Source organism: Nitrosospira sp. NpAV, assembly GCF_000832065.1.
In the GTDB taxonomy this organism is placed as follows: Bacteria; Pseudomonadota; Gammaproteobacteria; order Burkholderiales; family Nitrosomonadaceae; genus Nitrosospira.
Genome location: NZ_JXQM01000010.1, coordinates 115,344 through 171,728, shown reverse-complemented (window position 1 = coordinate 171,728; position 56,385 = coordinate 115,344). Strand labels below are relative to the sequence as shown.

General features: G+C 52.9%; 51 protein-coding genes (1 of these 51 cut by a window edge). 22 read left to right on the top strand and 29 right to left on the bottom strand.

Going from position 1 to position 56,385, the window contains the following annotated elements; genetic code table 11:
* The 9 genes from SQ11_RS08030 to SQ11_RS07990 form a co-directional block, all read left to right on the top strand.
* The coding region (locus tag SQ11_RS08030; protein WP_041513620.1) for a cytochrome c oxidase subunit 3 at nucleotides 1-235 on the top strand (235 nt) is incomplete at its 5' end.
* A 66-nt stretch (nucleotides 236-301) separates the two neighbouring features.
* On the top strand, nucleotides 302-772 hold the full coding sequence (locus SQ11_RS08025; protein ID WP_041513655.1) for an Rrf2 family transcriptional regulator: 471 nt from the start codon (nucleotides 302-304) through the stop codon (nucleotides 770-772).
* Between the two features lie 129 nt (nucleotides 773-901).
* Nucleotides 902-1,597, top strand: coding sequence for a helix-turn-helix domain-containing protein (locus tag SQ11_RS08020; protein WP_232297930.1), 696 nt, complete (start codon nucleotides 902-904; stop codon nucleotides 1,595-1,597).
* Between the two features lie 808 nt (nucleotides 1,598-2,405).
* Nucleotides 2,406-3,293: a hypothetical protein gene (locus tag SQ11_RS08015; protein WP_041513618.1), complete on the top strand. Its 888-nt coding sequence runs from the start codon at nucleotides 2,406-2,408 to the stop codon at nucleotides 3,291-3,293.
* 252 nt (nucleotides 3,294-3,545) lie between these two features.
* Nucleotides 3,546-3,845, top strand: a complete 300-nt coding sequence (locus SQ11_RS08010; protein ID WP_041513617.1) for a helix-hairpin-helix domain-containing protein — start codon at nucleotides 3,546-3,548, stop codon at nucleotides 3,843-3,845.
* Between the two features lie 331 nt (nucleotides 3,846-4,176).
* A complete protein-coding gene (typA, locus tag SQ11_RS08005) occupies nucleotides 4,177-5,991 on the top strand; it encodes a translational GTPase TypA (protein ID WP_041513616.1) in 1,815 nt (604 codons plus the stop codon).
* Between the two features lie 152 nt (nucleotides 5,992-6,143).
* On the top strand, nucleotides 6,144-6,767 hold the full coding sequence (locus SQ11_RS08000) for a DsbA family protein (RefSeq protein ID WP_041513615.1): 624 nt from the start codon (nucleotides 6,144-6,146) through the stop codon (nucleotides 6,765-6,767).
* 270 nt (nucleotides 6,768-7,037) lie between these two features.
* Complete coding sequence (locus tag SQ11_RS07995) at nucleotides 7,038-7,835, top strand: PEP-CTERM sorting domain-containing protein (protein WP_306463969.1); 798 nt, start codon at nucleotides 7,038-7,040, stop codon at nucleotides 7,833-7,835.
* 294 nt (nucleotides 7,836-8,129) lie between these two features.
* Nucleotides 8,130-8,840 carry a PEP-CTERM sorting domain-containing protein gene (locus tag SQ11_RS07990; RefSeq protein WP_041513614.1) on the top strand — a complete coding sequence of 237 codons (711 nt, stop codon included), beginning with the start codon at nucleotides 8,130-8,132 and terminating at the stop codon, nucleotides 8,838-8,840.
* 237 nt (nucleotides 8,841-9,077) lie between these two features.
* Here the strand turns inward: SQ11_RS07990 and SQ11_RS07985 are convergent, their stop codons facing one another.
* Nucleotides 9,078-9,737, bottom strand: a complete 660-nt coding sequence (locus SQ11_RS07985; protein WP_041513613.1) for a hypothetical protein — start codon at nucleotides 9,735-9,737, stop codon at nucleotides 9,078-9,080.
* Nucleotides 9,738-10,244: 507 nt separating this feature from the next.
* On the opposite strand from SQ11_RS07985, the gene SQ11_RS07975 reads away from it, so the two are divergent.
* A complete protein-coding gene (locus SQ11_RS07975; protein WP_041513611.1) occupies nucleotides 10,245-10,676 on the top strand; it encodes a hypothetical protein in 432 nt (143 codons plus the stop codon).
* 109 nt (nucleotides 10,677-10,785) lie between these two features.
* Here SQ11_RS07975 and SQ11_RS07970 read toward each other — a convergent pair whose 3' ends face one another.
* Nucleotides 10,786-11,631 (bottom strand): phosphotransferase, encoded by an 846-nt coding sequence (locus SQ11_RS07970; protein ID WP_232297929.1) that lies wholly within the window; start codon nucleotides 11,629-11,631, stop codon nucleotides 10,786-10,788.
* A 333-nt stretch (nucleotides 11,632-11,964) separates the two neighbouring features.
* A complete protein-coding gene (locus tag SQ11_RS07965) occupies nucleotides 11,965-12,330 on the bottom strand; it encodes an exosortase system-associated protein, TIGR04073 family (protein ID WP_041513609.1) in 366 nt (121 codons plus the stop codon).
* 480 nt (nucleotides 12,331-12,810) lie between these two features.
* Here SQ11_RS07965 and SQ11_RS07960 point away from each other — a divergent pair, with 480 nt between their 5' ends.
* Nucleotides 12,811-15,408: a glycosyltransferase family 39 protein gene (locus SQ11_RS07960; RefSeq protein WP_041513608.1), complete on the top strand. Its 2,598-nt coding sequence runs from the start codon at nucleotides 12,811-12,813 to the stop codon at nucleotides 15,406-15,408.
* Nucleotides 15,402-16,865, top strand: coding sequence for a DUF4139 domain-containing protein (locus SQ11_RS07955; protein WP_041513607.1), 1,464 nt, complete (start codon nucleotides 15,402-15,404; stop codon nucleotides 16,863-16,865). Before SQ11_RS07960 ends, SQ11_RS07955 begins: the two co-directional genes overlap by 7 nt.
* A gap of 83 nt (nucleotides 16,866-16,948) precedes the next feature.
* Here SQ11_RS07955 and SQ11_RS07950 read toward each other — a convergent pair whose 3' ends face one another.
* The 6 genes from SQ11_RS07950 to pdxJ form a co-directional block, all read right to left on the bottom strand.
* The gene (locus SQ11_RS07950) at nucleotides 16,949-18,235 is read right to left on the bottom strand and encodes an NDP-hexose 2,3-dehydratase family protein (protein WP_041513606.1); all 1,287 of its coding nucleotides are present in this window, start codon (nucleotides 18,233-18,235) and stop codon (nucleotides 16,949-16,951) included.
* Nucleotides 18,229-19,275, bottom strand: coding sequence for a glycosyltransferase (locus SQ11_RS16425; protein WP_052494084.1), 1,047 nt, complete (start codon nucleotides 19,273-19,275; stop codon nucleotides 18,229-18,231). The genes SQ11_RS07950 and SQ11_RS16425 overlap by 7 nt, the downstream gene beginning before the upstream one ends.
* A 214-nt stretch (nucleotides 19,276-19,489) precedes the next feature.
* The gene (locus tag SQ11_RS07940) at nucleotides 19,490-19,927 is read right to left on the bottom strand and encodes an Hsp20/alpha crystallin family protein (protein WP_041513605.1); all 438 of its coding nucleotides are present in this window, start codon (nucleotides 19,925-19,927) and stop codon (nucleotides 19,490-19,492) included.
* A gap of 311 nt (nucleotides 19,928-20,238) precedes the next feature.
* Nucleotides 20,239-21,288 (bottom strand): beta-N-acetylhexosaminidase, encoded by a 1,050-nt coding sequence (gene nagZ, locus SQ11_RS07935; protein WP_041513604.1) that lies wholly within the window; start codon nucleotides 21,286-21,288, stop codon nucleotides 20,239-20,241.
* 10 nt (nucleotides 21,289-21,298) lie between these two features.
* Complete coding sequence (gene acpS, locus SQ11_RS07930) at nucleotides 21,299-21,676, bottom strand: holo-ACP synthase (RefSeq protein ID WP_041513603.1); 378 nt, start codon at nucleotides 21,674-21,676, stop codon at nucleotides 21,299-21,301.
* Nucleotides 21,673-22,398 carry a pyridoxine 5'-phosphate synthase gene (gene pdxJ, locus SQ11_RS07925; RefSeq protein WP_041513602.1) on the bottom strand — a complete coding sequence of 242 codons (726 nt, stop codon included), beginning with the start codon at nucleotides 22,396-22,398 and terminating at the stop codon, nucleotides 21,673-21,675. The genes acpS and pdxJ overlap by 4 nt, the downstream gene beginning before the upstream one ends.
* Before the next feature lie 433 nt (nucleotides 22,399-22,831).
* On the opposite strand from pdxJ, the gene SQ11_RS07920 reads away from it, so the two are divergent.
* The 3 genes from SQ11_RS07920 to SQ11_RS07910 are packed head-to-tail and all read left to right on the top strand — an operon-like array spanning nucleotide 22,832 to nucleotide 24,728.
* Nucleotides 22,832-23,719, top strand: a complete 888-nt coding sequence (locus SQ11_RS07920; RefSeq protein ID WP_041513601.1) for a universal stress protein — start codon at nucleotides 22,832-22,834, stop codon at nucleotides 23,717-23,719.
* 40 nt (nucleotides 23,720-23,759) lie between these two features.
* The gene (locus tag SQ11_RS07915; protein ID WP_041513600.1) at nucleotides 23,760-24,194 is read left to right on the top strand and encodes a YeeE/YedE family protein; all 435 of its coding nucleotides are present in this window, start codon (nucleotides 23,760-23,762) and stop codon (nucleotides 24,192-24,194) included.
* 18 nt (nucleotides 24,195-24,212) lie between these two features.
* The gene (locus SQ11_RS07910; RefSeq protein WP_041513599.1) at nucleotides 24,213-24,728 is read left to right on the top strand and encodes a YeeE/YedE family protein; all 516 of its coding nucleotides are present in this window, start codon (nucleotides 24,213-24,215) and stop codon (nucleotides 24,726-24,728) included.
* An 88-nt stretch (nucleotides 24,729-24,816) separates the two neighbouring features.
* On the opposite strand, the gene recO is transcribed toward SQ11_RS07910, so the two are convergent.
* From recO to rpoE, 10 genes are all read right to left on the bottom strand, one after another.
* Nucleotides 24,817-25,545, bottom strand: a complete 729-nt coding sequence (recO, locus tag SQ11_RS07905; RefSeq protein WP_041513598.1) for a DNA repair protein RecO — start codon at nucleotides 25,543-25,545, stop codon at nucleotides 24,817-24,819.
* Between the two features lie 110 nt (nucleotides 25,546-25,655).
* Nucleotides 25,656-26,561: a GTPase Era gene (gene era / locus SQ11_RS07900; RefSeq protein WP_041513597.1), complete on the bottom strand. Its 906-nt coding sequence runs from the start codon at nucleotides 26,559-26,561 to the stop codon at nucleotides 25,656-25,658.
* A gap of 84 nt (nucleotides 26,562-26,645) precedes the next feature.
* Nucleotides 26,646-27,314, bottom strand: a complete 669-nt coding sequence (gene rnc / locus SQ11_RS07895) for a ribonuclease III (RefSeq protein WP_041513596.1) — start codon at nucleotides 27,312-27,314, stop codon at nucleotides 26,646-26,648.
* A 70-nt stretch (nucleotides 27,315-27,384) separates the two neighbouring features.
* Nucleotides 27,385-28,188 (bottom strand): signal peptidase I, encoded by an 804-nt coding sequence (gene lepB, locus SQ11_RS07890; RefSeq protein ID WP_041513595.1) that lies wholly within the window; start codon nucleotides 28,186-28,188, stop codon nucleotides 27,385-27,387.
* A gap of 51 nt (nucleotides 28,189-28,239) precedes the next feature.
* A complete protein-coding gene (gene lepA / locus SQ11_RS07885; protein ID WP_198140824.1) occupies nucleotides 28,240-30,036 on the bottom strand; it encodes a translation elongation factor 4 in 1,797 nt (598 codons plus the stop codon).
* 433 nt (nucleotides 30,037-30,469) lie between these two features.
* The gene (locus tag SQ11_RS07880) at nucleotides 30,470-30,748 is read right to left on the bottom strand and encodes a glutaredoxin family protein (protein WP_052494083.1); all 279 of its coding nucleotides are present in this window, start codon (nucleotides 30,746-30,748) and stop codon (nucleotides 30,470-30,472) included.
* Nucleotides 30,732-32,147 carry a DegQ family serine endoprotease gene (locus tag SQ11_RS07875; protein ID WP_041513594.1) on the bottom strand — a complete coding sequence of 472 codons (1,416 nt, stop codon included), beginning with the start codon at nucleotides 32,145-32,147 and terminating at the stop codon, nucleotides 30,732-30,734. The genes SQ11_RS07880 and SQ11_RS07875 overlap by 17 nt, the downstream gene beginning before the upstream one ends.
* Before the next feature lie 307 nt (nucleotides 32,148-32,454).
* On the bottom strand, nucleotides 32,455-33,444 hold the full coding sequence (locus SQ11_RS07870; RefSeq protein WP_041513593.1) for a MucB/RseB C-terminal domain-containing protein: 990 nt from the start codon (nucleotides 33,442-33,444) through the stop codon (nucleotides 32,455-32,457).
* Nucleotides 33,441-34,007: a sigma-E factor negative regulatory protein gene (locus SQ11_RS16420; protein ID WP_052494082.1), complete on the bottom strand. Its 567-nt coding sequence runs from the start codon at nucleotides 34,005-34,007 to the stop codon at nucleotides 33,441-33,443. Before SQ11_RS16420 ends, SQ11_RS07870 begins: the two co-directional genes overlap by 4 nt.
* A gap of 2 nt (nucleotides 34,008-34,009) precedes the next feature.
* A complete protein-coding gene (gene rpoE / locus SQ11_RS07860) occupies nucleotides 34,010-34,612 on the bottom strand; it encodes an RNA polymerase sigma factor RpoE (protein ID WP_004177450.1) in 603 nt (200 codons plus the stop codon).
* Between the two features lie 343 nt (nucleotides 34,613-34,955).
* Between rpoE and nadB the strand changes: the two genes are divergently transcribed.
* Entirely contained in the window at nucleotides 34,956-36,560 is a 1,605-nt protein-coding gene (gene nadB, locus SQ11_RS07855) for an L-aspartate oxidase (RefSeq protein WP_041513592.1), read from the top strand.
* Between the two features lie 106 nt (nucleotides 36,561-36,666).
* On the opposite strand, the gene SQ11_RS07850 is transcribed toward nadB, so the two are convergent.
* From SQ11_RS07850 to SQ11_RS07825, 6 genes are all read right to left on the bottom strand, one after another.
* On the bottom strand, nucleotides 36,667-37,038 hold the full coding sequence (locus SQ11_RS07850; protein WP_041513591.1) for a hypothetical protein: 372 nt from the start codon (nucleotides 37,036-37,038) through the stop codon (nucleotides 36,667-36,669).
* Nucleotides 37,039-37,233: 195 nt separating this feature from the next.
* Nucleotides 37,234-38,316 carry a nucleoside hydrolase gene (locus SQ11_RS07845; protein WP_052494079.1) on the bottom strand — a complete coding sequence of 361 codons (1,083 nt, stop codon included), beginning with the start codon at nucleotides 38,314-38,316 and terminating at the stop codon, nucleotides 37,234-37,236.
* A gap of 149 nt (nucleotides 38,317-38,465) precedes the next feature.
* Nucleotides 38,466-38,903: a GFA family protein gene (locus tag SQ11_RS07840; RefSeq protein ID WP_041513590.1), complete on the bottom strand. Its 438-nt coding sequence runs from the start codon at nucleotides 38,901-38,903 to the stop codon at nucleotides 38,466-38,468.
* 163 nt (nucleotides 38,904-39,066) lie between these two features.
* Nucleotides 39,067-39,705, bottom strand: a complete 639-nt coding sequence (locus SQ11_RS07835) for a MarC family protein (protein ID WP_041513589.1) — start codon at nucleotides 39,703-39,705, stop codon at nucleotides 39,067-39,069.
* A gap of 144 nt (nucleotides 39,706-39,849) precedes the next feature.
* Nucleotides 39,850-40,266 carry a hypothetical protein gene (locus SQ11_RS07830; RefSeq protein WP_041513588.1) on the bottom strand — a complete coding sequence of 139 codons (417 nt, stop codon included), beginning with the start codon at nucleotides 40,264-40,266 and terminating at the stop codon, nucleotides 39,850-39,852.
* A gap of 1 nt (nucleotide 40,267) precedes the next feature.
* Nucleotides 40,268-41,209 carry a zinc dependent phospholipase C family protein gene (locus SQ11_RS07825; protein WP_041513587.1) on the bottom strand — a complete coding sequence of 314 codons (942 nt, stop codon included), beginning with the start codon at nucleotides 41,207-41,209 and terminating at the stop codon, nucleotides 40,268-40,270.
* Nucleotides 41,210-41,588: 379 nt separating this feature from the next.
* Here SQ11_RS07825 and SQ11_RS07820 point away from each other — a divergent pair, with 379 nt between their 5' ends.
* The 3 genes from SQ11_RS07820 to SQ11_RS07810 all read left to right on the top strand — a co-directional run bounded on the left by SQ11_RS07820 (nucleotide 41,589) and on the right by SQ11_RS07810 (nucleotide 44,851).
* Nucleotides 41,589-43,418 (top strand): ABC transporter ATP-binding protein, encoded by a 1,830-nt coding sequence (locus SQ11_RS07820; protein ID WP_041513586.1) that lies wholly within the window; start codon nucleotides 41,589-41,591, stop codon nucleotides 43,416-43,418.
* 214 nt (nucleotides 43,419-43,632) lie between these two features.
* Nucleotides 43,633-44,022 carry a DUF4398 domain-containing protein gene (locus SQ11_RS07815; RefSeq protein ID WP_041513585.1) on the top strand — a complete coding sequence of 130 codons (390 nt, stop codon included), beginning with the start codon at nucleotides 43,633-43,635 and terminating at the stop codon, nucleotides 44,020-44,022.
* Between the two features lie 22 nt (nucleotides 44,023-44,044).
* The gene (locus SQ11_RS07810) at nucleotides 44,045-44,851 is read left to right on the top strand and encodes an OmpA family protein (RefSeq protein ID WP_041513584.1); all 807 of its coding nucleotides are present in this window, start codon (nucleotides 44,045-44,047) and stop codon (nucleotides 44,849-44,851) included.
* A 177-nt stretch (nucleotides 44,852-45,028) separates the two neighbouring features.
* Here SQ11_RS07810 and SQ11_RS17245 read toward each other — a convergent pair whose 3' ends face one another.
* Nucleotides 45,029-45,172 carry a hypothetical protein gene (locus tag SQ11_RS17245; RefSeq protein ID WP_156972441.1) on the bottom strand — a complete coding sequence of 48 codons (144 nt, stop codon included), beginning with the start codon at nucleotides 45,170-45,172 and terminating at the stop codon, nucleotides 45,029-45,031.
* A 32-nt stretch (nucleotides 45,173-45,204) separates the two neighbouring features.
* Between SQ11_RS17245 and SQ11_RS07805 the strand changes: the two genes are divergently transcribed.
* Nucleotides 45,205-45,951 carry a 3-oxoacyl-ACP reductase family protein gene (locus SQ11_RS07805; protein WP_041513583.1) on the top strand — a complete coding sequence of 249 codons (747 nt, stop codon included), beginning with the start codon at nucleotides 45,205-45,207 and terminating at the stop codon, nucleotides 45,949-45,951.
* Between the two features lie 47 nt (nucleotides 45,952-45,998).
* Here SQ11_RS07805 and SQ11_RS07800 read toward each other — a convergent pair whose 3' ends face one another.
* From SQ11_RS07800 to SQ11_RS07790, 3 genes are all read right to left on the bottom strand, one after another.
* The gene (locus SQ11_RS07800) at nucleotides 45,999-46,943 is read right to left on the bottom strand and encodes a CysB family HTH-type transcriptional regulator (RefSeq protein WP_041513582.1); all 945 of its coding nucleotides are present in this window, start codon (nucleotides 46,941-46,943) and stop codon (nucleotides 45,999-46,001) included.
* Between the two features lie 188 nt (nucleotides 46,944-47,131).
* A complete protein-coding gene (locus tag SQ11_RS07795; protein WP_041513581.1) occupies nucleotides 47,132-49,012 on the bottom strand; it encodes a family 2A encapsulin nanocompartment cargo protein cysteine desulfurase in 1,881 nt (626 codons plus the stop codon).
* Nucleotides 48,999-49,916: a family 2A encapsulin nanocompartment shell protein gene (locus tag SQ11_RS07790; protein ID WP_041513580.1), complete on the bottom strand. Its 918-nt coding sequence runs from the start codon at nucleotides 49,914-49,916 to the stop codon at nucleotides 48,999-49,001. The genes SQ11_RS07795 and SQ11_RS07790 overlap by 14 nt, the downstream gene beginning before the upstream one ends.
* A 133-nt stretch (nucleotides 49,917-50,049) precedes the next feature.
* Here SQ11_RS07790 and SQ11_RS07785 point away from each other — a divergent pair, with 133 nt between their 5' ends.
* Together SQ11_RS07785 and SQ11_RS07780 are read left to right on the top strand one after the other, a co-directional pair.
* On the top strand, nucleotides 50,050-50,328 hold the full coding sequence (locus SQ11_RS07785) for a hypothetical protein (protein WP_041513579.1): 279 nt from the start codon (nucleotides 50,050-50,052) through the stop codon (nucleotides 50,326-50,328).
* Between the two features lie 635 nt (nucleotides 50,329-50,963).
* Nucleotides 50,964-56,385, top strand: partial view of a HAMP domain-containing protein gene (locus SQ11_RS07780; RefSeq protein ID WP_041513578.1) — the 5' portion only. It continues 659 nt past the right edge of the window; the window shows 5,422 of its 6,081 coding nt (coding positions 1-5,422); its start codon is at nucleotides 50,964-50,966; its stop codon lies off the right edge, out of view.

The following is a 56,385-nucleotide window of genomic DNA, read 5'->3' as shown; positions in this document are numbered from 1 at the left end:
CCTCAACCTCAAGCTGACGACGGGCGCCTATGGTGCGTCGTTTTTCATGCTGACCGGTTTTCACGGCTTCCATGTGACACTGGGCTCCATCATGCTGCTGGTGATATGGTTTCGGGTCATGGCGGGCCACTTCACGCCCGAGAATCACTTTGGCTTTGAAGGGGTCGCCTGGTACTGGCACTTTGTGGACGTGGTCTGGCTGGGACTGTTTATCTTTGTTTATTGGCTCGTGTGAGGAATGATGGAATTTCATGTCCGGAATTTGTTCTAATAATTACAGCGCTTGCGCGATATTTCCGCAATGATCCTGTCCCGTACAACTCAATATGCTATTCAGGCACTTATTTACATGGCCACGCAACCCCCCGGTGTAGCGGTATTGAATCGTACCATTGCCGACCACCTCAATTCGCCCTCCACCTATCTTGCCAAGATTCTGCAGGAATTGTGCAAGGGTAATCTGTTGTATTCTTTTCGTGGCAAGCAAGGCGGCTTCTGCCTGCGGGAAAATAGCGATAAAATCAATCTGATGCAAATCGTCAGACTTACCGAGGGGCCGGAGTTCACGGAAGGCTGCGTGCTGGGACTCAAGGTTTGCAGCGACAAGACCGCCTGCCCAATGCATACCAAATGGTGGCCGATCAAGCAGGAAATCGTGAAGCTGTTGCAAAACCAGACGCTGGAAATGCTTGCCGCGATGGTGGCGAGCGGTGAGTACCAATTGACGGATTTCCCCGGGGCGGTTCTGGGAGACCTGAAGCTCCCCACATAGATTGAGATTCCTAATTTATTGCCAATAGGTCCTCATATGCCAGAGCGTGCGCTAAAAATGCTACCCGTCACCACAGAACCGGCAGGCGTGCCGATCGATTGCAGAAATTGCGGTGCTTACCAGTTATGCATGTCCTTGTGGCTGAAGACCGGTGATTCATCGTTACTCGAGCGTGTGGTCAAAAAGAAGCAGGTGTTTAAACGTGGTGAAGTCCTGTATCACATGGGACAATCCCTCGAGTATATCTACGTCATTCGCGGGGGATCGGTTAAAACCTGCATCAGTAATGAAGATGGGCAAGTTCAGGTGATGGGTTTTCATGTAGCGGGAGAATTGCTGGGCCTGAACGCCATCGGGAATCGGCAACATAACTGCGAGGCCCGGGCAACAGGGGTCACTTCCGTCTGCGAAGTTTCAGTCGATCGTTTCGAGGAATTGGCCAGGGAAGACCCTGCCATCCAGTACGAAATCTTCAAGATCATGAGCGCGGAAATCCGCCACGGCCAGGAATTGCTGCTGCTGCTTGGCAAACACAATGCCGATGAGCGTCTTGCCGCTTTCTTACTCAACCTGTCGCAGCAATTCGCGCAGCGCCATTGTTCAGCTATCGAATTTAACCTGAGCATGTCCCGCAGTGATATTGGCGATTACCTGGGAATCGCGGAGGAGACGGTGTGCCGGGTATTTACCCGGTTTCAGGATGAGGGACTCATCAGTTGCGAATGCAGGCATATCCGGCTCAATGACCTGAAGCGCTTGCGGCAGATCGCCAGCCGGTTAACGCCAAGCTCGCAGAGCGCGGTTATCACGCCTCTTCAAGCCTGATCCACAAATTTTCACAAGAACCTATTCCTGCCTTCCAGGGGATTTCTTTCATTCTGTGACGATACTCGTTGGTTTCCCCTCTCTGCGATATGCGCCCGGCAGCTAGAGTTCCCACTCGGGTTAGAGCCAAGTAAGCCAAATAAGCGAAGAAAGCGCACGGGCTGTCTGGATTTGTCCAGGGGAATCCTGAGCAGGCATTTCCGTGTCGCAGCTTTGCCCACCATGTTTTGCGGGTGGGCCGCCTTGTAAGTTTCCGTTGCACTGTAGCAAGGGAAATCAACCCCGTATATTCCCGCCATCCCTCCTTATCTTCCGTGGTTCCTGCACCCCCAGTCCACTTTCCACAGGATAGCGCCGCAATCGGCAATGTGGAAACCTTAAGGGCTCCTTAGCCCTGAACCGGTCAAGCTCTGTCTCCCTCGTTAAAAGGCAATGTTGACCGGTAAACCTTTCCCCCCAAAAGACCAAATAGAAGATGACGTCCGTCAGGTTTTTATTTCCTGGGGCGCCATATCATTAGCTATCGGATATATGAATCCGATTATCTTTAATTCTTAAATCCGTAATTTTTCGTCGTAATGCAATTTGAATAAACCAGAGCCCATGATTTTCCCATCCGGGTTTTCGTTCGCCACCGCTGGCAGCGGCCCATCTCATCGAGATTGGCGAGGATTGGTTCTGGTGGCACCCGAATGTCCGGCACATCATGAAAAAACCTGCAATTTGCCGTCTTGTCTGGAGTTTTCCGCCGCCGCTACGGCTGAATCAGTGACCGAAAGAATTCGATATAACCATGGAGAAAAATTGGATGAAACATTTCTTTGACAAGACGCGGCTGATCGTCAATGTTGCGGCCGCTTCGCTTGCCATTGTCATGGTAATGGCTGTTCCGCAGGCTTCGGCTCAGGATGCAAGAACCGAGGCCCTGGAACGTTCACTCAAGCAACTGGAAGCCAGTATGCAAGCTATCCGGAGTGAACTGAACCAGCTGAAATCCGAGTCCGCCCGGGATACGCAGAAGCTTATGGAAATGGAAGAAAGGTCGGTTTCGATGGAGAAACGGCAAGTTCTGGAAGCGCAGAACGTTACGAAAATCGAAGAGGTGGCCGCATCGGTAGGAAAACGGCCAGACAGCAAATCGCATATGCTGTTTTTTCGCGGTGGTTTTGCACACAGCAATGAGCTCCGTAACGGCGTATCCATACAAAGTGGCGGTCTTGGCGGTGCCGGAGGGCAGGCGGATAGAGATGCATGGTATATCGGAGCGGGTTTTGACTTTAACCTGACAAACGATGCCTGGGGTTTGATGCCCAAAACGAGTGTCATGTCTGAGGTGATGTTCGAATACAAGGAATATGGTTCCAAGGTACGAGGCAACGCGCTGCCCGTTTCAGGAGCTGGCGTAAATGTCAGTCAGTTTACGCTGACGGCCGCGCCGAAAATCAAATTTCTGGAGGGCTCCAGATTCAGACCCTGGATTATCCCCGCAGGCCTGGGTATTCATGTGATCAGCCCTCCATCCGAGTCCATTACGGTATTGGTCCCCGGGGTCATGTTTGGTGCCGGCGCCGATTACAGAATCTGGAAAGATTTGTTTGTGGGCGTTGATGCCCGTTATCACCTGACCAGTGGCAGAAATGACGGCATCAAAATCGATGGCGTGACTGCCGGTGGTTACCTTGGAGTCGGCTTCTAAAGCTATCGATTCTGGAACGCGGACAAAAATGAAGACAGAACCTGGCAACCTGCCGAAAAGCCACGCTATGCAAGCCGCATTCCTTCGTCGGAGCGTAAGCCAGGAACGATGCTGGCGCGAAGGTGAGCCATGCGGGTCTTGCTCCAATGCTCTTCGGCACCGGTCTTGGATGAAGATTGAGCCGTCAGGTATGTTTATGATTCGACAAGAGTTTCCGTTACATGCCGTTTATTTCTAACATGAGGAGAACCCATGAAAAAACCGCTTATTGCCATTGTCACATTGCTGACGTTTACCGGTACCGTTTGCGCAGCCGTCAACATCAATACCGCTACTCAAGCCGAGCTTCAGACTCTCAAAGGCATCACCGCCACCAAAGCTAAGGCGATCATCGACTACCGTTCAAAGGCGGGCGCATTCAAGTCGACGGATGATCTCCAAAAGGTTGAAGGCGTTAACAGCCATACCGTGGATATGCAACAGCTCCGCAAGGATATTACGCTTACCGGCCCCACTGTGCTCAGAAACGAAGCCAGGCCTGCAAGCAAATAAGAGAAGGTTGAACCAGAAGAAAAATCAACTGCAAAGGCGGACGGGAGTACGGATTTTTGGCCCAATTCCCGCTTTTTGCGACAAAAATCCCGGATTACCCGGGGTTTTTGTTTGTATCCGGTAATCCGATTGAAACAGTAGACGAGTATAAAGGTTATCCTGCCGCTATCCGCATGTCGGAAGGAGTCTGGATGAACCGATTGATTCATATATCGACCCCCCATTTTTTTTGAACTAACCGGGCATCCATGCGTTCGTACATGATACGGACAAACTTCCCGGCTACCTGATATAATCCTGCCCTTTTGCCTTTCCGACCAAGGATTTCCGCATGCCAAGATCCATTCGCAATATCGCCATCATCGCCCACGTCGATCACGGCAAGACCACATTGGTGGATAAACTGCTGCATCAGGCGGGTTCTTTCGCCGCGCACCAGCACATTGCCGAGCGAGTGATGGATTCCAGCGATATTGAGCGCGAGCGCGGCATCACCATACTTGCCAAGAACTGTGCGGTGGACTACGAAGGCGTGCATATCAATATTGTGGACACCCCCGGCCATGCCGATTTTGGCGGCGAGGTGGAGCGCGTGCTATCGATGGTGGATGGGGTACTGCTGCTGGTGGATGCGGTCGAGGGTCCCATGCCGCAAACTCGTTTCGTCACCAAAAAGGCACTGGCGCTCGGATTGCGCCCCATTGTAGTGGTCAACAAGATCGACCGTCCCGGTGCGCGTCCGGATTGGGTGGTGAATCACACCTTCGATTTGTTCGACAAACTGGGTGCTAATGAAGAGCAACTGGATTTCCCGGTGATCTATGCCTCGGCACTCAACGGTTACGCCATGATGGATTTGAAACAAGCCACTACCGATATGCGCCCGCTGTTTGACACCATACTCAGGTACGTTCCGGCGCCCATCGGCAATCCGGAGGAACCGCTGCAGCTGCAGATCAGTGCGCTGGATTATTCCAGTTTTGTCGGGCGTATCGGTATTGGCCGCATCGGCCGGGGCCGCCTCAAGCCTGGACAGGACGTGATGGTACTGGCGGGAAGTAGTGCGCCGAAGAAAGCCAGGGTCAACCAGGTGTTGGGCTTCCGTGGCATCGAACGCGTGCAGATGGACGAGGCGCTGGCGGGCGACATTGTTTTGATCAATGGCGTCGAGGAACTGGGTATCGGTACGACTTTGGCTGATATTGATCAGCCCGAAGCATTGCCGATGTCCACGGTAGACGAGCCCACGCTGACAATGAATTTTCAAGTGAATACATCACCTTTTGCCGGAAAAGAAGGAAAATTCGTTACCAGCCGGCAATTGCGCGAGCGCCTCGAGAAGGAATTGCTTACCAACGTTGCGATGAAGCTGGAGGATACCAGTGATACCGATTCATTTCTGGTTTCCGGGCGGGGTGAACTGCATCTTACCATCTTGCTCGAAAGCATGCGGCGCGAAGGCTATGAGCTGGCGGTGTCCCGTCCGCATGTGGTGATTCGCGAAATAGATGGCGTCAAATGCGAGCCATTCGAAATGCTCACGGTCGATGTCGAAGAGGCGCATCAAGGCGCGGTTATGGAGGCGCTGGGCGCGCGCCGCGGCGATTTGCAGGACATGGTTTCGGATGAGCGTGGGCGAGTGCGGCTGGATTACCGTATTCCTGCGCGCGGCCTGATCGGTTTTCAATCCGACTTCATGACCATGACACGGGGCACAGGCCTCATGAGTCATGTATTCGATGAATATGCGCCCATGCGGCCGGAAATCGCCGCGCGCCGCAATGGCGTACTGATCTCGGCGGAACAGGGCGAGGCTGTCGCCTACGCACTATGGAAATTGCAGGAACGCGGACGCATGTTTGTCAGCCCCGGCGATCGCTTGTATGAAGGCATGGTGATCGGCATCCATAGCCGCGATAATGATCTGGTCGTCAATCCCATCAAGGGAAAGCAGCTCACCAATATACGCGCCTCGGGAACCGACGAGGCCGTGACCCTGACCCCGCCCATTCAACTCACGCTGGAATCCGCGATCGAATTCATCGCTGACGATGAATTGGTGGAGATTACGCCAAAAACCATTCGTGTCCGCAAGCGTTTTCTGCAGGAACACGAACGCAAGAAAGCTTCGCGGGCTGCGGCATAATTTCACGAAGCAGACGGCTTTCTGGGCGGAGTGGATTGGGGGTCAGACCTGAATCCGCTCCTCGGTATCCACGGGTTCCCGCTTGCAAGGCAATAGCGCGGCTATAGTTTCTTCCGCCGGTCGAGCTGGGCGGGTGGAGAAAGCGTCCCACTATGAACGAAAAAACGCTCTGGTATATCGCTGACCCCATGTGTTCCTGGTGCTGGGGTTTCTCGCCTGTGATCGAGGCGATACGTCGCGAGTATGGAGCCCCTCTGAAAGTGGAGTTATTGCTGGGAGGGTTGCGGCCGGGTACGAAAGACCCGATGCCTTCCACGCAACGCGAGGAAATATTGCGGCATTGGCACGCGGTGCAACGTCGGACGGGTCAGCCATTCAAGTTCGAGGGGGCAATGCCGACAGGATTCATCTACAATACCGAGCCCGCCAGCCGCGGTGTCGTCGCGGCATCCATCATTGATTCCCATACGGTCTTTCCATTTTTCAAGGCGGTACAATCCGCCTTTTATGTGGAACAGCAGGATGTAACCACTGCTGTTGTGCTGACGCGATTAGCTGCAGATGTGGGATTGAATGCAGGCTATTTTTCGCGGGTATTCGAATCTGATACTGCAAAGCACCAAACTCTTGACCATTTTCAAAAAGTGCGTCAATGGGGTGTGCACGGTTTCCCTACCACGATTATGCAGGATGCAACGAGCTATAGTGTACTTACCAACGGCTATTGTCCGTTTGAAGAATTGCGTCCGAAGCTCGACGAATGGTTGAAGAGATAGTGCCTCTATTTCAGACCGATCTGGCCAGCAAGACTTATTTCCTGTGATGTTGTAACCATACCCGCCGCTATCGGATCAACGCGGTAATATTTTTCGACAACCATTATTTGTAAACATGGGTAAGAAGATAACGTCGACCGAGTCAAAGTTCTAATTAATATATATTTTAATTCAAGTATTTGGGCTATACGTCCACTCCGCTCGCGTATCTGCCGAACCAAAAAAAGTTATCTTCGCGAGATTTTTATTGCATTTTCCTACTCATGAAGAATGCTCGTTCCTGGCATGATAATTGCTTTATTCCCTGTATCCAATGATTTTTCCCGAGTTCTGCGACGTGAGTTCAGTGGTGCTATAACGGGTAACTATCTGACCCGCCCGCAGTTCGGTGATATTGATAAGAGGGATATAAATAATATGAATATTTTGTCGAAATCTGTTATGGCGGCTTTAGCATTAGCGGGAACGGTTTCCACCGCAACCGCCTCGGGTATCATTACCGGTATCACGGCAAGCGGGCCGGGCTTGGAGTCATTTGCTGTTATCAGCAATTCCATTAATCCCAATACGCTGGATTTTTCCAATGCCTTTTCCAGTACTGCCCCGATTACGCTGACGTTTACGATAGCGCACGGTACGGGCAATGGGGGTGCCTATGATGTGACGGGATTGATCATCAACCATACCTCCTCGCCGTTTACTAATTTTTATTGGAGTATTACTGAGCCAGCCGATGCCAAGGGCAATGGTGTGGTGTTTACCAACTTCAAATCATCCACACTTGGGAGTTTTCTGCTTGATTCGCCTTCTGTGACTCAACCAGGGTCTTTCCACCACACCGGTCCGCGTGATCTGAATTTCACCGAAGGATTGGCTGCCGGAGAGGCCGCGAACGCAAGATTTAATTTGAAAATGTTCGATCCAGGCGCAGGAAACACGTATACCTTCACTCTGACGCAAACACCCGTCAGTGTCGTTCCGGAACCGGAAACCTATGCCATGTTACTGGCAGGCCTTGGGTTGATAGGTTTTGTTGCAAAACGCAGGCGTGGCAAACAAAGCACCTAACCTGGTTATCTGTCGTTTTTATATACCCCGTCCTTGTGGCGGGGTTTGTTTTTGCTAAATCTTATATCCCCCTTTTTCTGTTAAGGGCGTTACGGCACTGTGGCATCCCGGCCATAGTATTTATTGTCGAAGCAAATAAAAACAGAGTGATGACGATAGAATTTACATTTTTTTGTACTGTATAGATATTTTATTAATAATCAATATATTGAAACATGGCATGGTAATTGCTTTAATTGTTTATTGTAAACGGAATAAAAGCAAAAATTCAACTTTTAATCTATTGAGGGAGTCATGAAATTTAACCGGATTGCGACAGATAAAAAACTTACTGCGAGCATGCTGATAGGGCTTGGAATTATGGCTGCACCTTTATCAGCCTCAGCACTATCGATTGACATTAATACGTATGTGACGGGTAGCACGGTGTCGGGTAATGCCACAGTCGCTACCCTGACCCTGACTCAGAATGGATCGAATGTAGACTTCAGTTTTGTCAATTCGGTGAATAATCTTTCGGGCGGAATCGGGGATGATGCCTTTATATCTCAACTTCTTTTTTCCTACGGTGGAGCCACGGCCCTCAGTGGCGCTTCATTCTCGAATTTTGGAGGGACCCAATCAATCGTCGCGAGTGATTTCGACATAAATCCGCCGGGTAAGAATGCAGGTTACGATTTTTATTTGGAGCTGGATTTTCCTACAAAGGCTTCCCAACGGTTTCTGGATGGTGAAGTCACTACGTGGACAATCAGCAATGTCCAGATAAACGATTTTATTGGTTCCGTTTCAGGCAGCGGTCCCTCTTCCCTGGCGATGGTGCATGTTCAGCAAGTTGGCGCCGGATCGGGTGGCAGCAATTCTGTAAAATATGTCGGGAGCGCCGAAACCGGTAACCCCCCTGCAGAACTTCCGCAAAATTCCGTTCCAGAACCCGCTACGCTCGCGCTTATGGGTGTTGGACTGCTCGGTCTCGGTGCGCAACGTAAACGCAAAAGTAGCTGACCCAATCAAACTGAAGCTTTCCGAACAGCCTGCCAGATATCTTGCCCGGCGGGTTGTTTGTATGACGATGTTGGTACCGGAACAGACCCGTCATACCTGCTAGTGCTGATAGCGCACTTGCTTCTGGCATATCGACGCGAAAAGCCAAGACGACGGATACGGACTTATCCTCTAGTGAACGGCGCTAAACCGTGACCATGTCAGCGTGCCAACGCTGCATCAAAGTTACCGCAGGCTTTACAAACCGGTTCCGGCAGACCAGCCAAAACGTTCCAGCAATCCTTGGAATGTCTCGCTTGTGATGATAGCGGCAATTAGATAGGACGTTAAGCTTAGCAGAACGACTGTAGTGATGGATCTCAATGGACTTAGATTGGAATAGTGCCGCCATTGGGATAAAAATCCAGGATCGTCCGGCGCGCCGGGCTGCGTGTAGGGTTCTAATTCCGCGAGGATATTACGTCGTGCTTTGCGGAGCGCGTTGGTGGCACCCATGCGGTACGTAGAATCGAGAAGTTCCAGTCGCTTGGTATCCATATCGAAAGAGGATTCATGAATCAGTGCTTTTTTTGTCATCTCCCGATAAAAATCCTGCATCCGCTCCAGGTATCGATCATCCGCAAATATTTCATCGATCATTCCCTCAACGGTGGATGCCTCATTCTTGCTCAGGATAGCGGTTCGCGATTTTAGGGCCGATGCCAGTTCCTGAATAAACTCTTGTTCCTTTCTGGCGATAAGCTTGAGCCAGATAGCCTCGACCGCCTGGGGAGAAGGGATGTGAAATTTCGTGCCGTCGTAATATGCGTTATCGTACAGCTTATCGAGTTCAATTCTCATTGCGCTTTCACAATCAGCATCAATTATTTCAAGCCTGCTCCTGAGTGTATCCGTCATTATTCTATCCGGTAGTTGGACAGCGTGAAGTGCGCGGTTTTGGGATATACATCAAGGCGCAACGTGGAATGGCCATTCCATTCCAAGGCGTTGCGACCAACGTGCCCTGTGCCGCAAAAACCGTGTACCCCACCCCGCAGCGTATTTACCCAAACGATGAGAGTCAAGTAGCGCAAAACTTCTCTGCAAATCATAGTCTCAAATTTGACAAATGAGTTTCCTGAAACGATTCTTGATCGAATCACAAATTAAACAGTAATCCAGTTCGAATTGTTACAGTTTAGCGCAATTTGCGGCAAAACGCGCAGCGTGCGCGTTCAGCCATCATATTGGAAAATCGCAACCGACCTCTCGACACCCGGTTGCGGACGTAGTACGCTGTTCAGCGATTTTAAAAGATCCAGCTGCCAGTATATCGAAGGAGCAGGGTAACAAAGTAATAATGCGGAATACGTTCCGAGAAATTGTTATTTTTATAATCTACAAATCGATAGAGGAAGATATACCATGAAGCGAATTGCCCTTCTTGTTGCTCCTGCCCTGCTTACCGTCGTGTTTGCTGCGAATGCCGGTACCTTGAATGACGGAAACTGGTCACCAAGCGGATGTGGCACGCTATCTGAAGCGCCAGCCGTTGATTCAAGCAATGTCGATGCCATTAATAAGAGTATCTCGGCGGTGAACGAGTGGCAGAAACAGGTTCAGTCTTACGACGAGTGCATGATCAAGGAAGCCAATGCCGACACTGCGGCTATAGCAAATTCCGCGAATGCCCAACAAACGCGATATCGTGAGGCATCCCAGAAGATCAATGCGGAGGCGGCCGCAGGAAGGGAAAAATTCAGCGGTCAGTCTTCTTCTCCTGGAATCAGCAATCCCGGAATGGTCAACCCTGGTATGAATAATCCGGGCTCAGGCATGGGCGGCCAAGGATACTAGCTGGATGCTTCATGAATTGAAAAATCTATTCTCGCCTAATCGCGCTTTTCGACTTTGATTCTCTAAGTCCGGCAGGTTGCCTGAATTGTTTGGCCTGGAAAGAAATATATCATATCGGAATAGCGGAAAAGGCATCGAGATCTTCGACAGCGGCGGCGGTTCGGCGGATGAGTTCATGATTGCTTTCCAACTTCATCATCCCACCGACTGCAAGGGATACCACCATCGCTTCGAAAGGGTACGTAAGGTGGGCGCGATATCTCTGCAGAAGATTTCGGGGGTCGATGCCTGTGATTCCGTGATCCCAAAGTGCTTTCACATACATTGCCAATAGATTTGCTTCATGCAGCCGCCTGATCTTGGGGTCGAGTGCGGTAGCCAGGAAATAGGCAATATCGCCGATTCCTTCGCCAATGCGGACGAGTTGCCAATCAAGGAGGCCAGGTTGAGATTGGCTCCAGAACAGGTTACCGGGGTGGCAATCGTGATGAACCAGTGTCTGGGATGTATTCGAAAGAAAATGCATTACTCGGCGGCGATGCCGCGCATAGTGAACAGCCGGCGCATGGAGAGGCGGAGGTATGAGTTTACCCGCTTGACGTAATCCACGTTTCATCAACGGTACCGCCAGCGCTGTGCCCAAATAGTCTTCGAGGCGGCGGACGGGACCGGCCAGCCAGTAATAGGTTCTTGCGAGATCCGCCTTATCCCAGAAGTGGGCATGAAAGCGGGCGAGTTGCTTAACCACCAGCTCAGCTTGTTCCACCGTCAGGGTGTCGTCCGGATTGCCGGCAATTCCGCCAGACTCCGTGATATCGGTAAGTACCAGTATTGCCCCCCTGCCAGGTTTGCTTTGCGCCGCCAGGATTCCCGGTACGGCGACAGGCACGGTTTGGGCTGCCTCATTATAAAAACGCACCTCGGTATGCAACAGCCTCGGTAAAGCGGTAATCATCCTCGCGCGCCAGGCTAGTGATGGCAACTTTACAAACCATTGTTTGGGGAGGTTTTCCGGTCCATTGTGTTCAACTGAGAGACGGATTCGCGTTGTGGTACCCACATGGACAGAAACGATGGCAACATTCGACACAATTACATTGGAATAGTGATTGTTAATCACCCGTTGCGCCCAACGAGCGGTTAGGTCACTGGGACGGTATGCAAGAATATTACGTTCCATTGCCACACAGTTCTACCATGCAAGACACGGTATCGATGCAAAAAAAGGGAGCCGTAAGGCTCCCTTTTTATGAAATTAAGCAGGCGAGCCCGCACTCCCCCTGGTGGGTTATTGCAATTTCCAGTCAGGGTGGTAATGCGTTTCCTTATCGAAATCTTTCCAGATATAGTCTGGATAAATTATGGGTTTGGTGGGAATGACAAATGTAACCAGGTCTACCGCTCCGGTTAATGTACGTCCAATCCCATGTACAATACCCGTCAGAAATCCAACCGGGATCCCATACGCAGGGCCTTTCTGATTGCTGTTTATTATTATGTTCTTGGGAATTTCCCCAATACCGGTGACTGTATTGGCAAGGCCGTGCGCAAGTTTGTCACCTACTTTCTCTGGATAACTTGCAGCCATTGCCGCCTGGGATGAGAAGAAGAATAGCGCGGATATCACCAGCAATGGTTTCAACATATTTTTCATGGAACCTCCCTAAAGTAGATTAAATTAAATTAAATCCATTCTTATACTAGCACACCATAGCGAAATATGGGCAGCTCTGGATATTCAAAATTGCCGTCCAATGTCATTTTTCTATGTGTGAGGCACATTGGGAAGATCCGGCCACTGGAGAGAATTTATGCGAATCAACTGTACCGGATAGTTTGCGTTATCAATCACAAACCCTTTACAAAGTCTCCGTATAATCCTGTCCATCAGTATTCTCAGCCGCACCCCGATTGAAGAATTGTGCTACCCTTCGATTGATAACTTAATATCGGGCTTTTGGAACATGCGGTTCGATCTGTTGTTAAAAAACGAGAAACATCCCCGTCGTAATCATTATCTAAATCCATTTTAATAAAATTGCCGGATACAACTCATTTTCTATCTTTACATCCTCTCTCGTCAACGTCATCTAGCCTGTCCAACGCAGCTATAGCCAGCACTGTACGATTCTCCGTGGTGGTTCCCACGCTTAACGAAGCAGATAATATCGATCCTTTATTGACTCGCCTGTTTGCTTTGGATCTGGCGGATAGTTTTGAAGTCATTTTTGTTGACGATGGTTCGCACGATGGGACGTCCGACAAGGTACGCGCCTGGGAAGGACGCTCGAACGTGAGACTGGTTGTGCGTCGGGAAAAGTCGGATCTGACAGGCTCGATTCTGGCCGGCGTGGCGCTGGCGCGCGGCGAGGTCATCGTCATAATGGATGCAGACTTGAGCCACTCGCCCGAGCAGTTGCCCGCCGTAGTGGCGCCGGTGCTGGATGGAAGCCACGACGTAGCCATTGGCAGCCGCCATGTCCCGGGTAGTGGCACCGAGGGATGGCCACTGCATCGTCAATGGCTGTCGCGCCTGGGCGACTGGATTGCCCGCCCTCTCGGCGATGTGAGCGACACAACCTCCGGATTCTTTGCCTTTCGCCGGGAACTGGCGGCGACTATCGCCGAGCATGCATGCGGATGCAAGATACTGCTCGAACTGCTCGTGGCCGGCCAGGGCAAACTCAGCGTCGTGGAAGTGCCCATCTCTTTTCGTGATCGCACCCACGGTACTTCCAAGCTGTCGTTCCATCATCAATGGATGTATCTGCAACGCCTGATGACGCTGGCCGGCGGCACGGTTTCCTTCGGCAGCGCCGGCCGGTTTGCGGCGGTGGGGTTGCTGGGTATCGCTATCGACATCCTGCTGTTCCAGTGGCTCATGAACCGCGGCGCCGGTCTCGCGCTGGCACATATAGTGAGTTTCTTTGCCGCCGCCGCAGTGAACTATTCGCTCAACTCGAAATGGGCCTTCCGCTCGCTCCACGCAGACTATCCTCGATGGCCTCATTTTGGCCGCTTCCTCACGGTGGGGTTGTTCGCCTTGCTGATGCGCGGCGGAGTTCTGGCATTGCTGGTCTATGGCTGGCATATGCCCCCCATGCTGGCCATTTTTCCCGCTGTCGCGGCCACGGCGGCCATCAATTATCTCGGTACCGCCTTCCATGTATTCCCTGTCACGCAAAACCCTACCTCGGCGGATATGCGCTGGCGGGTCGTCTCGCTCGGCATTGTCGCCTTTGCCATACTGCTGCGCCTGATCTACCTAGGCCAGGCACAACTGATTCCAGATGAGGCCTACTACTGGAATTATGCACAGCACATGGATTTGAGTTTTCTGGATCACCCGCCCATGGTGGCATGGCTGATCTGGCTGGGTACCGCCGTCGCCGGTGATAACGAGTTCGGTGTCAGGATCGGGGCCTTCATCTGCGGCCTGATCGCCATGGGTTATTTATACGCGTTGGCGTATAACCTGTACGATAAAACGACCGCTATGCGCGCGGTACTGCTATTGGCCATACTGCCGTTCGGCTTTGTCCCGGGCATATTAATGACAGCGGATGCACCTCTGATGGCCGCATGGGCCGCTACCTTATACTATATGGAACGAGTGCTTCTGGGGGATGGTAACCGGGGCTGGCTGGGCCTGGGTGTTGCTTTCGGCCTGGGTATACTGTCCAAGTATACGCTGGGCCTGCTAGGGCCGGCGGCATTGCTGTTCGTGATGCTGGATCCCGCCTCGCGCCATTGGCTGCGCCGTCCGCAGCCATACCTCGCAGCCATGCTCGCCCTGCTGATGTTCTCGCCCGTCATTATCTGGAATATGGAACATAATTGGGTCTCGATTCTGTTCCAGTCCGAACGCGCCACTGGAATAGGCAATAAATTCTCTTTGCATTGGTTGTTCCTTCACATGCTGCTGATGCTGACCCCGGTAGGACTGGTGGCTGCAGCCATGGCGCTGTGGCGGGGAGGCGATGATCGCACCGGTTCCTGTGCGGCCAGGCGCCGCCTGTTTGTTAGAGTATTCACCGGCGTACCGCTGGCGGTATTTTTTTGCTTGAGCCTGTTCGGCGCGCCCAAATTTCATTGGACCGGTCCGGTATGGCTGGCGCTACTACCGACAATGGCGTGGATGATGGGCCAGGGAGCGGCGCTACGCACCACTGCCCGCCGTGTGCTGGCGGCCTGGAGGCCTACCATCGCGGTTTTCCTTTTTCTCTATGCATTCGCGCTGCATTATGTGGTGCTCGGTATTCCCGGCATACCCTACGTGGGTTTTAGCGAACATTATTTCTGGCGTGAAGCAACCCATGAAGTCGAGCAGATTGTGGGAGCGGTTCAACAACAAACCGGGCAGAAGCCGATTGTGGTAGGCATGAGCCGCTGGTCGGTGGCCACTTCGCTGGCTTTTTACAACAAGAGCGAGAACGGCGAGCCGATGGATATACGCTCGCGAAATCTGTTCGGCGACAAGGCTGCCATGTATGATTTCTGGTATCCACCGGATCCACCGACGGATCGGCCGATCATTCTGGTGGGTATGGTGCCCAAGGAGCTGGAGCGCAACCGGCAAGGCCACGAGATTAGTCCGATGCTGGTGCAACCTGGTCCGATACTCGAGCGGATGATCTTCCGGGAAGGTAAGCCGCTGCGCAAAATCTATTACCGCCTTGCGCAGGGTTACCTGGGCCAAACGAATCAACCATGTCTGGAGGAAGAATGCTGAGAATATTGACATTAAACATGATAGCAGCGAGCTTGATAATGGCTTCTTCCCATAGCTTTGCGGCGCCCGGAGGTCAGGAAGATGAGAAGGTGACCACCGCTGCGGAACAAAAAGAGGTGGCTGTCACGATTTACAATGACGATCTGGCACTGGTAAAGGACGCACGTAAAGTTAAGCTTGAACGAGATTTCAATAAACTGGCCTGGCGGGAGGTTTCCGCCCGGATGCGCCCCGAAACGGCGCAATTACGCAATCTTACTTATCCCGCAGGGTTCCGCCTGCAGGAGCAGAATTTCGATTTTGATCTGCTGACACCTGAGAAGCTGCTGGAGAAATATCTTGGCAAGGACGTGACGGTCATTCGCACCAATCCGGCTACGGGGGCGGAAACCAGGGAAACGGCCACTGTACTCGCCACGAGTGGCGGCACCGTACTCAAATTTGGTGATCGGATCGAAACCGGTATTCCGGGCCGTCTGGCATTCTCCGGTGTGCCGGGGAACCTGCGCGATAAGCCGACTCTGGTCGTCTCGCTCATTAACCCTGTTGCGGGCGAGCAGAACCTTGAGCTTTCTTATTTGACCGCTGGATTGTCATGGCACGCAGACTATGTGGCAGAGCTGAACGAGCGTGATGATCAGCTTGATTTTAATGGCTGGGTTACTTTGACCAATCAGAGTGGAGCAGCTTATCCGAATGCCAAGCTGCAACTGGTGGCCGGGGATTTGAACCGGGTACGCAAGCCATCTCCCCTATCGCGCGACGTAATGGCAATGGCGTCAAAGATGGCCGAGGCGGAGGAGATAAAACAGGAATCACTGTTTGAGTATCATCTGTATACATTACAGCGTCCCACGACATTAGCGGAAAACCAAACCAAGCAGGTGGCGCTGCTGTCTGCGACCAATGTGCCTGTCAAGAAAGAATTTCTGATGATAGGGGCGAATTATTATTATTTCGGCCAGTACGGCGATATTGGCCAGAAGCTGAAGGTGGGTGTATTTGTCGAATTCCAGAATAAGGGCGAAGGCTTGGGCGTACCGCTACCCAAGGGAATAGTCCGCGTTTACAAGAAAGATACTCAGGGAAATGCCCAGTTTGTGGGCGAAGACCAGATTGATCATACACCCAGGAATGAGGCTGTGCGTTTGAAGCTGGGTGATGCATTCGATGTGACAGCCGACAAAAGGCAGACGGATTTCCAGAGGCTGGGCGGGGAAGGGCGCCATGCCGCTATATTTGAAACCGCTTATCAGATCGTATTAAAGAATGCCAAGAAAGAAGCGGTTACTGTGATCGTGCGGGAACCGGTACCGGGTGATTGGACCATGATATCGGAATCGCAGCCTCATACCAAGGCGGCTTCCGGGATTGCGGAATGGAAGATATCAGTCCCCGCGGATGGTAAGACCACACTGATTTATCGCGTAAGAGTCAAGCATAGGGAAAGAGGTTAGGTGTGTTTCGCGGATAACCGTTTCCACGAAATTGGAGCGATGGATCCGAAATCCGGAAAATAATCCGATCTCTCGGCGGGGATTCACGCCAGCGACAAGAGCAGTGAGATCGCGCTACGGGCTTCGTTGTTAAATATTCCTTGTGGCAGTAGTTCAGTCACCTCGGCAAGCGTGAGCCAAATAATTCCATTCGTGGGTTGGGCCTCACCGGTGTCTATGATCCGATACTCGGCAATATCCCGAAAGAAACGTCCACCTTCGTCCGACTGGCGAACGGAAATTTTTACCTTGCCGGGTAAGGTATCGCCCGGCAAAGCCGTGATCCTGATCCTCGTTGGGGCGAGTTCCGCAATCGCCCGCAGACCTGGTTCCCAGCATGGGCGGAAGGCAAACCGGAGTATGCCGTTTGTACGGCCACAGTCGAGGTCGATGGTTTGCTCGAAATTATTGTCAAAAATTGGCTGATCCCAGTCGTTCACCTCTCGTGTTTGTGCGTGCACGCGGATATGGCGGATCGACAGGCGCCCATTCGTTATCGTCATCGGATTGCACGCATCCAGGCGCCACCCCGACATGGTGTCAAGCGGGCATATCACGGCTTCGGGGGCTTTTATTCGGAGTTCTGCGAGAGTAGTGCGGACACCATCCATCACTCTCCCTTGGGCAGGATTGCTGAACGAGGCATTCAATTCGAGGGAGAAGTCATCCTCGCCCTGGAATGGCGGCCGTTCCCCAAAATGATTCCAATCCGTGGTGCAGAGAACCGACCGGGCGTCGGTATTAACCAGAAAATCTTCAGTTAGAAGCTGACCAAAAAGTTTAAAAGGGATCCAGCAATGCTGATCGTATTTCACCTCGACATGATTATCCAGAATCAGGATATTCCGGTTTAGCTTGCCAAAGAAGCGCGTACCCTGCTCGCTCTGAAGGGAATCGGAGATGATATTGCCCGCTGAGCCGAAAAAATACTCGGAATAAGGGGGTGCATCACCCCCATGAACACGTTCGCGATTACTTGCTGTCGCTTGGCAAGTCGGCGCAAGCTGGACGATGCCCACATTACCAGGCTCTATCTTGGCTTGAGTAAGAAGATCGATCTCTTTTCCTCTGCGACGGACAATAAAGCCGAGTGTGCCAATCTCGCGCTGATCGATGAAGGGCTGCCAATGCTGGGTTCCTTCTTCTGTCCATGTCAGGCCGATGATACCGAAAAAACGCCCTGAGACATGCCGGATCGTCCCGTGTTTGTGCATCCACGCATCCGATTGATCAAGCACCGCCGGTGCAACCTTGAACCGATCAGTTGAACGCACCCAGTCAAGCCAGGACGCTACTTCCTCTTTCTGCGTCAGAAGCTCAGACTTTACCATCCCAGGATGCCCCGGCAGCGTGCGAAAATACCGCCACTATGAGGTTTTCCAGCACGGTGCTGAATAAACTCGGATTCGCATCGCCTGTCGAGAAAAGTATGAATGAATTCAGTGCCATGGACAGCGATGGCATCGGCACGTTCATGCATGTTTTCCATAACCCGCGCCACGGTCCGGTCCGCGAAGAGCGAATAAGCGCCATTGCGGCCCCAGGCGCGAAGCGCGAGGGCAATCTTTTTCGCACCTGAGGCAGGTGTTTTTGCCAGATCGGGAAAGATGCGGTCAAGTTGCTCAAGAATAGGCGATTCAGTATACCGCTCCAATACCGTGGCAAACTCGATCTGCGCCTGCCTGTGCCCCCTGAGGGATGGAGTGCTCAGATTGGCGCCTTCCATGATGCGTATTTTTGTCAGCGGTTCGGCTAGAATAAAAAATTCACCCAGCGCGGCGAGCCGAATCCACAGATCCATATCCCCAAGCTGTACAAAGCTCGGACGAAAAGCTCCCAATCCGATCACCTCCGATCGCCGCGCTATTGCCGAAGGCAGCGGCAGGCAGTTTCCGGCATCGAAGAAGTGCTGAAGCCAGTTAGTAGCCGAGCGATTAACGGTGGTAAAAATCCCGCTTGCCCAGGTGTCGCTGGCAGGCCGTCCGTTCTTATCGACGATTTCCGCCGCGGTGAAGCAAGCAATATAGTGGCTCGCACTTTCCATGGCTTCGAGTTGAGCAGCCAGCTTGGCTGGAACCCATATGTCATCGGAGTTCTGAAAAGCGACATATTGGCCACGCGCCCGGCTGAGCGCGAGATTGCGTGCGTGCACGGCCCGATTTTCGGATAAACGAATCAGGGTCAAACGGGGGTCGCGAATCGATGCGACGATATCCGCCGTTCCGTCGGAGGAGCCATCGTCGACAACGATCAGTTCGAAGTCGCGGAAAGTCTGATCGAGAACACTTTGAACTGCTTCATTAACGAAGGCGGCGTGATTGAATGACGGCAGAATGACGGAAACCAGCGGCCTCCCAGGGGAAAACTGCATTCGAAATTGAACCGGATGTTATGAGGTATCCTCTGCAATAGAGTGCTATTTATTGCGGAGGAATATTTTAATTCAAATAGGCCTCGGATCAGGAAAAATCCTTCTTCAAGAGGGAGAGAGCCAGGGATTTTCCTCTTTACCGTCCATCTCTTTTCAGTTACCCAGAAAAAGGAGCCTCACGATCTCGTTTGGCTCCTTTCCGCTTACTCAGGCATTATTCCGCAGAAGTTACGCTGATTTTCTTCGGCTGGACAGCTTCACGCTTGGGGATGACGATTTCCAGGACGCCATGATTCGTTTTTGCCGATATCGCATCGGAATTCGCCGTATCCGGTAAGCTGAAACGCCGGTAAAATGAACCATAGGTGCGTTCGACCCGTTTATAGCCTTCTTTCTCGGTTTTTGCCTCGGTTCTCTTTTCGCCTCTGATCGTCAGCACACCTTCTTCCATGCTGACATCGATTTCTTCAGGTTTTACCCCGGGAAGATCCGCCAGCAGGATGAATTTGTCGGCTTCTTCCTTAATATCGACTGCGGGTGCCCACTCGGCGGTGGCGGCCGATCCTTCGCCGTTGCCACCCTCGCGCACACGATCCAGCTCCTTGTGTAATTGATTCAGTAAACTCCACGGTTCGTAACGAGTAATAGCCATATTACCTCCATGTGAATAAGTAGTTAGCATTAATGCTGAAATTACTGGAAATCAGCACTCAGTAACCAATATAGGTCCATTTGCCATTTTTTCAACCGGGACTCCGGTATTTTTTGCGGTCGATTTCATTAAACCCGGATAAACCATAAGGATAGGAAATGATGGCGAGGCAGTCTGCGAGAAAGTTGCCGGTTGGGAGAAGTCCATAGCTTGGTCTATGGACGCCGGGCACACGGCGAAAATGCCTCGAACTGACCGCCAGCACTCGCGTTGGCTCAAAGAGCCGTATAGTGGATTAAGTTCGACGGCTGCTAGACCAGGGGCAAGTCGCCGCTGCTGAGTCCGATACCGGCGATATTTTCCACCGCTTTCACGAAGTTCGCGTTCTCATGTAGTTTCACGAGGGAATCAGGATGGTGCCGTCCACGCATGCGGACGAGGCGTACAACGCTGATGGCCGGAATATCCCAACATAATTCCGCCAGCAACGTATCCGCCGCTTCCGGGTTGTTGCATATCAGTATCATGTCGCAACCCGCATGCAATGCGCTTTCCGCGCGTTGAAGCACGCTGCCGGCAACCGCCGCGCCTGCCATGTTCAAGTCATCGCTGAAAATACAACCTTCGAAGTCCAGTGCACCACGCAGGATCTTTTTCAACCATATCTCGGAAAAACCAGCGGGGCGCACATCCACCTGAGGATAACTGACATGCGCCGGCATGATGCCGGCGAGTCCGAAGCCAATCATTTTGCGAAACGGAACCAGGTCACTTTTTTCGATATCCGAATAAGCGCGTTCGTCCACCGGTATTTCAACATGAGAGTCCGCCTGAATATAACCGTGCCCCGGAAAATGCTTTCCGACCGCCGCCATGCCGCCCAGCTTAAGTCCGGACATCAGGCTGTGAGCCAATTCGACGATACCTTGCGGCTTATGGTGAAAAGCACGGTCACCGATGACGCAACTTTGCCCATGATCCATGTCCAGCACTGGCGTAAAGCTTAAGTCCACGCCTGCGGCGCGCAATTCCGCTGACAGTACGTAACCTGTCTGCTGCGCCAGATGCCGTGCTTTGCCAGGATGTTCATCCCATATTTTACCCAGTTCGCGCATAGGTGGCAGCCTGGTGAAATCTGCACGAAAACGCTGTACTCTGCCCCCTTCATGATCCACCGCGATCAGGAGAGGCGGGGCACGAAGTGCATGGATCTCGGCGGTTAGCTGCTTAAGCTGATCGAGGGATGAGTAGTTGCGCGTGAACAGGATTACCCCGCCAACCAGCGGATGCAAGAGTCTATTCTTATCGCTGTTGGTAAGTTGCGTGCTTTCGATATCGAGCATGATGGGTCCGAGCGACATTAGGACTCCATTATTTTTCTAATATGACAAAAGCGCATGCCAGATGTAACTCGTCGCTGATGGAAAGGTGGTGGTTGGTGATGCCTTCGTTTTTGACCAGTGCACTTAACGCGGGATGAAATGCAAAATACGGTTTCCCTAGATGGTCATGGGATATTGCGATGTGGCTCAAACTCACCGGGTAGCGCATACCAGTACCGATTGCTTTGGAAAGGGCTTCCTTGGCGGCGAAACGCTTGGCCAGAAACATGGCGGGCTGACTACTCTTGAGATATTCGGGCCACTCCTGGTCTGTGAGCAATCGTTTGGCAAAGCGCTCGCCATACTTCTCGAGCAAGCGAGCGATACGCGAAGGTTCCACCAGATCGGTACCGATCCCATAAATCATTTACGCGCTTCCAGCATCAGTTTTTTCATCTCCCGTACTGCCTGTTCCAAGCCGACGAACAGCGCATGGGCAACGATGGCATGGCCGATATTAAGCTCGGATATATCAGGTATCGCCGCGATGGATTGGACATTCTGATAGTGTAACCCGTGACCGGCATTGACCTTCAGTCCTCGGTCAATGCCCGCCCCTACCGCAACGCGAATTCGCTCGAGTTCATTCTGTTGTTCGCCCGTGGTTTTCGCATCGGCATAGTGACCTGTATGGATCTCGATTGCCGGCGCTCCGGTTTGCGCCGCAGCATCGATCTGAGCAGCATCGGCATTGATAAATAGGGAGACGTGAATGCCTGCCTCGGCCAGTCTGCCGCAGGCTTGCCTCACCTGTTCGAAATGCCGCACTACGTCGAGTCCCCCTTCAGTGGTCAATTCTTCCCGCCGCTCGGGCACCAGGCAAACGTCCTGGGGTTTGATGCGCAGCGCAAAATCAATCATTTCGCTGGTCACAGCACTCTCCAGATTCATGCGGGTCTTAAGCAGATCCCGCAGAATTTCCACATCCTTATCCTGGATATGGCGCCGGTCTTCGCGCAGGTGCAGGGTAATTGCATCCGCTCCGGCTGATTCCGCGACCATTGCCGCTTCTACAGGGCTAGGATAAATTGTGCCCCGCGCCTGCCGCAGTGTGGCAACGTGATCAATGTTAACGCCCAGTTCGATCATAATGGTTGTAAGACTTTCAGTAATTATCGTATGCGGCAGGGATTGCCATGACAAGAGCAAGGCATGTGCGGAGCGAGCCCGAAACTCACTATACTATAATAGCTTGTGTAAGCGGACAACTTACTTGATGTATGGGGAAGCTGGATTTGGATCGAAAGGGAATTCCAGCGGCAGAAGGGGCATCCTATCGCTGAGTCATGATGAACACCCGAGAGTGAGATCCCGTTAACCGAGGAAAAGCCTGGCAATAACCCTGCCAAGTGGGGAAATCGGCACTCTCGAGCCATTCGTGATCAGGCTATCTTTTATCCCCGCCAATCTGGAGTACGAAGATCTCGGCAATGAGCACAATTATTATGTAAGTTGATTGCGATATCGTCCATACTCAAACCATTATCGTCAATACTCAAATCATTATTAAAGGAAGTCCATTATGTTTCCAGTAAAACGGATAGTTGTTGCGACCGACATGTCTCCGTTTGCGAGTCAAGCAGAAGCGCGCGCCGCCATGCTGGCGTATGAGCTGGGTAGTGAATCGCTGGATCTACTGCATGTCATCGACAGTCTGGCGTTGGAATCCCTGCGTAACCTGACCCATCCTCTCCTGGATACGGAACGCCGGCTGATGGAATCGTCCCGCCAGCGGATGGACGAAATTAAATACAAACTCTCCGAAAGTTACGGGATTCCAGTCGCGACGATAACATTGAATGTTGGCCGCCCACACACGGAGATTGTCCGCTACGCCGAGCTTTTAAATGCTGAGCTGGTCGTCTTGGGAGCTCACAGCGGGGGTTTGATGCAAGAACTGTTTGTCGGTTCCACTGTCGATAAGGTTTTGCGCACGCTGGCCTGTCCACTGTTGATTGTCAAGCGGCAACCGAAGGTACCGTACCGGCAGATACTGATACCGGTGGATTTCTCCGAATGCTCCCGGCGCGCGATGGAATTTGCCATGAATATTGCTCCGCACGCGCATATTATTGCCCTGCATGCATTTGAGGTGCCATTCGAGGGCAAACTGCTTTTTGGCGGAGTAAGCGACCAGCAGGTTCAGATTTATCGCGCTGAATTACAAGCAAAAAAGGACATAAAGATGCGGCAGTTTGTCGCCGAGTGGGAAGCTGCAGCCGGTCCGTTGTCCCATATAGTGGAATTGGGTCGCGTATCCGCCGTCATCAAGGAAAGAGCAAAATTGCTTGAACCCGATCTCATCGTCATCGGCAAGCATGGGCAATCAGGGTGGGAAGATATGTTGCTTGGCAGCGTCACCAAACAAGTGGTTCAGGATGCGGGTTGCGACGTGTTAATAGTGGGGTGAAGGCAGGAACATTGAACATACTACAGCGTGAGGAGGATAAATGTTAATCAACTGGAGTCAGTTCACGCCATGGTCTGCGTTGGCGGGGGGTGCGGTCATCGGTATGGCAGTAGCTATACTGGTGCTTTTTAACGGCCGGATTGCGGGGATTTCTGGAATCCTGGGGGGGTTATTCAAGGCTCAGAAGGACGATATAGACTGGCGTATTGCTTTTGTGTCAGGCCTGATCGCGGCACCTTTGGTATGGCAGCTGTTTTTAAGCCTGCCTGCCATCCGTATCGATGGCAGCTATGCCATGATGGCGATGGCCGGTTTAGTCGTTGGGCTGGGCACACGTTACGGTTCCGGTTGCACCAGCGGGCATGGCGTCTGCGGGTTATCACGCCTGTCGCCGCGCTCCATCGTTGCAACCCTGGTTTTTATGGGCACGGGTTTTGTCACTGTCTATGTCATTCGGCACATTTTCCAGATATAGGATCTGAGGGGGGGCAAAATGGCCAGCATCATAGCATTGGTATCAGGATTGATTTTTGGGTTAGGACTGATTCTTGCGGGGATGGCGAATCCCGGCAAGGTGCTGTCTTTTCTTGATATCACGGGCGCATGGGATCCCACTCTTGCGCTGGTGATGGCGGGCGCGATTGGTGTCGGTTCAGTGGCATTTGCCATGGCCCGCAGGCGTATGCGCAGCTACCTGGGGCTTTCAATGAATCTGCCCGCTTCGCGAGTGATTGACAAGCGATTGATTCTGGGAAGTCTTGCATTTGGCATTGGCTGGGGCATGGCGGGCATATGTCCCGGTCCGGCGCTGGTTTTGCTCGGAAGCGGCAGCGTCAAAGGGACGGTATTTGTAGTAGCCATGCTGCTGGGGATGGGGATTTTTGAAATTCTAGAGAGAGGCCGATCCAACAATTTCTCCAAAATGCGGAAGCCGAGGAATGACATTGCAACCGCCGTATCAGGCAATCCGGCAACTCATGGTAGGGTGGAACATATAGAAACCCGATGAGGAGAGAGTTGGCCCGACTTGCCGACTTTGACCTTTCACGTTCCGGTGGGCAACCGGAAAGCGGATTCCATCGTAAGGATGGCAGAAATCATAATTGCTGCAAGTCTTTCAGTAATTGACGTGTGTGCAGCGGTTGATCGTTGAGATAGTGGTTGAGTATATAGCGCATCAATGATTTGCTTTGCTGCCGGGTCGCGGCATTCGAATAATCGCCTTTTTCCATGTCCAGCAAGGTTTTGCCGCTCAGCCGCAAGCCGTGGTTGGGATTGCTTTCATCCCACGCCACCGGTCCGCGTTCGATTTCATAACAGTAGTCTTCATTCGGGTCTGTGGGCTTGCCCGATGCGACATCATGATCGAGCGTCAACGCATAGCCTAATTCGCGCAACATGCGCTGCTCGAAACGCCGCAGGATGGGAATGTAATCCTTCTCAATGCTCAATGCCGCCAGCGTTTCCTGATAGTACGAAAATAATTGTTCATGGGGATCATGACGATGTAATAATCGTACAAGCAGTTCGTTGAGATAGAAACCGCAGATCAGGGCTGTCCCCTGCAACGGCATCTGACCACCTTGCCATTCCGCCTTATGCAGCGTGCGTAATTCGGATTTCCCTCCCCAGGTCAGCAGCAGAGGCTGAAATGCCCGCAGCAATCCCCTGAGCGCCGATCGGGGACGCTTGGCACCTTTTGCCACAAGCGGCACTCTTCCGAAGCTGCGAGTGAAAGTCTCCACTATGAGACTGGTTTCCCGGTAGGGATAGGCATGCAGGACGAATGCCGGCTGAGCCTCCTGCACCTGTTTATCCGCGATCATTCATAAATCTGGCGTTGTGTAGCGAGCCCATCAAAAGGTTGAGGGTTAAGTGGCGTAAGGAATCTCCGTCAATCATAGCGCTAAACAATCATTTCCCGGCAATCGGGAGATTACTCATATCCAAGGCTTTTCAATGCCTGCGCATCATCGGCCCAACCACTTTTCACTTTTACCCAGACGTTGAGATATACTTTACCGCCAAAATTTTGCTCCATGTCCTTGCGCGCCTGCGTGGCGATCAGTTTGAGTTTTTCTCCATCCTTGCCAATGACGATGGCTTTCTGATTAGGCTTGTCCACGATAATGGAGGCGTGAATCCTGCGCAGTTCACCTTCCATTATGAATTGATCGATGATAACGCTGGTGGAGTAGGGGATCTCTTCCCCCAACAGGCGGAAAAGTTTTTCTCGAATCAGTTCAGCGGCAATAAATCGCTCACTGCGGTCGGTGACTTCGTCTTCATTGAACAACGGTGGGTTGTGCGGTAAATACGACCGGACCGCGCATATCAGATCAGCGAGTTGTATTCCTTTCTCCGCACTTATCGGGATGATCGCGGCAAATGCGTATTCCTTTGCTATGTTTTCAAGAAATGGAAGGAGCTTCGATTTGTCGGACAGGCGATCCACTTTGTTGACGGCAAGAATGACTGGTTTGTTCGGCCTGTCCATTGCAGGCAAGAGTTTCATTACAAGCCTGTCACGCTCATCGAAACGCAATGCCTCGATTACCAGTATCACTACATCCACATCCCGTATACTCTGGATGACCGCCTGATTCATCGCATTATGCAAGCGGTTCGTATGTTGCGTCTGAAAACCGGGCGTGTCGACGAAGATAAATTGGGATTGTGCGTCGGTGAGGACGCCATTGATGCGGTGGCGGGTGGTCTGCGATTTTTTTGAAGTAATACTGACTTTCTGGCCGATCAGAGTATTGAGCAACGTGGATTTGCCGACATTGGGTCGCCCCACGATAGCGACATAGCCGCTATGATAGTCGGGATCGGTGGTCATGGCTGGCGGTGCTCGACTGAGAACGGTGAGATCATTACGACGAGAAAAATGTCAGGGATTGTTCGTTTCATGCTTAATCCTTAATTATGATTGGAGCTGCTCATAGGCTTGCTGGGCCGCTTCCTGTTCGGCACTGCGACGAGAAGCCCCTGAGCCCACCGTACGAATGGATGGTTTCGGTACCACGCATTCCACTTGGAATTGCTGCTGGTGGGCCTCACCCGTGGTGGCGATAACAGCATATTGCGGAAGAGCCAGTCGGCGGCTCTGAAGATATTCCTGCAAGAGGGTTTTGGGATCTTTACCCAGCGTCTGCGGATCCAATCCGTGGAGCAGGGGGGTGAAAAGACCTACGATGACTTTCTCTGCTTCCGCAAAACCTCCATCGAGATAAATCGCTCCCAGCACTGCCTCCAGCGTATCGGCGAGTATCGAGGGACGCCGATCTCCGCCACTTTTGAGTTCTCCCTCGCCAAATCTGATCAATCCTCCCAATTCAAGTGTTTGCGCCAATCCAGCCAATGCCTGCTGATTGACAAGATTGGCCCGCACTCGCGATAGATTGCCCTCGGTAAGGCTGGGGAATCGCCTGAATATCAGCCCGGCAACCGCGCAGTTAAGGACGCTGTCGCCCAGAAATTCAAGGCGCTCATTGTGCGGCAGGCTATGGCTGCGGTGAGTCAATGCCTGAGATAGCAGCTTCGGATGATTAAAGACGTAGCCGAGTTTTCGGCAAAGTGTATTGCTGACCATCTTACCGATGAGCGATCGATTCTAGAAGTCTGATGAAATAACGAGGCAAGATTGGGATATCTTTCTCCCGTTATTTAATGGATAGCCCGATACGACTTAAATCGCTGAAGTTCCACCAGATCATGAATGCTTTGCCGACAATATTTTGTTCCGGCACAAATCCCCAGTACCGGCTATCGCTGCTGCTATCGCGATTATCTCCCATTGTGAAATAATTACCTTCAGGCACCTTACAGGTAAATCCGCTGTCGTTGTAGGAGCAATTTTCGCGATGCGGGAACGGGCGTACGCCGGCGATATGCATATCGGGAACTTCCGGGTTGATAAGGGTACTATAGTTTTGTTCAGCCAGTGATTCGCGGAAACGCCGGCTGTAAACATAATTCAGACCTGACTCTATATAGGTGTACTCGCCATCCGGTTCCATTTTCACCGGGACATTATTAATGCTCAATTGTTTATCACGGTAAGTGACTGTGTCACCCGGTACGCCGATGATGCGTTTGATGTAATCCATCGATGGATTCTCGGGGTAGCGGAATACCATCACTTCACCGCGCTTGGGCTCGTTTACGCTCATTATTTTGATGTTGGCGACCGGCAGGCGAATACCATAAGTGTATTTGTTGACGAGGATAAAATCTCCCACCAGCAGCGTCGGGATCATCGAGCCCGACGGGATCTTGAAAGGCTCCACCAGGAACGAGCGCAAAAAGAATACGATGAGGATGACCGGAAAAAAGCTTTTCGGATATTCCACCCACCAAGGTCCCTGCGCCTCCGGCGCGCGATGGCGCCTCAGCGCGAAGCGATCAAGCAATGAAATACCCCCGGTGATTACCAGCAGTATCAGCATGATGAGAGGAAAATTCATTCCCTATTCCTTCTTTTTTATATGGATGATGTTCAGCGCCGCACTTATTCGCTACTTATCGCCCACCTGCAGGATTGCAAGAAAGGCCTCCTGCGGGATTTCGACGTTACCGACTTGCTTCATTCGTTTTTTCCCCGCTTTCTGTTTTTCCAATAGCTTGCGCTTACGGGAAATGTCGCCGCCATAGCACTTGGCGAGCACATTTTTTCGTAATGCCTTGATACTTTCCCTGGCAATGATGTGCGCGCCGATGGCGGCCTGTACGGCGATATCGAACATTTGCCGCGGAATCAGTTCGCGCATTCTCTGTGCGAGTTCACGCCCCCGGTATTGACTATTGGCGCGATGCACGATCAGCGAAAGCGCATCCACCTTTTCGCTATTGATGAGGATATCCAGTTTGACCAGATCAGAGGCGCGAAACTCTTTGAATTCATAATCCAGCGAGGCATAACCCCGGCTGGTGGATTTTAATTTGTCAAAAAAATCCATGACAACCTCATTGAGTGGCATTTCGTAGGTCAGCATCACCTGCCTGCCCATATATTGCATGTTTTTCTGTATCCCACGCTTGCTGATGCAAAGCGTAATAACCGATCCCACATATTCCTGCGGAACGAGTATGGTGGCGGTAATGATTGGCTCGCGGATTTCCTCTATTTTGGAGAGATCGGGCATTCTCGATGGATTGTCGATTTCCATGGTTGTTCCGTCGCGCATCAGTATCTGATATATCACCGTGGGCGCGGTGGTGATGAGATCCATGCCGTATTCACGTTCCAGTCTCTCCTGAACGATATCGAGATGCAGAAGGCCGAGAAAGCCGCAGCGGAAACCAAAACCTAGCGCCTGCGACGTCTCGGGCTCATATTGCAAGGACGAATCGTTGAGTTTGAGTTTCTCCAGTGCGTCGCGCAAAGCATCGTACTGGTTGGATTCCACCGGGTAAAGTCCGGCGAATACCTGGGGCTTTATTTCTTTAAAACCGAGCATCGGCTGGGCGGCGGGACGATCCGCCAATGTTACGGTATCGCCCACTTTGGCCGATTTCAATTCCTTGATGCCGGAGATGATGAAGCCGACCTCGCCGGCGCTCAGCGATTCCCGGTTTTTTGATTTGGGCGTGAACACGCCGACCTGCTCACACAGGTGAACCGCTTTGCTGGCCATGAGCAATATTCTGTCCCTGGGCTTGAGCACCCCATCCATTACCCGCACCAGCATGACCACGCCGACGTAGTTATCGAACCACGAATCGATGATCAGCGCTTTAAGCGGTGCTGCGGAATCCCCCTTCGGCGCGGGAATGCGTGCAATGACGGCGTCCAGAATATCTTCCACGCCGACACCGGTTTTGGCGCTGGCATGCAGCGCTTGCTGGGCGTCTATGCCGATGATGTCTTCTATTTCCTTGATTACGCGTTCCGGTTCGGCGGCGGGCAGGTCAATCTTGTTCAGCACCGGCACCACTTCCACGCCCTGTTCGATCGCGGTATAGCAATTGGCAACGGTCTGGGCCTCCACGCCTTGTGATGCATCCACTACCAGCAGCGCGCCTTCGCAGGCGGCGAGAGAGCGTGATACTTCATAGGAAAAATCCACGTGGCCGGGCGTATCGATCAGGTTCAGCAAATATACTTTGCCGTCGCGCGACTTATACTCCAGGGCGGCGGTCTGCGCTTTGATGGTAATTCCGCGCTCGCGCTCCAGATCCATGGAATCCAGCACTTGTGCCTCCATCTCGCGGTCTGAAAGGCCGCCGCATAAATGGATGATACGATCCGCCAGGGTGGATTTCCCATGGTCGATATGGGCAATGATGGAAAAATTACGAATGTGTTGCATCATCCTAAGTCCGGCAGTAGCGAACTCACCATGAAAGTAAAGGGCAAGTGAGGGAAAAAGCCATCAGGGGTCATTAAATGAAAAAAAGAGCGGTCAACTGCCGGATTTAGGATCATCGATCAGAGGCGGGATAATCAAAGGTGTCGGTTGGGCGTCCCGGCGGACAACTAAAAAGGGCACATGCTGTGCCCTTTTGAAAGCCATGGCTCAACCCTCGCAAGTTCTGCCGATCCGGCAAACCCTGTTTTAATCAAGAAGTGCGCATTTTAGCGAATTTCGGCAAAATAAGCATCTAGCCTGGATATTTTCCCCAGACCGGCGCGGGAATTATTATAAGCAACATGACTGATGGTATTTGGTGAATAGCGTTAAATCGGATTGTACCACCCGCCTTCGCGGATACCGGCGAGTGCTTTGCTCACAAATCCCCTCGCCATTATTCCGCGATCTGGGGAAATATCCGGGCGAGTGCGACAGGGTCAAAATGATAATGACAAATTTCCTGTCCTTTTGACACCAGTACGGGGACACGCTCGCCATAACGCGACCTGAGATCGGCACTGCTATCCACATCCACCACCTCGAGGCGAAAGGAAAGCCGCGCCTGCAATTCCTGCAGGGCGGCAATCATGTCATGACAAAGATGGCAATGTTCCCGGCTGTACACAACCAGTTCCACCGGATCGGGAGTGGCCACGCTACTTACTCTCGCCATTGAGTTTCATTGTGATGAAAGTCGCCGTATCGCCGCGTCTTACCAGTAATGCGATGTTGCGGCCCTTCTCAATTTTGTTGAGCAACTGATTGAGTTGCTCGACGGTCTTGACATCCTGGTTATTCATGCTGAGTATCACGTCGCCCGGGCGAATGCCGGCGCGGCTGGCGATGCCCGGCACCATATCTTCCACCAGCAGGCCATTTTCTATCTCCAACTGCTGTTTCTGCTCGGCGGTAAGTTCGCTCAGACTCAGCCCGATGCGATTGGCTGTATCGGCCGCTTTGCCTCGTTTGCCGCCACGACCTCCAACTCTTTCTTCCGGCGCGACTTCGTCCACCGCTACCGTCAGTTCTTTGGTGGTGCCATTCCGCCATACCTGTACCTGTACCTTCGATCCCGGTTTGGTGGATCCGACGATACGCGGCAGGTCGCCCGAGGCATTTACAGGTTTACCATCGAATTTCAGAATGACATCTCTTGCTTCAATGCCCGCTTTATCGGCGGGGCCATCTTTTTGCACCGATGCGACCAGTGCGCCATTGGGTTTGGGCAATCCGAAGGATTCCGCAAGTTCCTTGGTCACCTCCTGGATCAGCACGCCGATCCTGCCACGGCTCACCTTGCCGTGAGCGATCAACTGGTTCGAAATATCTGTGGCTACATCTATGGGAATGGCGAATGACAACCCCATGAAGCCGCCGGTACGGCTGTAAATCTGAGAATTGATGCCGACCACTTCACCTTTCATGTTGAATAGCGGGCCTCCGGAATTACCGGGATTGATCGCCACATCGGTCTGAATAAATGGCACGAAGTTCTCCTGCGCCAGCGAACGTCCTTTAGCGCTGACGATGCCGGCGGTCACGCTGTTTTCAAATCCGAAGGGCGAGCCGATCGCCACGACCCATTCGCCTACCTTGAGTTTGTTGGGATCGCCTTGGGTCACCTTGGGTAAACCGGTGGCATCGATTTTAAGAAGGGCAATATCGGTCTTGCGGTCGGCGCCGATCAGCTTGGCGCGGAATTCGCGCTTGTCGGTAAGCTTCACGGTGATTTCTTCGGCGGAATCCACGAGGTGTGTGTTGGTCAGGATATAGCCATCCGACGTAATGATGAAACCTGAACCCAGGGATTTCGATTCGAAATCCCTGGGAGCGCCGCCATGAGGAGGCATGTAACGGCGAAAAAATTCAAAGAATGGGTCATCTTCCGGAATATTCGGCATCCCCGGAAAAGCTCGGTTACCGCCCATGTTGGGAGCCTGCACGGTACTGATATTCACCACGGAGGCCCCCTCCTTTTCAACCATACTGGTGAAATCGGGTAATACCTGTGTTTGTGCGGAGACCGCGGTGGACAATCCAAACAGCGCCACCAGAATATATTTAGCTATCATTTTCCACCTTTGTTAAAGACACCATAAACAATATGTGCAATTGCGATAGGGTCAACGAAGTCTTTGTCAACCTATCATATCGAAAGGCCATCACGCAAGTTTGCTGGAAATGAAATTCCAAACGGATTCGTATTGGCTTTAAACAAATAAACCAATATGCCACACCACGATAGTTTAGCCCGGTATTTCACCAGATCGGCCCAGAAATTATCGTAAACGGCTGAATGGCAATTCGTGGATAGTGTTGCACCAGTTGGCCCGAGGCAAAGATATCCAACCCTATTCACGGGATGTAACCGGCCTGCACTTATCTCACTTTATGAGTCGCTACCGAATCTCCAATTTGCATGACGGTGGCCGGTGGGACTTCACCCACCGTTGTCACGATGTTGTCCGCCACGGTACGGCTGTAAATATTGATTGCGCCGCGACTGCGATAGAGCCCTTCAACCGGCGGAGGCACTTGGCTGGTTATCGGTTCAATAAATACCGATACGGCGGCGAGACCATCCGACAGCGCGATGTGGCCGATCGGCATTGGTTTGCCGGAAAGGTTGCGCTTCATTTCAATAACCTTTTTAAATCCCGGCGGCGAATCCTTTATCTGCCAGCCCAGTTTACCGCTCCCGATGGTGGATGACACCAGATTGATGGTGCGCCATCCGGCGGCTTTCCCTCCATATTTTGATTTCAACAATTCCTTATTGATTTCGCTGCCGATTTTCAGCTGTGTGAAAACAAATTGCTCCACCACCCGGTCTTTATCCATCACTGCGGCTTTCAGCAACACACCGGTACGGGTGTCCACCCACCACTTATGACCATAGCGTTTATCGTCCCTGGGCTCCAGTTCAATTATCTGGCATGCATGATCACTGACGCGTTCCTGTCCGCCTACCTTAACAATATAGCTATCATCGAGATTGCTCAACGGTTGGGGAAGCAATGCGGGGAAAACCTTCTGCAGCCAACGTTTTTCGGTTACGATGGTCTTGCTTTCCGGCATATAACATCTCATTTCATCGTTATTGCGAACGATTTCCTGCGGTGCGCCGTCCAACACCTCGCTTTTTTCATGTTCGCCATCCGCATCCACCAAGTGGATAATGCGCGACGTTTCAATATGATTGCCGGATGAATAGACAAAAGTGCCGATATAGTTGTACTGACGAGGTGCAGCGGAGATCTTTTGCAGCCATTCGAGCGCCTCGGGGGAGGAACGAGAGGGGGGTTGCGCAAATACAAGCTGACTGATGCCGGATAGCACCAAGAGGGCAGCCAGTGCTACCCGTGTCATCTGGCAGAGTTTTCGCGCGATTCGGCGACCGTACGCATATAGGGCGCTACACCATGCATCGCGGTATTAGGTGAAAATTGACCATGCGCCAACAGGTAATCGTTGATTTGGGCGGGAGCGGGCGCTGAAACCGAAATGACAGGAATTGCTTGCGTAGCAGTTACGGTTGATTGAGGAGTTGGCTGGTTCGCAACCAAGGTTGCGGGAGCCGGCTTGCTGGCCGCCAGGTTCAGGTTTTCCGGTGATCGATCCGCCGTCTGCAGACTTATCCACCCGACCGCCGCTACTGCCGCTACCGAAGCCGCCATCGCATAAACTTTGGTCTTGTGTCTGGCCGGCTGGGGGCGCGGCGCCAGTACGGTTGGTTCTACAGCCAATCTGGCGCTTACGCGCCGGGCGATGTGTGCGGATCTCGCCTGCGGTCGCCCCATGGCATCGCCGATCAGGTGATAAACCGCCCATTCGTCGCGTAATTCCTCTGTTTTCTTGAGCTGGGCGATTATACTGGCCGCATCTTCCTCATCCAGTTCACCATCCATCAATGCCGATATTTGACTTTTCATCACTACCACCTCTTATCTTTGCCGGTCCCCAGAAGGGGCCGTAGTTTTTCCGCTATCGCTTCACGAGCACGAAATATGCGTGATCGCACCGTACCAATGGGGCAGTTCATGATGACCGCGATTTCCTCATAACTTAGCCCCTCAATTTCTCTTAATGTAATTGCCGTACGCAATTCCTCAGGTAGTTCTTCCAAGGTCTGATTAACCGTTTGAGCGATCTGTTTACTAGTAAGTTCGCTTTCCGGCGTATTCATTTCCCGCAACTGGCTGGCTTCCTCGAAGCCTTCGGCATCTTCGGCATCAAATCCGTTACTGGTGGTTGGTGCCCGCCGCCCCTGAGCCACCAGAAAATTCTTCGCGGTATTAATGCCAATCCTGTACAACCATGTATAAAACGCGCTGTCGCCCCGGAATGACGGCAACGCACGATAAGCCTTGATAAAGGCCTCCTGGGTTACATCTTCCACCTCGGTCGCATCGCGAATAAATTGCGACAGCAACCGCGCCAGTTTGCGTTGATACTTGACCACCAGCAGATCGAACGCCTGTTTGTCGCCACGTTGTGCGCGTTCCACCAGCTGCTGGTCGATTTCCCGGTCACCCATCCCGCCTGATCCCTGAATATTATTGGTATTGGATTGCTAAGTTTATGACATAGCTGTCCAAGTATACCCGTTCAAGGGTCATCGGGGAATTACACGCAAGGCGTGCTGTGCCTGGTCTGTAGCAAGAGACAACGGGCAGTATAAATTAGTTCACTCGAAAACGTGGTTATTATTCTGAATCCCGCGGACTCACCCAAGAGACGAAGTTCAAGCGGGAAGAAACTAAAGAGTTAGTGGTCAACCAGCAGTCAACCGCCGCATTCAGGATTATGCAAAGAAGGGATGAAAGCGCCAAGTCTGCAATGAGTCTGTTATGATTTCCCGCTCTCAGGAAAGATCATCCATGCAAACCCAGACACCCCGGCTTTATTTTGATACGCTAATAATCGGCAGCGGCCTGGCGGGCCTCACTCTTGCTCTTAATCTGGCACAAAGCAAGAAGGTGGGCCTTGTCACAAAAAAGGCCCTGCTGGACGGTGCCAGCGGCTGGGCTCAGGGAGGAATTGCCGCGGTATTATCGGAAGAGGATTCTCCCGAGATCCATATCCGCGATACGCTAACCGCGGGTGCGGGTCTTTGTAGCGAAGAAGTGACCCGTTACGTGGTGGAAAACGGCCCGCGGGCCATTCAGTGGCTGATTACCCAGGGGGTGCCATTCACGCGTGATCAGGGTCACGAAACAGGATATCACCTGACGCGGGAAGGTGGCCATAGCGTGCGAAGGGTGATTCATGCGGCGGATGCGACCGGACAGGCCGTGCAACTGACCCTGATCGAAAAAGCGCGTACGCATCCCAATATTACGGTGCTTGAGCACCATGTCGCGATCGATCTTATCACCAGCGCAAAACTGGGCCGCGCCGATAAAAACAACAACTTCTGCCATGGAGTCTATGTGTTGGACAGCACGGCGGGCAAGGTCTATACCATCGGCGCCAATAGCACCGTGCTGGCCACAGGGGGTGCCGGCAAGGTTTATCTCTATACGACCAACCCCGATACCGCGACCGGCGACGGCATCGCCATGGGCTGGCGCGCGGGTTGCCGCGTGGCCAACATGGAATTTGTCCAGTTCCATCCGACCTGCCTTTATCATCCGCATGCCAAATCGTTTCTCATCAGCGAGGCGGTGCGCGGTGAAGGCGGCCTGCTTAAGCTTCCCGACGGTTCGCGCTTCATGCCCAGGCATGACTCGCGCGCGGAGCTTGCGCCGAGAGATATTGTTGCTCGCGCCATTGATTTTGAAATGAAGAAACGCGGGCTCGATTGCGTTTATCTCGATATTTCTCACAAGCCGGCGGATTTCCTGAAAGGGCATTTTCCCAATATTTATAACCGCTGCCTGGAATTCGGCATCGATATCACCAGACAGCCTATCCCCGTTGTACCCGCCGCGCACTACACTTGCGGCGGCATCGTTACCGGCTGGAATGGCAAGACGGATCTGGAGAATCTCTATGCGATTGGCGAAACCGCCCATACCGGCCTGCATGGCGCCAACCGGCTGGCAAGCAATTCGCTGCTGGAATGCCTGGTATTCGGCCAGGCGGCCGCCGAGGATATCGTCGGCCAGCCTTCTCAGCCCGCTGTGGAGTTGCCGCAGTGGGATGAGAGCCGCGTCACCAATGCTGACGAGGAAGTCGTAATCTCTCACAATTGGGATGAACTGCGCCGCTTCATGTGGAGCTATGTCGGCATTGTCCGCACCACCAAGCGCCTGCAGCGCGCGCAGCATCGCATCCAGCTGCTGCACGAGGAAATCAATGAGTATTACGCCAACTTTCGCGTCACCAGCGATTTACTGGAACTACGCAATCTGGTGGATACCGCTGATTTGATCGTGCAAAGCGCCATGCTGCGCCATGAAAGCCGCGGCCTGCACTACAGCCGGGATTATCCGGAATTGTTGCCGGAGGCCTGGGATACGGTGTTGAAACGGCGGAACTGAGATAAGCGTTGCGGCACTCCCTAAGTAACGCAATCTCTGAACAAGCCCCTGATGTTTGCAGATTTATCTTTGGTAGTCAGATTTGGTCAGATAGATGGTGAAGGTACTACGCGATTTTGCATGGGATAACAGCATCTTCGTCATAAGAGTAGACCGCGCATAATCGATGATATCCATCCGCAACGACAGTTTTTCCGTTGACTGAATCTCTTATCAGAAGGAGGGGCGATAACTGCTCCCCCAATTTTATTTTCTGCTGATCTTTTTCAACATGGGCGTTGCTTACCCCAAGCAATGATAAATCGGACGCCCTGAAAATATCTTTTGCCTTGAACTTGGATATCGGTATGCGTTTCAATTGATCCGCATGAGTGGTGGCTGTCTGTTCATCATAGATCAGGGACAGGTACGATAGCGCAGCTTGATAGTCGTGCGCTTCTGGTTCGCTTAACCACTTGATTTCGACCTTCTTCGACATTTTTAGCTTACCTTTGCATTTCTTGAATCAAAAGTTATCAGTGTCCCATCAGCTTCTCGGCGATGTGTCGATCCGATATTATTTTGAATAACTGATGAGGTAAAGGGTCTCTTAATTTAGGCTGCCATCCTTCTAAATCGCTTTGGCGACATACAATTTTAGTTTCTCATACAAATCGAAATAAGAGGGGTTCGATCAGGCGCTCGTAGTATTCGTGGGATCAACCGGGGGTATAGGAATGATCGGGACGCCAGGGGGAGAAAGGGGTGCGCCGCCAGTGATTGCACTAAAGAACAATGACTGGACCGCATAAGCGCTTGGAACAGATATGGCTACGTCAACGGTAGGGCCAGAACCAGTGAGGAGCTGTCCGGATGTGTCGTTTTCTTCATCGAGCATCTGGTTGATGGTGAGCTGCATGGGGGTCGTCTGCACCAGGTCATTGTTGGTGAGTACCATTGCGGCCAGGGGATCCCAGAAAAAGTATTCACCGGCTTGAATCGATGCGAGATTCGAGGGGTTTGACAGCCCCGCGAACACCAACTGCGCGGCAGGCGGGGCAAAATTCTGCCGTGCGACGATGAAGGCCTCGAGCTGACCGTATAAATTCGAACTCAGAGGGACCATGTTGGACGCATTGAGCGGAATCAGCGTGACCGGAATTCCCGAATTGAATACCAGGCTGGCGCCGAGCACATCGATGAAGATGTTCCATTCTGCGACGGTATTTCGGTAGTCTGGGTTGAATGCATTTACATTGCCGGGGACGGTCGTTTCGCCCACCTGGTTGATGACGCCTCCCATCATGTAGATGGCGGAGATATTCGCCTTGAGCTTCTCCATCGTATCCGTGGATGCCTGCTGGAATAGGGTTCCCAAATTGGTTCCGCCACCAATCGAGAGGAGGGTGATGGGGGAAGGCGCATTGAGGATCGTATCTTGCAGAAATTGAACCGCTGACACGGATTGCGCGGGATTTGGGTTCTGTGGCAAGCTGAGATCGTAGGCCTTATCGACGAGCGCTCGCCAATCACCCGGGAACACGTTGCTGTACAGCAGTGGCACGCTGGTCCCTTTCGCCACCTTGATGTCGGGCTGACCCGCTACAGCGAGTAAACTTTGCACAATATTCGTCCCTGCTGTCAGGTGCGCAGCTCCGACGCCGGTCGTCGTAATGCCGACGACCTTGATGCTGGGATTCGAGAGCAGGAAAAGGATAGCCATCCAGTCATCAAGGGCTACATCCGTATCGATAATAACGGCAAGCGGATCAGACATAATATCTCTCTATTTAAGAAGGTGAGAATTGATTATTTTTTCCCGTAATAACTAACAGGGGTTTTACAAAGCGTGCCTCAGTCGTAACCACAGCGAACGACTGGCTGGTCAGCACCTTGCTGGGTGGCGAAGCTGAGGAGTCTGCCGTATTATTCCGCCACGCTGACACCCGAGCCACCCATTTCCTTCGGTCCGTCCTTCATCTTTGGCAATCCGTCCTTGATGCGCAGCACCGCCTCCTGATAATGCACATGAATGCCTGGGTGGTAAGGAAAGTCTGGAATGACTGCCGCATATACATCAGTAAGACCCATGCCTGGATGCTCGGTGAAGATGTGACCTCCGCATGTTTTGCACCATTTGCGATAACTGTGCGGCGTCTTGCTGTAAGTGCCGATGTTTTCCGCTCCCAGCGTGATTTCTACCATTTCGGGTTTCCACAAAGTGAAGGCGTTGACAGGCCCTGCCGACCAGCGTCGACACGACTCACAATGGCAATAACCCATTCCATCTGGCTCACCGCTGACCGCAAACTGAACCGCACCGCAGAAACAGCTGCCTTTGTAAGTTTTTTTGCTGTTTGTCATAATGCACTCTCCATAGTGACCGGGCGACGAGGATAGCGCGGGATCAGACTCGATCGATCCTTGTTTATCGCCAATGAATGACCCTCGTTAGCATTTAATTATCCATCATCACGGATGGGGATTAACCACTGGCATCGGGAAACGTGAGCTTTCGTTCTCGACGCTAGTAGCCCGGAGTAAGGACGGGAAAAAGTCCACGCAACCCGGCGGCCATCATTTCTATGGCCATTGCCGCAAGGATAAATCCCCCGATGCGTTGTACAACATCCAAAGTAGACTGCCGAATTTTCTTCTCTCCCTGACAAGCCATATAAAAGGTTATCCAGCACGCGGTACCTACGATAAGGATAGGCACCACGACATGGATCAGATCCGCCGAGGTTTGCCATGCGCTGTTTCCCATGACATAGCTGAATGCTGCCGGCCCGGCCAGCAGGGGCACCGCCAGAGGAACGATGGCCGCTTCCCGCACCCCATATTCGTTAATGACAGAAGGCGATCCCTTGAAGGTGGATTCCTTCCCAAGAACCATTGCTATTGCCAGCAGCAAGACAATAACTCCTCCGCCAACCTGCATTGCCCCGAGCGATACACCAAGCAATCCGAGAATAGGCATCCCGAGAAAGGTTGCCGCCAGCAATGCTACCGTGACGCTAAATCCAATGGTCCTGGCAAAGCGGATCTTGCTGTGCAGGTCAAGACCCTCCGTGACGGCAAGAAAAACCGGAATCATGGAAACAGGTCCCGCCAGTACAAAGAGTGTGACAGATTTTTTGATGGTTAGCGCTAAAATTGAAAGCATTCTCTAGCTCGAATATGTTAAATATTGCGCACCCATATCGCCATCGAGTAGCTGGTTGATTTCTCTCAGCGCAGACGCTCAACTGGTGATTCAGCAAGCAGATAGGCAACGATCTTAGGGGCGGAATTGCAAGTGCAAGTGCACTCAATCTTTCCCGCAAACTGCTTTCGTATCGATTGAGAAGTCGCATGGCGCCGGTTTTTCCATCCAGCGGTTGCGGTCCATGGGGCCGCTACATCCGGTATCTTCCAGTAACGCATGCGTCCCGGTTACGTCGCATACCAGTACAACCGAGTGGCGATCGTTGCGTAGTACCCTGATTTTATAGCCTTTGAAATTCTCCAGCAGGATCGGATCATGCCGGGTCGCCAGCTTCAATAATTCGTTCTCGTCAAGTTCGGGTGGTGGATTTTTGTAGCGGACGGTCGATTCCACTGCCGCAGACAGTTTAGTCAGTGCAGAGGCCTTGATATACATTTCCTCGCTATCGACACGTCTCTGGCTGGATGTGCAACCCGCCAGGAAAGAAAGCACAAGTAGAGTAACGAAGAATTTACCCATATCATGCCTTACCTTCTTTGTCTTTCCAGTAGACATAGCCGCCGTTGTCATCCTTGCCCGTATCCAGATTCCAGTTGACCGCCGCCGTCTGGTAGGCGTCGTTGTTTTTGAAAACGGCCGCGGCAATGTGCGACCAGGCGGCAAGTACATTTTCTATAGCCCGGTCGAATATCTGGTCATAATTCATCATGCCCAGTGGCGTCGCCAAGCCCTCCAGGTATTGCTTGTCGAGATCGGCAATAGCCGGATAGGTCAAGCCGATGTTGGCGGCGACATGGCGCGCAAAGGGAGGGAGCTTATTACCTTCTTCCGCTTTGTCGACAATGAACTTGAACGAGCCATGCCAGTTATCGATGATGGGAGGATGGGTTTGATATGGACTGGAGTAGCAGGTCTGAAGCATGCTCCGCCAGGTGCTTGCAATCGCCGGGTCGAGTTTTCCGCTGCCAGGTGTATCGCAGCATCCCCAGATTCCCGAATCCAGATGTTCGGCCAAGCCTATTTCACCGATGTTCAAGCGCTGAAAAATATAGGCATCCTGATGCATTTCACATATTCTGTGCTTCCCCTTGTTCTTCTGGTATTCGCCTACCTTTAGTTCGACGACAGGATGAATGGTTACATCGGCTACCACATGGCTGGTATATCCAAGCAGCCAGGAGAACGTTTTTTGCCGTGATGCGCCGTTCAGCTTTCTAACCAGGTCGATTCCCGCTTTGACCATGTCGCCGGTTTTTTGATAGTGCATTCGATCCGCCCAGTGACAGGCATCGGGATGGGCGATATCCAGGTATGGGTAATCCGGACTGACCGCACCAAGTTCGCAAAAGCGAAAGTAATCCAATACGGAAACGATTGCCTCGGATGTGAATCCGTGGCTTTCGAGCCTGGCCGGTTCTCTGATCAGATTGACCAGGGTGAGGTGTGCATAGGCGCCCGGCATTATAGTTCCACGATTTTATTCATTGGCAGTGTTCTTAGCTGCTGGTTATCCGGCCTGCGCAGTTCCTGTCTTCCTTGTATCTTGCGTGCTTTTGCGCAAGAATGTCTTGACCAGCCCAACATTATGTTCAGGATTCGAGCGGAAGTCGGCGTATTCCCTCGGTAGGTGCGGTCCCTTTAGTCGATGCTTTTGATACTTTTTAGATAACCGGCAAGTGGCTCCATAGTCGTGGCCCATACCCTTCAGCGTCATCCTTCCACTCATCATATCAAATAGCACGTGCAGGTGGATATTGCACCAAAATCATCTGAATTACTATATTTGGGTGGCTTGGCAGTCGACCAAGCATCACGTTCAGCTTTAATGATCAAGGCTTCAAATGTTAAATTTTTTTGAGAAAGTGATTTATCCCTATCCTGATACCACGGACAGGATTCCACCTAAGGGCTTCTTAGCTTTTGTATGGGAGGCCACCAACGGGATACGGCGGTATCTCGTTGCGATGACCCTGCTTACCGCGAGCATAGGTGCATTTGAGGCATTGTTATTTGCCATACTGGGAAAGGTTGTCGACTGGTTGAGCCAGATACCGCCTTCTCTTTTATGGCAGCAGGAGCAGCATACGCTTTTGCTGTTTGCCGGGATACTGGTGGCAAGTCCGGCATTGGTGGGATTGCAAAACCTCGTCAAGCATCAGGTGCTGGGAGGAAATTTTCCGATGCGGCTGCGCTGGAATTTTCACCGGCTGATGCTCAATCAGAGTATGAATTTTTATCAGGACGAGTTTGCCGGCCGGGTGGCGGCCAAGGTCATGCAAACGGCGCTTGCATTACGTGATGTCTGTTTTATTCTGGGAGACATACTTGTTTATGTGACGATTTATTTTTTGACGCTGGTTGCCGTAGTGGGCAATTTCAATATCTGGATGCTGATACCCTTCACGGGATGGCTGGTGCTCTACATTTTTGTATTGCGATACTTCGTCCCGCGCATGAGCCGGGTTTCCCAGTTGCAGGCCGACGCGCGGGCGCTCATGACGGGACGCATCAGCGACGCCTACACCAATATTGCCACCGTCAAGCTCTTCTCCCACGCCGGCAGGGAAGCAGGTTACGCAAGGTCGGCCATGCAGGAGTTTCTGAAAACAGTGCATGGACAAATGCGCTTGATCACCGGTTTTGAAACGGTGAATCAGGTCATGGGAGCGAGTCTTATCATCAGCGCCGTTGGAGTTGCTTTATGGTTGTGGACAGAGGGGCAAATAGGTGTCGGCGCCGTCGCTGTCGTTGGTGCGATGACGCTAAGACTTAACGGCATGTCTCATTGGGTCATGTGGGAAATGGCCTCGCTGCTGGAACAGGTAGGCACGGTACGGGACGGCATCAATACGCTATCGCGGGCACATCTGGTGACCGACCATCCCGATGCAAAACCTCTGCGGATTAATAGTGCCGATATCAAGTTTACGGATGTCGTTTTTTGCTACGGTGGGAGCACTCCGGTAATAGATCACTTTTCGCTGCATATCCGACCGGGTGAAAAGATCGGACTGGTTGGACGTTCGGGCGCGGGCAAATCCACCCTCGTAAACCTGCTGCTCAGATTTTATGACGTTGAGCAGGGACATATATTGATTGACGGGCAGGATATCAAACATGTTACCCAGCTCAGCCTGCGCGCCAACATTGGCATGGTTACCCAGGATACGTCGCTCATGCATCGATCGGTGCGGGACAATCTCTTGTATGGCCGGCCGGATGCCACTGATGCGGATATGATTACTGCCGCGAAACGGGCCGAAGCACATGATTTCATTATGGGTCTCATCGATCCCGCGGGGCGTAAAGGCTACGACGCCCATGTCGGAGAACGCGGGATAAAGCTCTCCGGTGGTCAGCGCCAGCGGATTGCCATAGCGCGCGTAATGCTGAAAGACGCCCCGATACTTTTGCTTGATGAAGCCACCAGCGCGTTGGACTCAGAGGTGGAATCCGCCATTCAGTCAAGCTTGTACCGATTGATGGAAGGAAAGACCGTAATAGCCATTGCCCACCGGCTATCAACCATTGCGGCAATGGATCGTCTGGTGGTGATCGATAAAGGCCGCATCGTGGAAGAAGGTAATCACCAAAGTCTTATAGCAGCCGGTGATCTCTATGCACGGCTGTGGAGTCACCAGAGTGGCGGGTTCCTAGGGGAGGATCTATAGGATTCACACGGATATTTCATTGAAGGTTGGCGTACAAAATGGATTTCAGCTCTTTTCGTCAAAGAGAGCAATGGCCGGTCCTTCGTAAGGGACAGACAGGTAATGCTCCTAACATACGAAGGTGCGCTATCAGACAGACTGAGATGGTTTTCATGGATAACCTTATCCTCCGGACGGTTCTATTCAATTCAACCTGATTCGTTGGGGGATAACCATGAAAGATATTTTCAGGCACAAGTGGTATCGAACGATGGGCCTAGCCGCTTTTGCCGTTCTATTCGCAGCGGCGTGCGCGGGTACGGAAAAGAGAGAAGTGGCATCGCAGCTTGCAGTCGCTAGAACTGCCGTCGCGGACGCGATAAGTGCGGGTGCGCCCGAATTTTCTCCAGTGGAATTGAAAGCCGCACAGGAAAATTTGGATGCCGCGGAAAAAGCTTCGATAGCACATGATTACAAAAAAGCTAAACAATTGAGTGAGAAAGCGCAAACAGACGCGCAACTCGCTACCGCCAAAACTCGCGCGGGCAAGGCCCAGAGGGCAGAAGACGCCTTGAAGGAAAGCAACCGCACATTACGTGACGAGATAAATCGCAAGACAGAGTGATCCATTCCGAGGAGATTCTCCCATGAAAAAAAATCAATTCTTACCTGCCCCGTTTATTTTAATGGCGATGCTGGCAGGCTGTAGCATGATGCCAGACAGAAATACTTCCCTGGAGGATGCCCGCAGCAGCTACCGCGATGCGCAGAGTAATCCGCAGGTCGTCAATCTGGCCGCTCTGGAACTGAAGGAGGCGGGTGAAGCGTTGGATAAGGCCAATGCCGCTTGGACCCGAAAAGAAGATCCTGCCACCGTGAATCACTTGGCCTATGTGGCGCAACGTCGGGTGGCGATCGCACAGGAAACTGCCAGGGGGAAGGGTGCCGAGGCAGCCATAACTCATTCCGACGCGGAAAGCGCTAAAATCCAGCTTGATGCCAGAACAGAAGAAGCGCGAAATGCGAAAATGCGTGCCGCGCAACTCCAATCACAACTCAATGAATTGAATGCACAGCAGACCGATCGTGGCTTGGTCGTCACCCTAGGGGATGTACTTTTCGATACGAACCAGGCGCAGCTCAAATCGGGTGGCGTTCACATCGTGCAGAAACTCTCTGACGCTCTTAAACAGAATCCGCAGCGCAAGATTTTTATCGAAGGATTTACTGATAGCAGAGGGAGCGACAGCTACAATCAGGATCTTTCCGAACGGCGCGCTAATGCGGTACGCGATACACTGCTGGGTATGGGGATCAGTGGGGACCGCATTACTACGCGCGGTTATGGAAAAAATTTTCCGGTGGCTAGCAATGACAGCAATGCGGGCCAGCAATTGAATCGGCGCGTGGAGATAGTTATTTCTGATGAGAGCGGGAATATCAGATCACGCTAAAGGTTCGTTTATGGTGGTGAGGCCTGGCCAGGAAATGGAAGGAAGTGGCTTCATAGGGGGGACGATATTGTCCAAGGCTGCAGGGCTGGGCGCGATCAAACCACCAGCCGGTCGGGGATGAGAGTTCTGATGCGGAGCAAACAGCCTCCCCAAACGCTATAAATGCCAACGAGCGGATCATTGACGTAAATGCAACGCACGATAGAGTCGTCGTGCTTCTTCTTCCTTGAGCGTGTCGTTGATTTCACGCATGACACCGTTCATGTCGACCGGATTCTCAATGCGCTCGAAATACCCGGTTCGAATACTCTCCAGACACAATCAGCCTCAAATCACTCGAAGGGGGGAAATTCATGAAGAACCTTACGCTTCAGAATAAACGTGCATTGGTTACCGGTGGTAGTCGCGGCATTGGTGCCGCCATTGTCAAACGTCTCGCGCATGAAGGCGCCGATGTTGCGCTGACCTATGTCAGCAAACCTGACCAGGCCAACGAAACGCTGGAGGCGGCACAAGCGCTCGGCGTGCGGACATTGGCAATCCAGGCCGACAGCGCGGATGCCGAGGCGGTGGTGGCTGCCGTGGAGCGGACGGTAGAGGGGTTGGGCGGTATTGACATTCTGGTGAACAATGCCGGCATTGCCGTGATGGCACCCATTGATGACTATCGCCTTGAAGATTTCGACCGTACGTTGGCGGTGAATCTGCGGGCCGTGTTCGTCGCCACGCAGGCCGCCGTGCGGCACATGAAAACGGGTGGGCGCATCATCAACATTGGCAGTTGCAATGCCGAGCGCATGCCATTTGCGGGTGGCGCCGTGTATGCCATGAGCAAGGCTGCGCTGGTAGGGTTGGTCAAAGGGCTGGCGCGTGATCTCGGCCTGCGGGGCATCACCATCAACAATGTTCAGCCCGGACCTACCGACACCGACATGAATCCTGCCAAGGGCGATTTTGCCGAGATGCTGCGGAAGGTCATGGCTGTTCCACGCTATGGTACGGTCGATGAGATTGCCGCGATGGTTGCATATCTTGCTGGACCCGAAGCGGGCTTCATAACCGGCGCGAGCCTGACAATCGATGGGGGATTCACCGCGTAGCGCTTCTGAACAGCCACTGACTGACCAACTACCGTACTCATCCGGATTCAGTCATCCAGTTCCATATCCACCTCCGGTTTGACGCCGGAACGGATTGCTGCCTCGCTTAGTGATGGCAGGCAAAGCTCGATGAAGCGGTAAGCGTATCCGCGTAGATAGTGGCCGCGCCTGATAGAGATATTCGTGGTATTTTTCTGGAACAGGTGCGAACTGTCGAGCAGGTGGAGCCGTATATCGCGTGTCGGGTTGAACGCCATCGAAGCCACGAGACCCACCCCCAATCCGAGTTCGACGTAGGTTTTGATGACATCGGCGTCCAGGGCCGACATCGCGATATCGAGTACGATTCCCGCCTTTGCGAAAGTCTCGTCAATTCCTGACCGCCCGGTGAAACCTTCATGATAAGTAATGACTGGAAATTCGGCAATCGCTTCAAGCGTTAGCGGATGTACCAATTCGAGTGGATGACCGGGCGGTACAATGACCGCATGATGCCAGGAGTAATAGGGAAATGACGCCAGCTCCACCACGCTCTCCAATGCTTCAGTGGCGATGCCGATATCCGCGACGCCATCGAGCAGCATCGATACAATCTCATCGGGGCTGGACTGATGCAGGATAAGGTGAACGTTGGGAAATGCCTTCTTGAATTGCGTCACCACGGAAGGCAATGCATACCGCGCCTGTGTATGGGTAGTCGCGATAGTCAGCCGTCCCTGGTCCTTATTGCTGAATTGTTCCGCCAGGCGTTTGACGTTTTTCGCATCCAGCAGGATGCGCTCGACGATTTCCACCAGTTCCTTGCCGGGGTCAGTCAATCCGAGCAGCCGTTTGCCCTTGCGCACGAACAATTCGATGCCTAATTCATCTTCCAGATCTTTTATGTGCTTGCTGACACCCGACTGCGACGTAAACAAGGCATTTGCCGCTTCAGTGAGGTTATAGTTCTGCCGGACCGTTTCGTGGATGATGCGTAGTTGCTGAAAGTTCATGGGGTCTATAAATTCATGTTATCCCGGATAATCCATTAGACGGTTCTCCGAGCCCGCGCGATTGCTTGCATCCTTACGGATTATCCGGATTTATTTTGTGCTGGATGCTCGGAATGTACGAGAAAGGAGGCCTGCCCATACCATCCGACACAGGCAGGCTTCATCTCCTTCACTGAATACCCGCTATTTCAATAATTATAGCGGCCGCCCTGCAGCCGGCGTAGTGCCGTGACCAGTGTATCGACATCCGCACAGGTATTGTACAACGCCAATGACGGGCGTACCGTGGTTTCATAGCCAAAACGCCGCAGGATAGGCTGCGCGCAGTGGTGACCGGCACGCACCGCGATACCTTCCCGGTTCAGGGCCTCGCCGACCTCTTCAGTAGCGAAGCCCTTCAGCACGAACGACAATACTCCCGCCTTGTCCGGCGCGGTGCCGATAAGCCGCAAACCAGGGACGGTATTGAGACCCCGCGTTGCATAGGTCATCAGGTCATGCTCGTAGCGGCTTATGTTGTCGATACCAACGCGTTCCACATAGTCGATCGCGGCGCCAAGTCCCACCGCGTCGGCGATATTGCCCGTGCCAGCCTCGAAACGCGCCGGCGCGGGATTATATGCCGTTTTCTCGAAGGTGACATTCTGGATCATATTGCCGCCGCCTTGCCAGGGAGGAGAGGTATTGAGCAGTTCAGCCTTGCCAAACAGGGCACCGATGCCAGTGGGACCGAATACCTTGTGACCCGAGAAAACGAACCAGTCGCAATCGAGTTGCTGCACATCCACCCGCATATGCGAGACCGACTGCGCACCATCCACCAGTACGCGAGCACCCACGCGATGCGCCATTTCAATCATCTGGCGCGCCGGCGTGATGGTGCCTAGCGCGTTGGAGACGTGCGAGAACGATACGAGCTTGGTACGCGAACCAAGCAACTTCTGATATTCGTCGAGCAATATCTGGCCATCGTCGTCCACCGGCGCTACGCGCAGTTTCGCACCCTTTTCGTTGCATAGCTGCTGCCAGGGCACGATATTGGCATGGTGTTCCAGCCAGGTGATGACGACTTCGTCCCCTTCGTTGACATTTTGCCGGCCCCAGCTCTGCGCAACAAGATTGATTGCTTCGGTCGTGCCCCTGAGGAAAATGATTTCATCGGCGGACGGGGCATTGAGAAAGCGGCGTACCTTCCCGCGTGACTCCTCATAAGCATCGGTGGCGCGCGCCGCAAGTTCGTGCGCTGCGCGGTGGATATTGGAGTTTTCGTGCTGGTAGAAATAGGCGAGACGGTCGATGACAGATTGGGGTTTCTGCGTGGTGGCGGCATTATCCAGCCAGATTAGCGGGCGGCCGTGCACCCGTTCCTTTAGGATGGGAAAGTCGCGCCGCACGGCATTGGCATCAAATGCAGGATGTGTCGATGCAATCGACGGTATTTGCCTCTCACGGGCGCCACTGCCAAATGGCACGGCCTCATCAAGGAAGTAAAATGCCGGGCCGCCAGCCTGGCCGATGGGAAAAGCGCCCGTACCAGCTGATGAAGCGGCGTTTATGCCCGGTTTGCCGGATGGCAGGAAAGCGGATGGGGCCTCCAGTTCCGGGGGAGGTGGCAGCGAAAATGCGGTAAATGTATCGGCGTAGGGGAGATCTGCGCCAAGTGCCGGAATCTTCAGAGCCTGAGCCGCCCCTGCCGAGTAGGGAACAGTATAGTAAGACCCCAAAGGCGCCGTCGAGGGTAGCACGGATTTCGGGTCTGGCGTGGTTGCGGCCGAACCTGGAACTCCATAAGGAGCCGACGCAGGAGCCTCGGAGGGTGCCATGGATCGCGGATGTGGCGCGGCGGCGGCTGAATAAGGAAACTCGTAGGGGAACTTGGGAGAATACCCGGCGGGAAATCTGGCACCCGTTCCGAAAGAAATATCGGAAGGGCTTGCGGAAGCGCGTTCCATGCCTGGCGGAGTGGCAAACATTTCATTCACCATGCGCGTTAATTCCCCGATATCGGGAAGGCTGCCGGACGTACCGCCCAAAGTCTCACCCAGGCCTGATCGATTACTTGTACTCATGATATTTGCCTACATCGACATTCTCAAGTATGCCAACCGCATCTTCGGTCAATACCGCCAGTGAGCAATACAGAGATACCAGGTAGGAGGCAATGGCTTGATGATTGATGCCCATGAAACGCACCGAGAGCCCCATGCCTTGTTCGCCAGCCAAACCGGGCTGGTACAGTCCGACAACGCCCTGACGGCTTTCTCCAGTGCGCAGCAACAGGATGGAAGTCTTGCCCTTGACCACATCAATCTTGTCGCAGGGAATGAGCGGGAGTCCACGCCAAGTCAGAAATTGTGAACCAAACAAGGTTATGGTTGGAGGCGGTACGCCACGGCGCGTACATTCGCGTCCAAATGCGGCGATTGCCTGGGGGTGTGCCAGAAAGAAACCGGGCTCTTTCCAGACGCGTGCAATCAGTTCGTCCAGGTCATCCGGAGTGGGCGCACCCGACCGCGTTTTTATTCTCATGAAGTCATTTACATTATTGAGCAAACCATATTCCTTGTTATTCAACAGCTCCCTTTCCTGGCGTTCCTTCACTATTTCAATGGTCAGGCGAACCTGCTCGTGAATCTGGTTGTGCGGGCTGCTATAGAGATCGGAAACGCGAGTATGTACGTCCACCACGGTATTGACCGCGCTCAACACATATTCCCGCCCCCATTCCTCGTAATCCACGAAAGTATTGGGCAGTTCACGTTCATCCTTGTTGGAACAATCCACTGCAATCTTATCGGGGTCCTTTACCTTGTTTACACGGTAAATACCAGCCTCGACCGGCACCCAGTGCAGCAGGTGAACAAGCCAGCGCGGGGTGATAAGCCGCAGCTGAGGAACGGTTTTAGTGGCATTGGCAAGCGTGCGTGCCGCCACGTCTCCCAGTGCTGTGTGTCCTTGGTGGATATCCGCCATTTCATTCTCCTTGGTTAAGTATCTGAGCAATATTGAAGTGAATTGAGGGGATGCTGCCGGCCTATTATATATAACAAATTATAATTAGCTTATATTAAATTATTATATGGATTTTTTATTTTTGAATTTCTCCATGCAGATATTGATATCGTTTTTCTGGATGAAAAAAAGATTCGATGTATCCATCGGTGGAAAGGATCAGGTTTTCAGGTTTGTATGGCCTCTGGAGAAAAAAAGGGCGCCAGCCAACGGCTGGCGCCACGAATTGAAACAAAAAGGAGAAGATAACCACAGTGTTAAAGTTATCAGCTCCGCCTTTTACAGGGAACCAATAACATTTCATTTGCTTATCTCTTTTATGGATAAGGAGCACGTGGAAATTAACCACCGTGAGCAGGAAATGAAGGATTAAGTGCACAATGCGCTGCGAACCTCTGCGGGAGAGGGACTCCAGGGGGATAACTAAAGCCACACGAATTCGAAATCGAAACCTGATCCTTAACCCGCTTGTACCGCTTGTCTTGGCGTGATAGCAGGGGTCATCTCTATTTCCGAAAGAAAGATACCGTATGCAGAGCAGGATGATGTCACTTTCGAAGCAGCGGCTCCAAGGCAATCGCAGGTGGGGGAAACCTGATCTCGAACTCCGGTACCCTGCGATAACGCCACAGGATCCCGCTCTCACCGGTTAAACCCCATCTATTACCGATCAGGCCGAAGGGAATTTACAGCGAATTTCCGATTTGATGTTGCTCGGCTTACTTTATGAAAAGAGGGATTTCTTCCCATCGGTTCACCCCCTGTAACATTTTACAGCTATTTGTAAATGTCATTACATGATGTAATGCCCTGCCCCTATTTTATTAGCGGGCCTACGCCTATGCCATGGCGAGTCTGAGCCTATAAGAGCTGACGCGCTGCACTGGTATTTCATGTCATCGCAAATGCATTTAAAAATGGCAACATAACCCAGTTAAAGATAGTGAACGATATTTGTGGACACATAGCCGCTACCGGGACACTTGAGCAATTAACATAGGAGGAATCATGGCCTCACTGCGGCAAACATCACCCGACGATCTTGATGTGAAACAGCTCATCGCTGTTCTTAATGCATACCGCAAAGGCGATTTTACCGTGCGCATGCCAACCGATCTGATTGGGCTGCCCGGAAAAGTTGCGGATACCCTCAACGATATTATTGATATGGCGCAGGAGACTACCGCCGAATTCGAGCGTGTGGCGCAACTTGCCGGCAAGCAGGGCAAGGTTGGCGAGCGTATCGTGCTGCCAACAATGAAGGGATCCTGGGCAAGATTGGTGGAATCCAGCAATGCTCTGGCTGACGACCTGGTCAGTCCCATGAATGAGATGATCCGCGTCGTGGGTGCGGTGGCCGAGGGCGATCTGTCGCGAAGCGTGTCGATGGAGATCGATGGTCTCAAGTTGCAAGGCCAGTTCCTCAAATCGGCACAAATCGTGAATACCATGGTGGCGCGACTCGGTACTTTTTCTTCGGAAGTAACGCGGGTGGCGCGTGAAGTCGGCACCGACGGCATCCTCGGCGGGCAGGCCGAGGTCGCAGATGTGTCGGGGACCTGGAAAGACCTTACAGATTCAGTTAACGGCATGGCCGCCAACCTTACCACCCAGGTGAGAAATATCGCCGACGTGACCACCGCCGTGGCCAAGGGCGATCTCTCGAAACAAATTACGGTCGAGGCCAAGGGTGAAATTCTGGAACTCAAGGATACTGTCAATACCATGGTCGACCAGCTTTCCACCTTCGCTGCCGAGGTGACACGCGTGGCGCGCGAGGTTGGGACTGAAGGCAAGCTCGGCGGCCAAGCCGAGGTGGCGGGCGTTTCCGGCACCTGGAAAGATCTGACCGAGAGCGTCAACGGCATGGCCTCCAACCTGACGACGCAGGTAAGGAACATCGCCTACGTCACCACCGCGGTGGCCAGCGGCGACCTGACCAAGACAATTACCGCTGCGGCCAAGGGCGAAATCCTGCAACTCAAGGAAACCATCAACATCATGGTGGATCAACTCTCCGGCTTCGCTTCCGAGGTGACGCGAGTAGCGCGCGAAGTCGGCTCGGAAGGCAAGCTGGGCGGCCAGGCTGAGGTGACCGGGGTGGGTGGCACCTGGAAGGACCTTACCGAATCGGTAAACATGATGGCCTCCAACCTGACCTGGCAGGTGCGCAATATCGCCGACGTAACGACGGCGGTGGCCAAGGGCGATCTCAGCAAGAAGATCACGGTGGATGCCAGAGGTGAAATCCTGGAACTGAAAGCCACCATCAACACCATGGTGGACCAGCTTTCCAGCTTCGCTTCGGAAGTCACCCGAGTGGCGCGCGAGGTGGGTACGGAAGGGATACTGGGTGGTCAGGGGCAAGTCGAGGGCGTTTCCGGCACCTGGAAGGACTTGACCGACTCGGTCAACATGATGGCGGCCAACCTGACCACACAGGTGCGCAATATTGCTGAGGTGACGACGGCGGTGGCCAATGGGGACCTCGGCAAGAAGATTACCGCCGAGGCCAAGGGCGAAATCCTGCAACTCAAGGAAACCATCAACATCATGGTCGATCAGCTCTCAACCTTTGCCGACGAGGTAACGCGGGTGGCGCGTGAGGTGGGCACCGAGGGCAAGCTGGGTGGGCAGGCGGAGGTGGCAGGCGTGTCTGGCACTTGGAGAGATCTCACGGAAAGCGTGAACGGCATGGCGTCCAACCTCACCTCGCAGGTGCGCAATATTGCCGACGTGACGACGGCGGTGGCTCAGGGCGACCTAAGCAAGAAGATCACAGTGGATGCGAGGGGTGAAATCCTGGAGCTCAAGGCGACTATCAACATCATGGTGGACCAGCTTTCAACCTTTGCTGATGAAGTTACGCGCGTGGCGCGCGAGGTTGGCATGGATGGCAAGCTTGGCGGCCAAGCCTATGTCACGGGGGTGGCGGGCACCTGGAAGGATTTGACCGAATCGGTCAACATGATGGCGGCCAACCTGACCACACAGGTGCGCAATATCGCCGATGTGACAACGGCGGTGGCCAATGGGGACCTCGGCAAGAAGATTACCGCTGAGGCCAAGGGCGAAATCCTGCAACTCAAGGAAACCATCAATATCATGGTGGATCAGCTTTCCAGCTTCGCATCGGAGGTGACACGCGTGGCGCGGGAGGTGGGCACCGAGGGCAAACTGGGCGGACAGGCTACGGTACGCGGCGTTTCCGGCACCTGGAAGGATCTCACCGAATCGGTAAACGGCATGGCTTCCAACCTCACCGGCCAGGTACGCAACATCGCCGACGTGACCATCGCAGTAGCCAACGGCGATCTTAGCAAAAAGATCACGGTGGACGTGCGTGGCGAGTTCATGCAACTGAAAGAAACCATCAATACCATGGTGGACCAGCTTCGTTCGTTCGCTTCGGAAGTTACCAGGGTGGCGCGCGAAGTCGGCATGGATGGCAAGCTCGGCGGCCAGGCCTATGTTACGGGGGTGGCCGGCACTTGGAAGGACCTTACCGAATCGGTCAACATGATGGCTTCCAACCTTACCTCGCAGGTGCGCAATATCGCGCAGGTGACCACTGCTGTTGCCAATGGTGATCTGGGCAAGAAAATCACGGTGGATGTGAAGGGTGAGATTCTCGACCTGAAAAATACCGTGAATACGATGGTGGATCAGCTCAACAGCTTTGCGGCGGAAGTTACCCGGGTGGCGCGAGAGGTCGGAACCGATGGTAAGCTGGGTGGCCAAGCTACGGTACGTGGCGTTTCCGGTACCTGGAAAGACCTCACCGACAATGTCAACTTCATGGCCTCCAACCTCACCAGCCAGGTGCGCGGCATCGCCAAGGTGGTGACGGCGGTGGCTAATGGCGACCTGAAGAAGAAGTTGACGGTGGAAGCCAAGGGCGAGATCGCTGAGCTGGCCGATACCATCAATAACATGACCGATACGCTGGCACTATTCGCCGACCAAGTCACCTCGGTGGCACGCGAGGTGGGAGTCGAGGGGAGGCTGGGCGGCCAGGCCAACGTGCCTGGCGCCGCGGGTACCTGGAAAGATCTCACCGACAACGTGAATGGACTGGCGGCCAACCTCACCAATCAGGTGCGCGCCATCGCCGACGTCGCCACGGCGGTAACCAAAGGCGACCTCACGCGCAACATTACCGTCGAAGCAAAAGGCGAGGTGGCGGATCTCAAGGATAATGTCAACGAGATGATCCGGAATCTGCGCGAGACCACGCGGCAGAATTCGGAGCAGGACTGGCTCAAGACCAACCTCGCCAAGTTCACGCGGCTGCTGCAGGGTCAACGCGACCTCACCGCTGTATCGAAAATGGTGCTCTCTGAGCTTGCTCCCCTCATCAACGGCCAGCATGGCGTGTTCTATGTGCTGGATGAAACGGTGCCGGAAAACCCCCGACTCAAGCTTCTTTCCACCTACGCCTTTAAGGAACGTAAAAATCTTTCCAATGAATGGAAGCTTGGCGAGGGCATCGTCGGCCAGTGCGCCTTCGAGAAGCAGCGTATCCTGCTGACCAACGTACCGCCTGATTACATCGAGATCACTTCGGGACTCGGCGAGGCCAAGCCACAGAGTATTGTTGTGCTGCCAGTCATTTTTGAGAACAAGGTGAAGGCAGTGATCGAGATTGCCTCATTCACCCAATTCAGCGCCATTCATCAGAATTTCCTCGACCAGTTGAGCGAATCCATCGGCATCGTGCTCAACACCATCGAAGCCAATATGCGTACCGAGGAATTGCTCAAGCAATCACAATCCTTGGCGAGTGAACTGGGCAGCCAGCAGGAAGAGCTGCGCCAAACTAACGAGGAATTGGAGGAAAAGGCGAATCTGCTGGAAGAGCAGAAGCTTGAGGTCGAACGCAAGAACCGTGAGGTCGAGACCGCCAAAATGTTGATGGAGGAAAAGGCCGAGCAGCTTACCCTCACTTCCAAGTATAAGTCGGAATTCCTTTCCAACATGTCGCACGAATTACGCACGCCATTGAATAGCCTGCTTATTCTGGCACAGCAGCTGGCCGACAATCCGCAGCACAATCTCAACGAAAAACAAGTCGAATATGCGAAGACTATCCAGGGTTCGGGAAAAGATCTGCTGACGCTGATCAACGAGATTCTGGATCTGTCCAAGATCGAGTCCGGCACGGTTACATTGGACATGGCGGACGTACTGTTCAATCGCGTGCGCGATCAGGTCGAGCGCACTTTCCGCCATGTCGCCAACAACCGCAATCTTGACTTTGCCATCGAGCTGGCGCCGGACCTGCCTGGGAGCATCTATACCGACGAGAATCGCTTGCAGCAGGTGCTGAAGAATCTCCTGTCCAACTCGTTCAAGTTCACTGAGAAAGGCACCGTCATAATGCGTGTCGCTCCGGTGGATTCCGGCTGGAGCGTTGGTCATCCCACACTCGATCAGGCCGAACAGGTGATCGGCTTCTATATCACTGACACCGGCATCGGCGTGCTGGCAGCCAAACAGAAGATCATCTTCGAGGCATTTCAACAGGCCGATGCAGGTACAGCACGCAAGTATGGGGGCACTGGACTGGGGCTATCCATCTCACGCGAGATTGCACGGCTGCTGGGTGGCGAACTACAGCTGGCTTTCAGCGAGCATGGCAAGGGCAGCACCTTCGTAATGTATCTGCCTCTGCACGGACCTGAGCCAGGGCAGAGTGGCGATGGCATGTCCAGTGGCAGCGCCAGGAACTTTGCTATCGAGGCGCCAATCCCGCTCAGCGGAGCGGATGAGGCGGAATCAGCGGCTCCATCCGCGTCTCGATCGTCAATACCGGCAGCTGGGAAGAGGGCACCCGCCCGCCCTTCTGAAGAGATAGCGGCCAAGAAGCCGCCGTCTTCCCAAGTCGCGGATGACCGGGCAAGTATCCAACCCGGCGAACGCACTCTGCTCATCATCGAGGATGATGCGAGATTCGCCGATATCCTGCTCCAGGCAGCGCGCGAGAAGGGCTTCAAGGGAGTAGTCGCTACATTGGGCGGTGAGGGATACGAACTCGCTGAAAAATTCAAGCCTACCGCCATTACTTTGGATCTGCACCTGACCGACATGGACGGCTGGGTCTTGCTTGAAAAGCTTAAACGCAATCCAGGCACACGCCATATTCCGGTCGAGATTATTTCCGTAGATGACAACCGTTCGCGTGGCCTTCGTTACGGTGCTTACGAGTATCTGGTAAAACCAGCCACGCTGGAAGCGGTGCAGAAGGCGCTGACCGATTTGCGCAAGTTCGCCGAACTTGGCATAGGGGATCTGCTCATCGCCGACGGCAACGAAGCGCAACGCAAGAACATCATTGCACTCATTGGGAACAATGACGTGCGCATCAAGGCGGTGGCGACCGGCAAGGAGGCGCTGTTGGCGCTGAAGAAGAAGCGCTACGATTGCATAG

Coding starts and splice junctions, on each gene's coding strand:
- SQ11_RS08010 (WP_041513617.1), top strand. CDS start 3,546: ATGAAAAAACCGCTTATTGCCATTGTCACATTGCTGACGTTTACCGGT.
- SQ11_RS07830 (WP_041513588.1), bottom strand. CDS start 40,266: ATGGGTAAATTCTTCGTTACTCTACTTGTGCTTTCTTTCCTGGCGGGT.
- SQ11_RS07970 (WP_232297929.1), bottom strand. CDS start 11,631: ATGATTACCGCTTTACCGAGGCTGTTGCATACCGAGGTGCGTTTTTAT.
- SQ11_RS07805 (WP_041513583.1), top strand. CDS start 45,205: ATGAAGAACCTTACGCTTCAGAATAAACGTGCATTGGTTACCGGTGGT.
- SQ11_RS07875 (WP_041513594.1), bottom strand. CDS start 32,147: ATGATAGCTAAATATATTCTGGTGGCGCTGTTTGGATTGTCCACCGCG.
- SQ11_RS07870 (WP_041513593.1), bottom strand. CDS start 33,444: ATGACACGGGTAGCACTGGCTGCCCTCTTGGTGCTATCCGGCATCAGT.
- SQ11_RS16425 (WP_052494084.1), bottom strand. CDS start 19,275: ATGCAGTTTTCCCCTGGGAGGCCGCTGGTTTCCGTCATTCTGCCGTCA.
- era (WP_041513597.1), bottom strand. CDS start 26,561: ATGACCACCGATCCCGACTATCATAGCGGCTATGTCGCTATCGTGGGG.
- SQ11_RS07920 (WP_041513601.1), top strand. CDS start 22,832: ATGTTTCCAGTAAAACGGATAGTTGTTGCGACCGACATGTCTCCGTTT.
- SQ11_RS07850 (WP_041513591.1), bottom strand. CDS start 37,038: ATGTCGAAGAAGGTCGAAATCAAGTGGTTAAGCGAACCAGAAGCGCAC.
- SQ11_RS07950 (WP_041513606.1), bottom strand. CDS start 18,235: ATGGTAAAGTCTGAGCTTCTGACGCAGAAAGAGGAAGTAGCGTCCTGG.
- SQ11_RS08015 (WP_041513618.1), top strand. CDS start 2,406: ATGAAACATTTCTTTGACAAGACGCGGCTGATCGTCAATGTTGCGGCC.
- nadB (WP_041513592.1), top strand. CDS start 34,956: ATGCAAACCCAGACACCCCGGCTTTATTTTGATACGCTAATAATCGGC.
- recO (WP_041513598.1), bottom strand. CDS start 25,545: ATGATCGCGGATAAACAGGTGCAGGAGGCTCAGCCGGCATTCGTCCTG.
- SQ11_RS16420 (WP_052494082.1), bottom strand. CDS start 34,007: ATGAAAAGTCAAATATCGGCATTGATGGATGGTGAACTGGATGAGGAA.
- acpS (WP_041513603.1), bottom strand. CDS start 21,676: ATGATTTATGGGATCGGTACCGATCTGGTGGAACCTTCGCGTATCGCT.
- rpoE (WP_004177450.1), bottom strand. CDS start 34,612: ATGGGTGACCGGGAAATCGACCAGCAGCTGGTGGAACGCGCACAACGT.
- SQ11_RS08000 (WP_041513615.1), top strand. CDS start 6,144: ATGAACGAAAAAACGCTCTGGTATATCGCTGACCCCATGTGTTCCTGG.
- lepB (WP_041513595.1), bottom strand. CDS start 28,188: ATGAATTTTCCTCTCATCATGCTGATACTGCTGGTAATCACCGGGGGT.
- SQ11_RS07840 (WP_041513590.1), bottom strand. CDS start 38,903: ATGACAAACAGCAAAAAAACTTACAAAGGCAGCTGTTTCTGCGGTGCG.
- SQ11_RS08025 (WP_041513655.1), top strand. CDS start 302: ATGATCCTGTCCCGTACAACTCAATATGCTATTCAGGCACTTATTTAC.
- SQ11_RS07800 (WP_041513582.1), bottom strand. CDS start 46,943: ATGAACTTTCAGCAACTACGCATCATCCACGAAACGGTCCGGCAGAAC.
- SQ11_RS07985 (WP_041513613.1), bottom strand. CDS start 9,737: ATGACGGATACACTCAGGAGCAGGCTTGAAATAATTGATGCTGATTGT.
- SQ11_RS07880 (WP_052494083.1), bottom strand. CDS start 30,748: ATGGCGAGAGTAAGTAGCGTGGCCACTCCCGATCCGGTGGAACTGGTT.
- SQ11_RS07965 (WP_041513609.1), bottom strand. CDS start 12,330: ATGAAAAATATGTTGAAACCATTGCTGGTGATATCCGCGCTATTCTTC.
- pdxJ (WP_041513602.1), bottom strand. CDS start 22,398: ATGATCGAACTGGGCGTTAACATTGATCACGTTGCCACACTGCGGCAG.
- SQ11_RS07785 (WP_041513579.1), top strand. CDS start 50,050: ATGCAGATATTGATATCGTTTTTCTGGATGAAAAAAAGATTCGATGTA.
- SQ11_RS07810 (WP_041513584.1), top strand. CDS start 44,045: ATGAAAAAAAATCAATTCTTACCTGCCCCGTTTATTTTAATGGCGATG.
- SQ11_RS07975 (WP_041513611.1), top strand. CDS start 10,245: ATGAAGCGAATTGCCCTTCTTGTTGCTCCTGCCCTGCTTACCGTCGTG.
- SQ11_RS07835 (WP_041513589.1), bottom strand. CDS start 39,705: ATGCTTTCAATTTTAGCGCTAACCATCAAAAAATCTGTCACACTCTTT.
- SQ11_RS07825 (WP_041513587.1), bottom strand. CDS start 41,209: ATGCCGGGCGCCTATGCACACCTCACCCTGGTCAATCTGATCAGAGAA.
- SQ11_RS07940 (WP_041513605.1), bottom strand. CDS start 19,927: ATGGCTATTACTCGTTACGAACCGTGGAGTTTACTGAATCAATTACAC.
- nagZ (WP_041513604.1), bottom strand. CDS start 21,288: ATGTCGCTCGGACCCATCATGCTCGATATCGAAAGCACGCAACTTACC.
- SQ11_RS07790 (WP_041513580.1), bottom strand. CDS start 49,916: ATGGCGGATATCCACCAAGGACACACAGCACTGGGAGACGTGGCGGCA.
- SQ11_RS08020 (WP_232297930.1), top strand. CDS start 902: ATGTCCTTGTGGCTGAAGACCGGTGATTCATCGTTACTCGAGCGTGTG.
- SQ11_RS07845 (WP_052494079.1), bottom strand. CDS start 38,316: ATGTCTGATCCGCTTGCCGTTATTATCGATACGGATGTAGCCCTTGAT.
- SQ11_RS07995 (WP_306463969.1), top strand. CDS start 7,038: ATGCTCGTTCCTGGCATGATAATTGCTTTATTCCCTGTATCCAATGAT.
- rnc (WP_041513596.1), bottom strand. CDS start 27,314: ATGGTCAGCAATACACTTTGCCGAAAACTCGGCTACGTCTTTAATCAT.
- SQ11_RS07815 (WP_041513585.1), top strand. CDS start 43,633: ATGAAAGATATTTTCAGGCACAAGTGGTATCGAACGATGGGCCTAGCC.
- typA (WP_041513616.1), top strand. CDS start 4,177: ATGCCAAGATCCATTCGCAATATCGCCATCATCGCCCACGTCGATCAC.
- SQ11_RS07795 (WP_041513581.1), bottom strand. CDS start 49,012: ATGAGTACAAGTAATCGATCAGGCCTGGGTGAGACTTTGGGCGGTACG.
- SQ11_RS07820 (WP_041513586.1), top strand. CDS start 41,589: ATGTTAAATTTTTTTGAGAAAGTGATTTATCCCTATCCTGATACCACG.
- SQ11_RS07955 (WP_041513607.1), top strand. CDS start 15,402: ATGCTGAGAATATTGACATTAAACATGATAGCAGCGAGCTTGATAATG.
- SQ11_RS07990 (WP_041513614.1), top strand. CDS start 8,130: ATGAAATTTAACCGGATTGCGACAGATAAAAAACTTACTGCGAGCATG.
- SQ11_RS07910 (WP_041513599.1), top strand. CDS start 24,213: ATGGCCAGCATCATAGCATTGGTATCAGGATTGATTTTTGGGTTAGGA.
- lepA (WP_198140824.1), bottom strand. CDS start 30,036: ATGATGCAACACATTCGTAATTTTTCCATCATTGCCCATATCGACCAT.
- SQ11_RS07915 (WP_041513600.1), top strand. CDS start 23,760: ATGTTAATCAACTGGAGTCAGTTCACGCCATGGTCTGCGTTGGCGGGG.